This window comes from Pseudomonas taiwanensis DSM 21245, from assembly GCF_000425785.1.
GTDB classification, from domain to species: domain Bacteria; phylum Pseudomonadota; class Gammaproteobacteria; order Pseudomonadales; family Pseudomonadaceae; genus Aquipseudomonas; species Aquipseudomonas taiwanensis.
The window spans coordinates 55,786-110,915 of the sequence record NZ_AUEC01000010.1 but is presented as its reverse complement, the minus strand read 5'-3'; the positions used below and the strand labels follow the sequence as shown (position 1 = coordinate 110,915).

58 protein-coding genes (1 of these 58 running past the window's edge) are annotated in these 55,130 nt (G+C 61.9%); 33 read left to right on the top strand and 25 right to left on the bottom strand.

Features of this window, described 5'->3' with window-relative positions:
• Positions 1–37: 37 nt before the first annotated feature.
• The 3 genes from H620_RS0102055 to H620_RS0102045 are packed head-to-tail and all read left to right on the top strand — an operon-like array spanning position 38 to position 3,057.
• Complete coding sequence (locus H620_RS0102055; protein ID WP_027906648.1) at positions 38–922, top strand: MBL fold metallo-hydrolase; 885 nt, start codon at positions 38–40, stop codon at positions 920–922.
• Positions 923–961: 39 nt separating this feature from the next.
• Complete coding sequence (locus tag H620_RS0102050; protein ID WP_023377947.1) at positions 962–2,242, top strand: NAD(P)/FAD-dependent oxidoreductase; 1,281 nt, start codon at positions 962–964, stop codon at positions 2,240–2,242.
• Positions 2,239–3,057 (top strand): sulfite exporter TauE/SafE family protein, encoded by an 819-nt coding sequence (locus H620_RS0102045; RefSeq protein ID WP_027906647.1) that lies wholly within the window; start codon positions 2,239–2,241, stop codon positions 3,055–3,057. Before H620_RS0102050 ends, H620_RS0102045 begins: the two co-directional genes overlap by 4 nt.
• On the opposite strand, the gene H620_RS0102040 is transcribed toward H620_RS0102045, so the two are convergent.
• The gene (locus H620_RS0102040) at positions 3,046–3,933 is read right to left on the bottom strand and encodes a LysR family transcriptional regulator (protein ID WP_023377949.1); all 888 of its coding nucleotides are present in this window, start codon (positions 3,931–3,933) and stop codon (positions 3,046–3,048) included. The genes H620_RS0102045 and H620_RS0102040 overlap by 12 nt on opposite strands.
• A 210-nt stretch (positions 3,934–4,143) precedes the next feature.
• Between H620_RS0102040 and H620_RS0102035 the strand changes: the two genes are divergently transcribed.
• Together H620_RS0102035 and H620_RS0102030 are read left to right on the top strand one after the other, a co-directional pair.
• Complete coding sequence (locus H620_RS0102035; RefSeq protein WP_027906646.1) at positions 4,144–5,790, top strand: GMC family oxidoreductase; 1,647 nt, start codon at positions 4,144–4,146, stop codon at positions 5,788–5,790.
• 97 nt (positions 5,791–5,887) lie between these two features.
• On the top strand, positions 5,888–7,507 hold the full coding sequence (locus tag H620_RS0102030; RefSeq protein ID WP_023377951.1) for an MFS transporter: 1,620 nt from the start codon (positions 5,888–5,890) through the stop codon (positions 7,505–7,507).
• A gap of 211 nt (positions 7,508–7,718) precedes the next feature.
• On the opposite strand, the gene H620_RS0102025 is transcribed toward H620_RS0102030, so the two are convergent.
• The 4 genes from H620_RS0102025 to glyQ all read right to left on the bottom strand — a co-directional run bounded on the left by H620_RS0102025 (position 7,719) and on the right by glyQ (position 12,080).
• Entirely contained in the window at positions 7,719–8,489 is a 771-nt protein-coding gene (locus tag H620_RS0102025) for a lysophospholipid acyltransferase family protein (protein WP_023377952.1), read from the bottom strand.
• A 61-nt stretch (positions 8,490–8,550) separates the two neighbouring features.
• Positions 8,551–9,078 carry a D-glycero-beta-D-manno-heptose 1,7-bisphosphate 7-phosphatase gene (gmhB, locus tag H620_RS0102020; protein WP_027906645.1) on the bottom strand — a complete coding sequence of 176 codons (528 nt, stop codon included), beginning with the start codon at positions 9,076–9,078 and terminating at the stop codon, positions 8,551–8,553.
• A gap of 3 nt (positions 9,079–9,081) precedes the next feature.
• Positions 9,082–11,136 (bottom strand): glycine--tRNA ligase subunit beta, encoded by a 2,055-nt coding sequence (gene glyS / locus H620_RS0102015; protein WP_023377954.1) that lies wholly within the window; start codon positions 11,134–11,136, stop codon positions 9,082–9,084.
• On the bottom strand, positions 11,133–12,080 hold the full coding sequence (gene glyQ / locus H620_RS0102010) for a glycine--tRNA ligase subunit alpha (protein ID WP_027906644.1): 948 nt from the start codon (positions 12,078–12,080) through the stop codon (positions 11,133–11,135). The genes glyS and glyQ overlap by 4 nt, the downstream gene beginning before the upstream one ends.
• 84 nt (positions 12,081–12,164) lie before the next feature.
• On the opposite strand from glyQ, the gene H620_RS0102005 reads away from it, so the two are divergent.
• Entirely contained in the window at positions 12,165–12,716 is a 552-nt protein-coding gene (locus tag H620_RS0102005) for a DNA-3-methyladenine glycosylase I (RefSeq protein ID WP_023377956.1), read from the top strand.
• Between the two features lie 40 nt (positions 12,717–12,756).
• Complete coding sequence (locus H620_RS0102000) at positions 12,757–13,644, top strand: lysophospholipid acyltransferase (protein ID WP_023377957.1); 888 nt, start codon at positions 12,757–12,759, stop codon at positions 13,642–13,644.
• Positions 13,645–13,730: 86 nt separating this feature from the next.
• Here H620_RS0102000 and H620_RS0101995 read toward each other — a convergent pair whose 3' ends face one another.
• Genes H620_RS0101995 through def form a run of 5 tightly spaced genes read right to left on the bottom strand, consistent with a single transcriptional unit; the run spans position 13,731 to position 18,265 of the window.
• Positions 13,731–14,048, bottom strand: a complete 318-nt coding sequence (locus tag H620_RS0101995) for a tetratricopeptide repeat protein (RefSeq protein WP_027906643.1) — start codon at positions 14,046–14,048, stop codon at positions 13,731–13,733.
• 11 nt (positions 14,049–14,059) lie between these two features.
• Positions 14,060–15,433, bottom strand: coding sequence for a Trk system potassium transporter TrkA (gene trkA / locus H620_RS0101990; RefSeq protein ID WP_023377959.1), 1,374 nt, complete (start codon positions 15,431–15,433; stop codon positions 14,060–14,062).
• Between the two features lie 25 nt (positions 15,434–15,458).
• A complete protein-coding gene (gene rsmB, locus H620_RS0101985; protein WP_027906642.1) occupies positions 15,459–16,769 on the bottom strand; it encodes a 16S rRNA (cytosine(967)-C(5))-methyltransferase RsmB in 1,311 nt (436 codons plus the stop codon).
• Positions 16,766–17,698 carry a methionyl-tRNA formyltransferase gene (gene fmt, locus H620_RS0101980; RefSeq protein WP_027906641.1) on the bottom strand — a complete coding sequence of 311 codons (933 nt, stop codon included), beginning with the start codon at positions 17,696–17,698 and terminating at the stop codon, positions 16,766–16,768. Before fmt ends, rsmB begins: the two co-directional genes overlap by 4 nt.
• 60 nt (positions 17,699–17,758) lie before the next feature.
• Positions 17,759–18,265 (bottom strand): peptide deformylase, encoded by a 507-nt coding sequence (gene def / locus H620_RS0101975; protein WP_011531480.1) that lies wholly within the window; start codon positions 18,263–18,265, stop codon positions 17,759–17,761.
• A 207-nt stretch (positions 18,266–18,472) separates the two neighbouring features.
• Here def and dprA point away from each other — a divergent pair, with 207 nt between their 5' ends.
• On the top strand, positions 18,473–19,570 hold the full coding sequence (dprA, locus tag H620_RS0101970; protein WP_023377963.1) for a DNA-processing protein DprA: 1,098 nt from the start codon (positions 18,473–18,475) through the stop codon (positions 19,568–19,570).
• Positions 19,571–19,608: 38 nt separating this feature from the next.
• On the top strand, positions 19,609–20,166 hold the full coding sequence (tsaC, locus tag H620_RS0101965) for an L-threonylcarbamoyladenylate synthase type 1 TsaC (RefSeq protein WP_023377965.1): 558 nt from the start codon (positions 19,609–19,611) through the stop codon (positions 20,164–20,166).
• A 150-nt stretch (positions 20,167–20,316) separates the two neighbouring features.
• Here the strand turns inward: tsaC and H620_RS0101960 are convergent, their stop codons facing one another.
• Positions 20,317–21,294 carry an NADPH:quinone reductase gene (locus H620_RS0101960; protein WP_023377966.1) on the bottom strand — a complete coding sequence of 326 codons (978 nt, stop codon included), beginning with the start codon at positions 21,292–21,294 and terminating at the stop codon, positions 20,317–20,319.
• A gap of 132 nt (positions 21,295–21,426) precedes the next feature.
• Here H620_RS0101960 and hemF point away from each other — a divergent pair, with 132 nt between their 5' ends.
• Positions 21,427–22,338 (top strand): oxygen-dependent coproporphyrinogen oxidase, encoded by a 912-nt coding sequence (gene hemF / locus H620_RS0101955; protein WP_023377967.1) that lies wholly within the window; start codon positions 21,427–21,429, stop codon positions 22,336–22,338.
• Positions 22,339–22,363: 25 nt separating this feature from the next.
• The gene (gene aroE / locus H620_RS0101950; RefSeq protein WP_023377968.1) at positions 22,364–23,188 is read left to right on the top strand and encodes a shikimate dehydrogenase; all 825 of its coding nucleotides are present in this window, start codon (positions 22,364–22,366) and stop codon (positions 23,186–23,188) included.
• Positions 23,189–23,198: 10 nt separating this feature from the next.
• Here aroE and H620_RS0101945 read toward each other — a convergent pair whose 3' ends face one another.
• From H620_RS0101945 to betC, 4 genes are all read right to left on the bottom strand, one after another.
• Positions 23,199–23,417, bottom strand: a complete 219-nt coding sequence (locus H620_RS0101945) for a hypothetical protein (protein WP_023377969.1) — start codon at positions 23,415–23,417, stop codon at positions 23,199–23,201.
• 83 nt (positions 23,418–23,500) lie between these two features.
• Positions 23,501–25,066, bottom strand: a complete 1,566-nt coding sequence (locus tag H620_RS0101940) for a SulP family inorganic anion transporter (protein ID WP_027906640.1) — start codon at positions 25,064–25,066, stop codon at positions 23,501–23,503.
• A 115-nt stretch (positions 25,067–25,181) separates the two neighbouring features.
• On the bottom strand, positions 25,182–26,105 hold the full coding sequence (gene choX, locus H620_RS0101935) for a choline ABC transporter substrate-binding protein (protein WP_023377971.1): 924 nt from the start codon (positions 26,103–26,105) through the stop codon (positions 25,182–25,184).
• A gap of 14 nt (positions 26,106–26,119) precedes the next feature.
• Complete coding sequence (gene betC, locus H620_RS0101930) at positions 26,120–27,637, bottom strand: choline-sulfatase (protein WP_027906639.1); 1,518 nt, start codon at positions 27,635–27,637, stop codon at positions 26,120–26,122.
• Between the two features lie 109 nt (positions 27,638–27,746).
• On the opposite strand from betC, the gene H620_RS0101925 reads away from it, so the two are divergent.
• On the top strand, positions 27,747–28,652 hold the full coding sequence (locus H620_RS0101925; protein ID WP_023377973.1) for a choline sulfate utilization transcriptional regulator: 906 nt from the start codon (positions 27,747–27,749) through the stop codon (positions 28,650–28,652).
• 17 nt (positions 28,653–28,669) lie between these two features.
• Complete coding sequence (locus H620_RS0101920) at positions 28,670–29,002, top strand: DOPA 4,5-dioxygenase family protein (RefSeq protein ID WP_023377974.1); 333 nt, start codon at positions 28,670–28,672, stop codon at positions 29,000–29,002.
• Positions 29,003–29,092: 90 nt separating this feature from the next.
• Here H620_RS0101920 and trpA read toward each other — a convergent pair whose 3' ends face one another.
• A complete protein-coding gene (trpA, locus tag H620_RS0101915) occupies positions 29,093–29,902 on the bottom strand; it encodes a tryptophan synthase subunit alpha (protein ID WP_023377975.1) in 810 nt (269 codons plus the stop codon).
• Positions 29,899–31,116: a tryptophan synthase subunit beta gene (gene trpB, locus H620_RS0101910; RefSeq protein WP_023377976.1), complete on the bottom strand. Its 1,218-nt coding sequence runs from the start codon at positions 31,114–31,116 to the stop codon at positions 29,899–29,901. Before trpB ends, trpA begins: the two co-directional genes overlap by 4 nt.
• Positions 31,117–31,225: 109 nt before the next feature.
• On the opposite strand from trpB, the gene H620_RS0101905 reads away from it, so the two are divergent.
• Positions 31,226–32,122, top strand: a complete 897-nt coding sequence (locus tag H620_RS0101905) for a LysR family transcriptional regulator (protein WP_023377977.1) — start codon at positions 31,226–31,228, stop codon at positions 32,120–32,122.
• On the opposite strand, the gene H620_RS0101900 is transcribed toward H620_RS0101905, so the two are convergent.
• Positions 32,119–32,442: an ElaB/YgaM/YqjD family protein gene (locus H620_RS0101900; RefSeq protein WP_023377978.1), complete on the bottom strand. Its 324-nt coding sequence runs from the start codon at positions 32,440–32,442 to the stop codon at positions 32,119–32,121. The two genes, H620_RS0101905 and H620_RS0101900, sit on opposite strands and share 4 nt — an antisense overlap.
• Positions 32,443–32,592: 150 nt before the next feature.
• On the opposite strand from H620_RS0101900, the gene H620_RS0101895 reads away from it, so the two are divergent.
• Positions 32,593–32,808: a dodecin gene (locus tag H620_RS0101895; RefSeq protein ID WP_023377979.1), complete on the top strand. Its 216-nt coding sequence runs from the start codon at positions 32,593–32,595 to the stop codon at positions 32,806–32,808.
• A gap of 106 nt (positions 32,809–32,914) precedes the next feature.
• Positions 32,915–33,136 carry a DUF1161 domain-containing protein gene (locus H620_RS0101890; protein WP_027906638.1) on the top strand — a complete coding sequence of 74 codons (222 nt, stop codon included), beginning with the start codon at positions 32,915–32,917 and terminating at the stop codon, positions 33,134–33,136.
• A 77-nt stretch (positions 33,137–33,213) separates the two neighbouring features.
• Here H620_RS0101890 and H620_RS0101885 read toward each other — a convergent pair whose 3' ends face one another.
• The gene (locus tag H620_RS0101885; RefSeq protein WP_023377983.1) at positions 33,214–34,218 is read right to left on the bottom strand and encodes an LLM class flavin-dependent oxidoreductase; all 1,005 of its coding nucleotides are present in this window, start codon (positions 34,216–34,218) and stop codon (positions 33,214–33,216) included.
• A gap of 154 nt (positions 34,219–34,372) precedes the next feature.
• On the opposite strand from H620_RS0101885, the gene H620_RS0101880 reads away from it, so the two are divergent.
• The gene (locus H620_RS0101880; protein ID WP_023377984.1) at positions 34,373–34,798 is read left to right on the top strand and encodes an OsmC family protein; all 426 of its coding nucleotides are present in this window, start codon (positions 34,373–34,375) and stop codon (positions 34,796–34,798) included.
• Positions 34,799–34,871: 73 nt separating this feature from the next.
• Complete coding sequence (locus H620_RS0101875; RefSeq protein WP_023377985.1) at positions 34,872–35,105, top strand: DUF1161 domain-containing protein; 234 nt, start codon at positions 34,872–34,874, stop codon at positions 35,103–35,105.
• A 30-nt stretch (positions 35,106–35,135) separates the two neighbouring features.
• On the opposite strand, the gene H620_RS0101870 is transcribed toward H620_RS0101875, so the two are convergent.
• Both H620_RS0101870 and H620_RS0101865 read right to left on the bottom strand, forming a co-directional pair.
• The gene (locus H620_RS0101870) at positions 35,136–35,549 is read right to left on the bottom strand and encodes a PA0061/PA0062 family lipoprotein (protein WP_023377986.1); all 414 of its coding nucleotides are present in this window, start codon (positions 35,547–35,549) and stop codon (positions 35,136–35,138) included.
• A 55-nt stretch (positions 35,550–35,604) separates the two neighbouring features.
• Complete coding sequence (locus H620_RS0101865; protein ID WP_023377987.1) at positions 35,605–36,018, bottom strand: PA0061/PA0062 family lipoprotein; 414 nt, start codon at positions 36,016–36,018, stop codon at positions 35,605–35,607.
• Between the two features lie 66 nt (positions 36,019–36,084).
• Between H620_RS0101865 and H620_RS0101860 the strand changes: the two genes are divergently transcribed.
• Positions 36,085–37,176 (top strand): aminopeptidase, encoded by a 1,092-nt coding sequence (locus H620_RS0101860; protein WP_027906637.1) that lies wholly within the window; start codon positions 36,085–36,087, stop codon positions 37,174–37,176.
• 33 nt (positions 37,177–37,209) lie between these two features.
• Here H620_RS0101860 and H620_RS0101855 read toward each other — a convergent pair whose 3' ends face one another.
• Both H620_RS0101855 and H620_RS0101850 read right to left on the bottom strand, forming a co-directional pair.
• Positions 37,210–37,860 carry an HAD family hydrolase gene (locus H620_RS0101855; RefSeq protein WP_023377989.1) on the bottom strand — a complete coding sequence of 217 codons (651 nt, stop codon included), beginning with the start codon at positions 37,858–37,860 and terminating at the stop codon, positions 37,210–37,212.
• Positions 37,861–37,918: 58 nt separating this feature from the next.
• A complete protein-coding gene (locus H620_RS0101850) occupies positions 37,919–38,467 on the bottom strand; it encodes a gamma carbonic anhydrase family protein (RefSeq protein ID WP_023377990.1) in 549 nt (182 codons plus the stop codon).
• Between the two features lie 102 nt (positions 38,468–38,569).
• Here H620_RS0101850 and prlC point away from each other — a divergent pair, with 102 nt between their 5' ends.
• From prlC to H620_RS0101820, 6 genes are all read left to right on the top strand, one after another.
• Positions 38,570–40,621, top strand: coding sequence for an oligopeptidase A (prlC, locus tag H620_RS0101845; RefSeq protein WP_244880938.1), 2,052 nt, complete (start codon positions 38,570–38,572; stop codon positions 40,619–40,621).
• Positions 40,618–40,899 (top strand): YheV family putative zinc ribbon protein, encoded by a 282-nt coding sequence (locus H620_RS0101840; RefSeq protein ID WP_023377992.1) that lies wholly within the window; start codon positions 40,618–40,620, stop codon positions 40,897–40,899. Before prlC ends, H620_RS0101840 begins: the two co-directional genes overlap by 4 nt.
• 132 nt (positions 40,900–41,031) lie before the next feature.
• A complete protein-coding gene (locus tag H620_RS0101835) occupies positions 41,032–43,041 on the top strand; it encodes a M3 family metallopeptidase (RefSeq protein ID WP_027906635.1) in 2,010 nt (669 codons plus the stop codon).
• Positions 43,042–43,117: 76 nt separating this feature from the next.
• Positions 43,118–44,176 (top strand): PA0069 family radical SAM protein, encoded by a 1,059-nt coding sequence (locus tag H620_RS0101830; protein WP_023377994.1) that lies wholly within the window; start codon positions 43,118–43,120, stop codon positions 44,174–44,176.
• A 292-nt stretch (positions 44,177–44,468) separates the two neighbouring features.
• The gene (locus H620_RS0101825) at positions 44,469–45,188 is read left to right on the top strand and encodes a carbonic anhydrase (RefSeq protein WP_023377995.1); all 720 of its coding nucleotides are present in this window, start codon (positions 44,469–44,471) and stop codon (positions 45,186–45,188) included.
• 187 nt (positions 45,189–45,375) lie between these two features.
• Positions 45,376–46,911, top strand: a complete 1,536-nt coding sequence (locus H620_RS0101820) for a SulP family inorganic anion transporter (protein ID WP_162144436.1) — start codon at positions 45,376–45,378, stop codon at positions 46,909–46,911.
• Positions 46,912–47,015: 104 nt separating this feature from the next.
• On the opposite strand, the gene H620_RS0101815 is transcribed toward H620_RS0101820, so the two are convergent.
• Positions 47,016–47,657, bottom strand: coding sequence for a hypothetical protein (locus H620_RS0101815; RefSeq protein ID WP_023377997.1), 642 nt, complete (start codon positions 47,655–47,657; stop codon positions 47,016–47,018).
• A gap of 370 nt (positions 47,658–48,027) precedes the next feature.
• Here H620_RS0101815 and coxB point away from each other — a divergent pair, with 370 nt between their 5' ends.
• From coxB to H620_RS0101795, 4 genes are read left to right on the top strand one after another with little or no spacing between them, the layout of a single operon-like run.
• Complete coding sequence (gene coxB, locus H620_RS0101810) at positions 48,028–49,155, top strand: cytochrome c oxidase subunit II (RefSeq protein WP_023377998.1); 1,128 nt, start codon at positions 48,028–48,030, stop codon at positions 49,153–49,155.
• A 43-nt stretch (positions 49,156–49,198) separates the two neighbouring features.
• On the top strand, positions 49,199–50,788 hold the full coding sequence (gene ctaD, locus H620_RS0101805; protein WP_023377999.1) for a cytochrome c oxidase subunit I: 1,590 nt from the start codon (positions 49,199–49,201) through the stop codon (positions 50,786–50,788).
• A gap of 10 nt (positions 50,789–50,798) precedes the next feature.
• The gene (locus H620_RS0101800) at positions 50,799–51,365 is read left to right on the top strand and encodes a cytochrome c oxidase assembly protein (protein WP_023378000.1); all 567 of its coding nucleotides are present in this window, start codon (positions 50,799–50,801) and stop codon (positions 51,363–51,365) included.
• Between the two features lie 16 nt (positions 51,366–51,381).
• On the top strand, positions 51,382–52,269 hold the full coding sequence (locus tag H620_RS0101795; protein WP_023378001.1) for a cytochrome c oxidase subunit 3: 888 nt from the start codon (positions 51,382–51,384) through the stop codon (positions 52,267–52,269).
• Between the two features lie 45 nt (positions 52,270–52,314).
• On the opposite strand, the gene H620_RS0101790 is transcribed toward H620_RS0101795, so the two are convergent.
• Positions 52,315–52,518 (bottom strand): twin transmembrane helix small protein, encoded by a 204-nt coding sequence (locus H620_RS0101790; RefSeq protein ID WP_023378002.1) that lies wholly within the window; start codon positions 52,516–52,518, stop codon positions 52,315–52,317.
• A gap of 63 nt (positions 52,519–52,581) precedes the next feature.
• On the opposite strand from H620_RS0101790, the gene H620_RS0101785 reads away from it, so the two are divergent.
• The 4 genes in view from H620_RS0101785 to cyoE are tightly spaced (at most 9 nt apart) and all read left to right on the top strand, a layout consistent with a single transcriptional unit that may run on beyond the window.
• Positions 52,582–53,322, top strand: a complete 741-nt coding sequence (locus tag H620_RS0101785; protein WP_027906633.1) for an SURF1 family protein — start codon at positions 52,582–52,584, stop codon at positions 53,320–53,322.
• On the top strand, positions 53,288–53,872 hold the full coding sequence (locus H620_RS0101780; RefSeq protein ID WP_023378006.1) for a hypothetical protein: 585 nt from the start codon (positions 53,288–53,290) through the stop codon (positions 53,870–53,872). Before H620_RS0101785 ends, H620_RS0101780 begins: the two co-directional genes overlap by 35 nt.
• A 9-nt stretch (positions 53,873–53,881) precedes the next feature.
• Positions 53,882–54,955, top strand: a complete 1,074-nt coding sequence (locus H620_RS0101775; protein ID WP_023378007.1) for a COX15/CtaA family protein — start codon at positions 53,882–53,884, stop codon at positions 54,953–54,955.
• Positions 54,940–55,130, top strand: partial view of a heme o synthase gene (cyoE, locus tag H620_RS0101770; protein ID WP_023378009.1) — the start only. It continues 709 nt past the right edge of the window; 191 of the gene's 900 nt are visible here — the first part of the coding sequence; the start codon lies at positions 54,940–54,942; the stop codon falls past the right edge of the window. Before H620_RS0101775 ends, cyoE begins: the two co-directional genes overlap by 16 nt.

Genomic DNA, 55,130 nt, shown 5'->3' with positions numbered 1-55,130 from the left:
CCTCATATAAGGCGCGGTGGATTATTTGGAGAACGTGATGATCATCGGCAACAACCTTCACGTGGAAGCCTTCTTCGATGAGGCGACCTCGACCATCAGCTATCTGGTCCTGGACAACGAGACGCTTCAGTGCGCGTTGATCGACAGCGTTCTGGACTACGACCCGAAGTCTGGACGTACCTGCACGGCGTCGGCCGACCGTTTGATCGACCGGGTAAAAGCACTGAATGCCAAGGTGCAGTGGATTCTGGAAACCCATGTGCACGCCGATCATCTTTCCGCGGCGGCTTACCTCAAAGAGAAACTCGGTGGCCATACCGCCATTGGTGCGCACATTACCCAGGTGCAGAAAGTCTTCGGTGCGCTGTTCAATGCCGAATCGGATTTCGCCCGGGACGGTAGCCAGTTCGATGTGCTGTTCAAGGACGAACAAGGTTTTCGCATCGGCAACTTGCAAGCGCACGCTCTGCACACCCCTGGGCATACCCCGGCCTGCATGAGCTACTTGGTCGAGGACGCGGGTGAGAAAGCATTGTTCGTCGGCGACACATTGTTCATGCCGGACTACGGGACAGCGCGTTGCGATTTTCCAGGTGCCAACGCACGTACATTGTACCGCTCCATTCGCCGCCTGCTTGCCTTCCCAGATGAGACCCGCCTGTTCATGTGCCATGACTACCTGCCGGGGGGGCGGGAAATGCGCTACGTCACTACCGTGGCTGAACAGCGCGCCCACAACATCCACATTCACCAGGGGGTCGATGAGGACCACTTCGTCGCCATGCGCGAAGCCCGCGACAAAACCCTGGAAATGCCTGTGCTGATCCTGCCTTCGGTGCAGGTGAACATGCGCAGCGGCCATTTTCCCAAGCCCGAAGACAACGGGGTGAGCTACCTGAAGATTCCGCTGAACAAGCTCTGATCGTCTTTGCCCATAACCAGATTTCCAGGACGTACCGCCATGCCTGCCTTGCTGTCCCCCGCCAAAACATCCAATGCGGATCACCACAAAGTGGTGATCGTCGGTGCCGGAGCTGCCGGTATCGCCACTGCCTCCAGTCTCATCAGCCGCGACCCATCGCTGGATATCGCCCTGATCGACCCCGCCGATGTTCACTACTACCAGCCTGGTTGGACGATGGTGGGCGCTGGTGTATTCAAGTCGACCAGTACCGCGCGCACCATGGCTTCGACCATCCCCCGAGGTGTGCGGTGGATCAAGGCGCGAGTCGAAGGCTTCGACCCTCAGGCGCAGCTGGTCATTCTCGAAGACGGCCGTGCCGTCAGCTACGAACAACTCGTTGTCTGCCCAGGCCTGAAACTCGATTGGAGTGCCATCGAAGGGCTGAGCGAAACCTTGGGTCGAAACGGGGTGACCTCCAACTACCGATACGATCTGGCTCCCTACACCTGGTCGCTGGTGCAGAACCTCAAGCAAGGTCGTGCCTTGTTCACCCAGCCACCGATGCCGATCAAATGTGCCGGCGCGCCGCAGAAAGCGTTGTACCTGTCCTGTGACCATTGGCTTCGCAATGGGCAGCTGGGTGATGTGAAAGCCAGCTTCTTCAATGCTGGCGCGGTGCTGTTCGGGGTCGCCGACTATGTCCCTGCGCTGATGGCCTACATCGACAAGTACGGCGTTGATCTCAATTACTCGCATCGACTGGTGGCGGTGGACGGGCCGAACAAGCGCGCCACTTTCATTCGCACATTGCCTGACGGTAGCAGCGAAAGGCGCACCGAAGCCTTTGACATGCTGCACGTGGTGCCCCCACAGGTCGCTCCGGACTTCATTCGCAACAGTCCGTTGGTGGATGCGGCGGGTTGGGTCGATGTCGATCCCCATACCCTTCGTCACCGCTCGTTTGGCAATATCCACGCCCTTGGCGATGTCGCCAACACCACCAACGCCAAGACTGCCGCCGCCGCCCGCAAGCAGGCGCCGGTCGTGGCCAACAATGTTCTGGTAGCTTTGGGCAGGCTCGGCACCCTTGCCCAATACGACGGCTACGGCTCCTGTCCATTGACCGTCGAACGCGGCAAGATCGTGCTTGCCGAATTCACCTACGGGGGCAAGGTTGCTCCAAGCTTCCCCCGTTGGCTGCTCGATGGTCGTCAGGCAACCCGTCTGGCCTGGCTGCTCAAGGCAAGGGTACTGCCGCCTCTTTACTGGCAAGGCATGCTCAAGGGGCGTGAATGGCTGGCACGGCCTCAGCCGCTGGTGGTCGAGGGTACGCGGTGATCGAGCATCAACTGTTGGGCGCTGGGTTGGGCGCAATCATCGGTGGAGTGTTGGCACTGACCGGCGCGGGCGGCGGTATCCTCGCGGTGCCGCTGCTGGTGTTCGGCCTTGGCCTGTCGATGGTCGAGGCCGCGCCTATCGGCTTGCTTGCCGTAGGGCTCGCCGCATCCGTGGGGGCCGTGCTCGGCCTGCGTGAGGGGCTGGTGCGTTATCGCGCCGCACTGTTCATTGCCCTGATCGGCATCGCTGCTGCACCCCTTGGGCTGATGCTCGCGCATCGCTTGCCCAACACGCCGTTGGCACTGACCTTCGCCGGGGTACTGGTGTACGCCTGCCTGCGCATCTGGCGCAAGGCCAGCAACGAACTGCGTGGCGAGCACAATGATGCTCATCGATACATCGAACCGTGCGTGCTCAACCCATTGCAGGGCCGCTTGCGCTGGACGCTGCCGTGCGCCCGTGCCTTGGCCATGACGGGGGCATTGTCCGGGCTGCTGTCGGGCCTGCTTGGTGTGGGCGGGGGCTTCGTGATCATTCCCGCCTTGAACCGTTACACCAATCTGCGCATGAAGAGCATTGTCTCGACATCGCTGGCGGTAATCGCCCTGGTGTCCGCGGCAAGCGTTGTCAGCGCCAGCCTGGCAGGGGTGATGCAGTGGCGGATCGGTGCTCCGTTCGCCATCGGTGCGGTACTTGGCTTGTTGCTGGCGCGGCCACTGGCGGCCAGGCTTGCCGGGCCGCGCCTGCAGCAGATGTTTGCCGTGGCCGGCTGGTTCGCGGCCCTGCTGTTGGCCGGTAAGGCGCTACTCGGCTAACAGCTCGGCTTGTTCCGCAGCGCACAGCGCCAGCAGGTAGTCCCAGACCACCCGCAGGCGCACCGACTTGTGCAGCTCCCTGCGCGTGCAGATCCAGTAGCTGCGCTGGATGGTCTCGGTGGGTAATAGGCGGACCAGCGTCGGGTCGTGGCGGGCCATGTAATTGGGCAGCACGGCGATGCCCAAGCCTGCGCGGGCGGCATGCTGCTGGGCGATCACGCTGGTGCTGCGAAAGACCACGTTGGGCGCCCGGCAGAAGCTGTTGAGGAACAGCAGTTCCTGACTGAACAGCAAGTCATCGACATAGCCAATCCAACTGTGACGAGCCAGGTCATCGCGGTTTCGCAGCGGTGGCGCCCGGTCGAGATAGTTTTGGCTGGCGTAAAGGGCCAAGCGGTAGTCGGTGAGCTTACGGGTAATCAGAAGGTCGGCATTGGGCCGCTCCAGGTGGATGCTGATTTCAGCTTCGCGGTTGAGGATGCTGACAAAGCGCGGTACTGCCACCAGTTCAACTTCCAGGCCTGGGTATCGTTCGAACAACGCGTTCATGCGTGGGGTGAAGAACATGATGCCGATGCCCTCAGTCACCCCAAGGCGGATCTTGCCCAACGGTGTAATGGCCTGGGTGATTTCTTCCTGCGCCAGCAGGGCGACATTCTCCATGGCTTCGGCGTGCTTGAGCAGGGCCTGGCCGGAACTGGTCAGTTCATAGCCCTGGGCGTGCTGCACGAACAGCGGCGTGCCAAGGCTTTTCTCGATGCTTTCGATATGCCGGGCCACGGTGCTGTGGGTAGTGTTCAGACGCTTGGCGGCGGTGAGCAGCCGGCCGCTGCGCTGCAACTCGAGGAAAAACCGCAGATCATTCCAGTCGAACATGCTTGTCCTTTCAGGCCGTCCGTTGTGGCCTATTTGCGGGTGAACCCGCTCCCACGGATACAGCGGTGCTTTTCGGGGCAATGCAAGCGACCCGCACAGGCATTGCGTTGAACGAAAACGCACAACCGCTGCGTGAAATCTCGTGTTTCCTCGTCGAAATTAATCAATAAGATGTAGGACGACAAGAACAATAATCAGGCGAGGTTTCACATGCCATCAGCCGATTCTGTCTTCGACTACGTGGTCGTTGGGGCCGGTCCTGCCGGTTGCCTGCTGGCCAATCGTTTGTCGGCCAACCCCTCCTGCCGAGTGCTGTTGCTTGAAGCCGGTGGGCGCGACAACTACCCCTGGATCCACGTCCCTGTCGGTTATCTCTACTGCATCGGCAACCCGCGCACCGACTGGTGCTTCAAGACCGAGGCGCAGTCCGGCCTGGGGGGGCGCAGCCTGGGTTACCCTCGCGGCAAGGTGCTGGGTGGTTGTTCCTCGATCAACGGCATGATCTACATGCGTGGCCAAGCCGCCGACTACGACCACTGGGCCGATCAAGGCAACGAAGGCTGGGCATGGAAGGATGTGCTGCCACTGTTCAAGGCCAGTGAAAACCATTTTGCCGGCAGCACTGATCACCATGGTGCCGACGGTGAGTGGCGCGTCGAGCGCCAGCGCTATAGCTGGCCTATCCTCGATGCCTTCCGCGATGCGGCTGAGCAGAGCGGCATCGGCAAGGTCGATGACTTCAATACCGGCGACAACCAAGGCTGTGGATACTTTCAAGTCAACCAGCGCAGTGGTGTGCGCTGGAATGCATCCAAGGCCTTTCTGCGGCCAATCAAGGATCGCCCAAACCTGACCGTGCTGACCGATGTGCAGGTCGACCAGGTGTTATTGAACAATACCCGTGCTCGGGCGGTGAAAGCGCAATGGCAGGGTGCCTGGCACGAGTTCTCCGCACGCCGCGAGATCATTCTTTGTGCCGGTGCCGTAGGCTCTCCTGGCATCCTGCAGCGCTCAGGAATTGGCCCGCGCAAGCTGCTGGAAAGCCTCGGTATCGGAGTTCGCCACGATATGCCTGGCATCGGCGGCAACCTGCAGGACCACCTGCAGCTGCGCCTGATCTACGAGATCCGCAATACCCGTACCCTCAACCAGATGGCCAACAGCCTTTGGGGCAAGCTGGGTATGGGCTTGCGCTATCTCTACGACCGCAGTGGCCCGTTGGCCATGGCACCGAGCCAACTGGGGGCCTTCGTACGCTCGAGTCCTGCGCAGGCCACCGCCAACTTGCAGTATCACGTGCAACCCCTTTCGCTGGAGCGCTTCGGCGAGCCGCTGCACCGTTTCCCGGCTTTCACCGCGTCGGTGTGCAACCTGCGCCCAGCAAGCCGTGGACGCATCGACATCCGCTCTGCCGACATGAACACGACGCCGCTGATCGACCCCAACTACCTCAGCGACCCCGAAGACCTGCGGGTCGCCGCCGATGCCATTCGCCTCACCCGACGCATCGTCCAGGCCCCTGCCCTGGCCGCATTCGAACCCCGCGAGTATCTGCCCGGTCCGGCCTTGCAAACCGAAGAAGAACTGTTCGAAGCCGCTGGCAAGATTGGCACCACCATCTTCCACCCGGTCGGTACCTGCCGCATGGGCAATGGCCCGTTGGACGTTGTGGATAACCAGTTGCGCGTTCATGGCATCCCCGGGCTGCGCGTGGCGGATGCGTCGATCATGCCGCAGATCACCTCCGGCAATACCTGTTCACCCACTCTCATGATCGCCGAGAAGGCGGCCCAACTCATTCTCAAGGGGGCTACTACCCAGACCAGCTTCAACGAAGACGCAATACCGACGCCCTGACCCGGGTGCGTGCAGTACCGGCAGCTTGCGGTCAGAGGCTGCCGACAGTGGAACAACAAGAATAATCACTGTGGCCTTCGGGCCGAGGACAGCAACGATGTCGGATTACATTCAAGAGCAGGGTGCGGCGGCCAGCAGCTCCAGTGGCCGTGAGGAACGCAAGATCATTTTCGCGTCATCCCTCGGGACGGTGTTCGAGTGGTATGACTTTTTTCTCTATGGTGCACTGGCAGCGGTCATCAGCAAGCAGTTCTTCGCTGGGGTGAACGACACTACCGCCTTTATCTTCGCTTTGATGGCCTTTGCCGCCGGCTTCCTCGTTCGGCCTTTCGGTGCGCTGGTGTTTGGCCGTCTGGGTGACATGATCGGTCGCAAGTACACCTTCCTGGTCACCATCGTGCTAATGGGCTTGTCGACATTCGCTGTCGGCCTGCTACCCACCTATGCCAGCATCGGTATCGCTGCCCCGATCATTCTGGTGGTATTGCGCATGCTCCAGGGCCTGGCCCTGGGCGGCGAGTACGGTGGTGCAGCCACCTACGTGGCCGAGCACGCGCCACCTGGCAAGCGCGGTTTCCACACCGGTTTCATTCAGTCCACCGCCACCCTTGGACTGCTGCTGTCGTTGCTGGTGGTGCTGGCTAGCCGTTACATCAGTGGGGATCAGTTCGAGACCTGGGGCTGGCGCCTGCCCTTCCTGCTGTCGATCTTCCTCCTGGCCATTTCCACGTGGATTCGCATGAGCATGCACGAGTCGCCTGCTTTCGTGAAAATGAAGGCCCAGGGCAAGGTCAGCAAGTCGCCGATTCGTGAGTCGTTCACCTCTTGGCCAAACCTCAAGGTGGTGCTCACAGCCTTGTTCAGCATCAACGCGGGCCAGGCGGTGACCTTCTACACCGCGCAGTTCTACGTGCTGTTCTTCATGACGCAGATGCTCAAGATGGACCCTGCTCAGGCCAATACCCTGCTGATCATCAGCGTGGTGATCGGTGCGCCATTCTTCGTGTTCTTCGGCTGGTTGTCGGACAGGGTTGGGCGCAAGCCGATCCTGATGCTGGGCCTGCTGCTGGCCACGGTGCTGTACTTCCCGATGTTCAAAGCGCTAAGCCACTACGCCAACCCGCAAATCGACGCGGCCAGCCGCCAGGCGCCGATTGTGGTCACAGCGGACCCGAAAGGTTGCACCTTCCAGTTCGACCCGGTCGGCAAGGCGCGTTTCGACAGCCCATGCGACAAGGTCAAGACCTTCCTGGTCAAGCAAGGCCTGCCCTACAGTTCGGTGAATGCGCAGGGTACCGAGGTGGTGGTGAGCATTGGTGACAAGACCATCAGCGGCTTCGACGAAGCGGCCATGCGTGCTGCGGTCGAACAGGCGGGCTACCCGGCCAAGGCTGATCCAGCCAATGTTAACCAGGTGATGGTCGTGGTGCTGATCGTGGCGATGATCCTGATCGCGACCATGACCTACGGCCCACTGGCAGCCGTGATGGTCGAGCTGTTCCCGACCCGCATCCGCTACACCTCGATGTCCCTGCCCTACCACATCGGCAACGGCTGGTTTGGCGGCTTCCTGCCCACGGTGTCGTTCGCGTTGGTGGTATACACCGGGGATATCTTCTACGGCCTTTGGTACCCGGTACTGGTGACAGGGATCAGCCTGGTCGTGGGGATTTTCTGCCTCAAAGAGACTAAGGATGTGGATATCGACAAGGTCTGAGGTGTTTCACGGGCCCTGCCGCTGACAAGACGGCTGGCCTGCAAGGCTCATAAAAAAACCGGCTGTAAAAGCCGGTTTTCTTATACCTCGAAAAAACTTATGCACGATTTTCAGAAAAATGTCATACACAGAAATAAATAGCCAATTCAATCACTTAGCATCTATTTGAAGCATTCCATCCAAAAATTGCACACAAGTTATCCACAGATCGTCAGGCGATCTGCTCTTGGGCTTTTTCATCTGCTGGCGGCAGTGAACCCATGGCACGTTGGGTCGCTTCATTCCACGCGGCTGCGCGGTCATTGAGCTCGGCGATGGCACGCGGGCCGGTGCCATTGGCATACATTGGCTCGCCAATCACCACCTCGATGGTGCCCGAGCGTTTACCCCAGCCTTCCTTCGGCCAGAACTTGCCGGCGTTATGTGCGATCGGCAGCACCGGCAGGCCTGCGTTGACCGCCAGTGCGGTGCCGCCACGGGAGAACTTGCCGACCGTACCGAAGGGCACGCGGGTCCCTTCCGGGAAGATCAGCACCCATACCTTCTGCTTGAGCAGCTCATCACCTTTGCTTGCAACCTGGCGCAAGGCTTCCTTGGGGTTGTCGCGGTCGATGGCGATCGGCCGCAGCATGGCCATGGCCCAGCCAAAGAACGGGACGTACAGCAGCTCACGCTTGAGCACCTGGCTCAGTGGCGAGAAATAGGCGGACAAGAAGAACGTTTCCCATGTGCTCTGGTGGTTCGACAGGATCACGCAGGGCTCATTCGGCACGTTCTCGGCACCGGTGACCTTGTAGCGAATGCCCAGGATCACTTGCGCCAGCAGCACGGCGAAACGGCACCAGTAGACGTTGATGAAGCGATAGCGCTTGGGGAACGACAAAAATGGCGCGATGAAAAAGCTCAGGGAGCACCACAACAGCGAACTGGTGCCCAGCAGCAGGTAAAAAAGAAAGATTCTGATCGCCTGCAGGATCGACATAGTGGCATGTACCGTTGCGGGGCGCGCCCGCCTGAGAAAAATGCGCCCGAAGGCGCACTGTTTAAATTAGTTCTCTGGCGATAGCAGCCAGATCGTCGAAAATCAGTGTAGTTTCCGGCACACCCTTTTCCAGGGTCCGCACGCCCTTGCCGGTTTTCACCAACACGGGTTGTGCACCGACGGCCAGGGCGGCCTCCAGGTCACCTTTGCTGTCGCCGATGAACCAGACGCCGCGCAGGTCGGCCTGGTAGTGCTCGGCGATCGCCCGCAGCATGCCAGGCTTGGGCTTGCGGCAATCGCAGCCTTCGTCCGGCCCGTGCGGGCAATACACGATATGACCCACTTCGCCACCCAGTTCGGCCACCAGCGCGCGCAGGCGGGCATGCATGGCTTCAAGGGTTTCCAGCGGGTAGTAGCCGCGGGCAATGCCGGACTGGTTGGTGGCTACGGCCACCGTCCAGCCGGCTTTGCTCAACTGCGCGATAGCCTCGACCGAGCCGGGAATCGGAATCCACTCCTCCAGCGACTTGATATAGGCGTCGGAGTCGTAATTGATCACCCCGTCACGATCGAGAATCAGCAGTTTCAAGGCTTACCCCAGCAGCGAAATATCGGCAACGCCCAGGAACAGGCCACGCAGGCGGCTGAGCAGGGCATAACGGTTGGCACGGACCTTGGCGTCTTCGGCGTTGACCATCACGGCCTCGAAGAAGGCGTCGACCGGGTCACGCAGGGCAGCCAGGCGGGCCAGTGCTTCGCTGTACTGACGCGCAGCAGCCATCGGCTGCACGGCCTGGTCGGCCTGCTGGATGGCCGAGTACAGGGAGAACTCGTTGGCATTGTCGAAGTACTTCGGTTCGACGTGGTCGGCGATAGCACCTTCGGCCTTGCTCAGCAGGTTCGATACTCGCTTGTTCGCCGCAGCCAGGGCGTTGGCTTCCGGCAGCTTGCGGAAGGCCTGCACGGCCTGTACGCGCTGGTCGAAGTCCAGGGCCGAACCCGGCTTCAGGGCACGCACCGACAGGTAGGTCGAGACGTCGATGCCTTCGTCTTCGTAACGCGCACGCAGACGGTCGAAGACGAACTCCAGCACCTGTTCGGCCAGGCCGGCGGCTTTCACCTTGGCACCGAACTGCTTGACCGCGAATTCGACGGCGGCATTCAGGTCCAGGTCCAGCTGCTTCTCGATCAGGATGCGCAGCACGCCCAGGGCGGCACGGCGCAGGGCATACGGGTCCTTGCTGCCGGTTGGCAGCATGCCGATGCCGAAGATGCCGACCAGGGTGTCGAGCTTGTCGGCGATGGCCACGGCTGCACCGGTCAGGGTCTGCGGCAGTTCGGCGCCGGCGCCACGAGGCATGTACTGCTCGTTCAGGGCCAGGGCGACGTCTTCCGGCTCGCCATCGTTCAGCGCGTAGTAGTAACCGGCGACACCCTGCATTTCAGGGAACTCGCCCACCATCTCGGTGGCCAGGTCGCACTTGGACAGCAGGCCGGCGCGACCGGCACGCGCGGCATCGCCGCCAATCTTGGGTGCGATGAATGCGGCCAGTTTGGAAACGCGCTCGGCCTTGTCGAAGACAGTGCCCAACTGAGCCTGGAACACCACGTTCTTCAGGCGCTCGTTGAAGGTTTCCAGCGGCTGCTTCTTGTCCTGCTTGAAGAAGAACTCGGCGTCGGTCAGGCGCGGGCGCACGACCTTCTCGTTGCCTTGCACGATCTGCTTCGGATCGCGGCTCTCGACGTTGGCGACGGTGATGAAGCGCGGCAGCAGCTTGCCTTCGCTGTCCAGCAGGCAGAAGTACTTCTGGTTGTCCTGCATGGTGGTGATCAGGGCTTCCTGCGGCACTTCGAGGAAGCGCTCTTCGAACGAGCAGACCAGCGGCACCGGCCACTCCACCAGCGCGGTGACTTCATCCAGCAGCGCTGGCGGTACGATGGCGCTGCCTTCCTGCTGCATGGCCAGCTCGGCGGTGCGCTTGCTGATCAGCTCGCGACGCTCGGCGAAGTCGGCCAGTACATAGGCCTTGCGCAGGTCCTCGACATAGTTGGCCGGGGTAGTGATGACCACGTTTTCCGGGTGATGGAAGCGGTGACCACGGGATTCACGGCCGGCTTTCTGCGACAGGATGGTGCACTCGACGACCTGGTCGCCCAGCAGCATTACCAGCCACTGGGTCGGGCGGACGAACTCTTCACGGCTGGCCGCCCAGCGCATGCGCTTGGGGATGGGCAGGTCGTTGAGCGAGTCTTCGACGATGGTCGGCAGCAGGCTGGCAGTGGCCTTGCCTGGAATGTGTTGGGAGAAACGCAGCTTGGCGCCGCTCTGGTCGATTTCCGACAGCTCTACTCCGCACTTCTTGGCGAAGCCCAGAGCAGCCTGGGTCGGTTGGCCTTCAGCGTTGAACGCCGCCTGAATGGGCGGGCCGTCGATGTTGATGCTGCGGTCCGGCTGCTGCACGTCCAGTTGACGAATCAGCACGGCCAGGCGGCGCGGCGCTGCGTATACCTGCTTGCCGGTGTAGTTCAGGCCCGCAGCCTGCAGGCCTTTCTCGATGCCCGCCAGGAAGGCGTCGCCCAGCGAGGCCAGGGCCTTCGGTGGCAGCTCTTCGGTGCCCAGTTCTACCAGGAAATCTTGAGCACTCATTGTGCAGCCTCCAGCTTCGGCAACACTTCGTCACGCAATTCAGGGGTGGCCATCGGGAAGCCCAGGCGTGCACGGGCTTGCAGATAGCTTTGCGCTACGTCCCGAGCCAGGGTACGTACGCGCAGGATGTAACGCTGGCGCTCGGTCACCGAGATGGCGCGGCGGGCGTCCAGCAGGTTGAAGGTGTGGGATGCCTTCAGGACCATTTCATAAGTCGGCAGCGGCAGCTCAAGCTTGATCAGGCGGTTGGCTTCGCTTTCATAGAAATCGAACAGCTCGAACAGCTTCTCGACGTTGGCGTGTTCGAAGTTGTAGGTCGACTGCTCCACTTCGTTCTGGTGGAACACGTCGCCGTAGGTCACCTTGCCGAACGGGCCGTCGGCCCAGACCAGGTCGTACACCGAGTCTACGCCCTGGATGTACATGGCCAGACGCTCCAGGCCATAGGTGATTTCACCGGTGACCGGGTAGCACTCGATGCCACCGACCTGCTGGAAGTAGGTGAACTGGGTCACCTCCATGCCATTGAGCCAGATTTCCCAGCCCAGGCCCCAGGCGCCCAGGGTTGGCGATTCCCAGTTGTCTTCGACGAAGCGGATGTCGTGGACCAGCGGATCCAGGCCGATCGCTTTCAGCGAGCCGAGGTACAGCTCCTGGAAGTTGGCCGGGTTCGGCTTGAGCACCACCTGGAACTGGTAGTAGTGCTGCAGGCGGTTGGGGTTTTCGCCATACCGCCCGTCGGCAGGGCGACGGCTAGGCTGCACATAGGCGGCGTTCCAGGTCTCTGGGCCGACGGCGCGCAGGAATGTAGCGGTGTGGAAAGTGCCGGCGCCTACTTCCATATCGTAGGGCTGAAGCACCACACAACCTTGCTCGGCCCAGTAGTTCTGCAGGGCGAGGATCAGGTCTTGGAAGGTACGCACGGCTGGCGTAGGCTGGCTCACGAAATTCACCTGTATCTGGGGATGCGGATGTAAAGAGCGGGAGTATAACCTGATTCGCCTCTCCCTCTACTCAATTGGAGCCTTATGCCACGCTGCTTTTGGTGTACCGACGATCCGTTGTACCAGGCTTACCACGACCAGGAATGGGGGACACCGCAGCGCGACCCGGCGTTGCTCTTCGAGATGCTTTTGCTCGAAGGGTTCCAGGCTGGGCTGTCGTGGATCACCGTTCTGAGGAAGCGCGAGCGCTACCGGGAGGTGATGTACGGTTTCGACCCGGTTCGACTGGCGCAGATGAGCGACGAGCGGATCGAGGAACTGATGCTCGATACTGGCATCATTCGCAACCGTCTCAAGCTCAAGGCGGCCCGGCGCAATGCTCAGGCCTGGCTGGCTGTGGATAACCCGGCGCAGTGGCTTTGGTCGTTCGTCGGTGGTGCGCCCAGGATCAACCATTTCCAGGCCCGTGAGGAAATCCCGGCCGTGACCGACGAGGCCAAGGCCATGAGCAAGGCCCTGCAGAAAGCCGGCTTCACCTTCGTTGGCCCGACCATTTGTTACGCCTTCATGCAAGCCACTGGCATGGTCATGGACCACACCACCGATTGTGATCGCTACGCCGCGCTGCTGCGTTGAGCGTTACAATGCGCGCCTTGCTGAAATAAGGAATCTGCCTGTGGAAAAGTTCAAGGGCGCCCTGATGGTCGGGGTGCTGCGACTGTTCGCCAAGCTGCCTTGGGGAGCTGTGCAACGCGTCGGCGCCGGCATCGGCTGGCTGATGTGGAAAATCCCCAATGGGTCGCGCAACGTGGTGCGTATCAACCTTGCCAAGTGCTTTCCGGAGATGGACCCGGTCGAGCGTGAGCAACTGGTTGGCCGAGCGTTGAAAGACATTGGCAAGTCATTCGTCGAAAGCGCCTGCGCGTGGATCTGGCCGCCGCAGCGTTCGCTGGAGCTGGTCAAGGAAGTCCACGGCCTGGAAGTGCTTGAGAAGGCCCTGGCCTCGGGCAAGGGCGTGGTGGGCATCACCAGCCACCTGGGCAACTGGGAGGTGCTGAACCACTTCTACTGCAACCAGTGCAAACCGATCATCTTCTACCGCCCGCCAAAGCTCAAGGCGGTGGATGACCTGCTGCGCGAGCAGCGGGTGCAGATGGGCAACCGTGTGGCGCCTTCGACCAAGGAAGGCATCCTGAGCGTGATCAAGGAAGTACGCCGTGGTGGACAGGTGGGGATTCCGGCCGATCCGGAGCCCGCCGAGTCTGCCGGTGTCTTCGTGCCGTTCCTGGGTACCCAGGCGCTGACCAGCAAATTCGTGCCGAACATGCTGGCCGGTGGCAAGGCAGTCGGGGTATTCCTGCATGCACTGCGGCTACCGGACGGTTCCGGGTTCAAGGTCTTCCTCGAGGCGGCGCCGGAGGAGATGTACAGCGAGGATGTGGCCGTATCGGCGGCGGCCATGAGCAAGGTGGTCGAGCGTTATGTGCGCGAGTACCCGAGCCAGTACATGTGGAGCATGAAGCGCTTCAAGAAGCGCCCGGCCGGGGAAGCGCGCTGGTATTGAGAAGGCGCTCCCCTGTGGATAGGGTTACCTGCGAATGCGGTCTTGGATTTGCTGGCGCGTTCGCGGGTGACCCCCCGCCCACACGGTTACGAAGCCGATGTTTTGCTCAATTTCTTGAGGAACACCGCCATCTCTTTCTCGGCCTGCTTGTCGCCATGGGCCTGCGCCGCCACCATCCCCTCCTCCCAGGCCTTGCGCGCAGCCGCCAGGTCACCCTGCAGCTGGTACGCCTTGCCCAGCAGCTTCCAGGCTGCAGAATACTTCGGGTCTTGCTCCACGCACCGCGCCAAATGAACCGCCGCCTCGGCACCCTTGCCTTCGTCCAGCCAAGCCTTGCCCAGGCCAAACCTGAGCAACGGGTTATCCACACCCTTGGCCAGCATTTTTTCCAGCGATTCGTGCATGCCGTTTCTCCTTAGAAGAAGGTCAAGCCGACGTGGAACAGCTTCTCCACATCACGGATGTGTTTCTTATCCACAACGAACAGGATGACATGGTCGCCCGTCTCGATGACGGTGTCGTCGTGGGCGATCAGCACTTCCTCGTCCCGGATGATCGCGCCGATGGTGGTACCCGGCGGCAGGGCGATGTCTTCGATGGCCTTGCCAACTACCTTGCTCGACTTGGCGTCACCATGGGCAACCGCCTCGATCGCTTCGGCCGCGCCACGGCGCAGTGAGTGTACGCTGACGATATCGCCCCGGCGCACGTGGGCCAGCAAGGTCCCGATCGTGGCCAGCTGAGGGCTGATGGCGATGTCGATTTCGCCGCCTTGCACCAGGTCGACATAGGCCGGGTTGTTGATGATGGTCATCACCTTGCGCGCACCCAGGCGCTTGGCCAGCAACGACGACATGATGTTGGCCTCGTCGTCGTTGGTCAGGGCCAGGAAAATGTCGGCGTCAGCAATGTTCTCCTCCAGCATCAGGTCTTTGTCCGATGCGCTGCCCTGCAGCACCACGGTGCTTTCCAGGGTGTCGGAGAGGTGTCGGCAACGTGCCGGGCTCATCTCGATGATCTTGACCTGGTAGCGACTTTCGATCGCTTCGGCCAGACGCTCGCCGATCTGGCCGCCGCCGGCGATGACCACGCGCTTGTTGGTCTCGTCGATGCGTCGCAGCTCGCCCATGACGGCGCGAATGTCCTTGCGTGCCGCGATGAAGAACACTTCGTCGTCAGCCTCGATCACGGTATCGCCCCTCGGTGTGATCGGCCGGTCACGGCGGAAGATCGCCGCCACGCGGGTATCGACGTTAGGCATGTGCGCGCGGATCTGTCGCAACTGCTGGCCCACCAGCGGGCCGCCGTAGTAGGCCTTCACCGCAACGAGTTGCGCCTTGCCTTCGGCGAAGTCGATCACCTGCAGAGCACCGGGGTGTTCGATCAGGCGTTTGACGTAGTTGGTCACTACCTGTTCTGGGCTGATCAGCACGTCCACCGGGATATGGTCGTTGTCGAACAGCTCTTCACGGGTCAGATAGGAAGACTCACGCACCCGCGCGATTTTGGTCGGGGTATGGAACAGCGAGTAGGCGACCTGGCAGGCCACCATGTTGGTTTCGTCGCTGTTGGTCACCGCCACCAGCATATCGGCGTCGTCGGCCCCGGCCTGGCGCAACACGGTGGGTAACGAGCCGCGACCCTGCACCGTGCGGATATCGAGGCGGTCGCCCAGGTCACGCAGGCGTTCGCCGTCGGTGTCGACCACGGTGATGTCGTTGGCTTCGCTGGCCAAGTGTTCGGCCAGCGTTCCGCCGACCTGCCCTGCGCCGAGGATGATGATCTTCATCCGCTACTCCCTAACCTTTTTTCACTTAGCCACGCGAGGCGGCAATCTTGATCAGCTTGGCATAGTAGAAGCCGTCATGGCCGCCTTCCTGGGCCAACAGCTGGCGCCCGTGAGGCTGGCGCAGGCCGGCCTCGGTCGCCAGGTCGAGTTCACGGGCACCTGGGGTGCGGGTGAGGAAGGCGTCGATCACTTCGGTGTTTTCCGTCGGCAGGCTCGAGCAGGTGGCGTAGAGCAGGATGCCGCCCACTTCGAGCGTCGGCCACAGAGCATCGAGCAATTCGCCTTGCAGAGTGGCCAGGGCCGGAATGTCGTCGGCCTGACGGGTCAGCTTGATGTCCGGGTGACGGCGGATCACGCCCGTGGCCGAGCACGGTGCGTCGAGCAGGATTCGCTGGAACGGCTTGCCATCCCACCAACTGGCGGTGTCACGGGCGTCGCAGGCAATCAGCTCGGCGTCCAGTTGCAGACGGTCGAGGTTCTCGCGCACACGGGTCAGGCGCTTGGCTTCCAGGTCGATGGCCACGACATGGGCCAGGCCCGCTTCGGCTTCGAGCAGGTGGCAGGTTTTGCCGCCAGGGGCGCAGCAGGCGTCGAGCACGCGTTGGCCTGGGGCCAGTTCCAGCAGGTCGGCGGACAGCTGCGCGGCCTCGTCCTGTACGCTGACCCAACCTTCGGCGAAGCCCGGCAGTTGGCGAACATCGCAGGCTTCAGCCAGCAGGATACCGTCGCGGCTGAACCGGCACGGGGTGGCGGCGATGCCCGCCTCGGCCAGCAGGCCAAGATAGGCATCACGGCTGTGATGACGGCGGTTGACCCGCAGGATCATCGGCGGATGGGCATTGTTGGCGGCGCAAATGGCTTCCCACTGCTCGGGCCAGAAGGCTTTCAGCGATTTCTGCAGCCAACGCGGGTGAGCGGTGCGCACCACCGGATCGCGCTCCAGGCCGGCGAGGAGTTCTTCGCCTTCGCGCTGGGCGCGGCGCAGCACGGCGTTGAGCAGGCCCTTGGCCCACGGTTTTTTCAGCTTATCGGCGCAGCCAACGGTTTCCCCGATGGCGGCATGGGCCGGAATGCGGGTGTAGAACAGCTGGTACAGGCCGACCAGCAACAATGCCTGCACATCGCAGTCGGCGGCCTTGAACGGCTTTTGCAGCAACTGCGCAGCCAGCAGGTCCAGGCGAGGCTGCCAGCGGGCGGTGCCGAATGCCAGGTCCTGGGTGAGGCCTCGGTCGCGCTCATCGACCTTGTCCAGTTGTGCCGGCAACGAGCTGTTCAGCGAGGCCTTGCCGCTCAGGACAGCGGCCAGGGCGCGGGCGGCGGCCAGGCGTGGGTTCATTGGCCCAACACCTTGCCGCTGGCGAACTTCTCGCGGCGGCTGTTGAACAGGTCACTGAAGGCCAGGGCCTTGCCGCCGGGCAATTGCAGGCGGGTCAGGCTCAAGGCCTGCTCGCCACAGGCGACGACCAGGCCGTCCTTGCTGGCGGAAAGGATTTCACCCGGGGCGCCTTTGCCTGTGGACACGTTGGCGGCCAGCACTTTGACGCTCTCGCCATCCAGGGTGCTGTGGCACACCGGCCATGGGTTGAACGCGCGAATCAGGCGCTCCAACTCGACGGCTGGGCGGCTCCAGTCGATGCGGGCCTCGTCCTTGTTCAGCTTGTGAGCGTAGGTGGCCAGGGCATCGTCTTGTACTTCACCCTGCAGGGTGCCGTCGGCCAGGCCTGCGATGACCTGCACCACGGCCGGCGGTCCCATTTCGGCAAGGCGGTCGTGCAGGCTGCCACCAGTGTCGTCGGCGCTGATCGGGGTAACCACCTTGAGCAACATCGGGCCGGTGTCCAGGCCCGCTTCCATACGCATCACGGTCACGCCGCTCTCGGCGTCTCCAGCCTCCACGGCGCGCTGGATCGGCGCGGCGCCTCGCCAGCGGGGCAGCAAGGAGGCGTGGCTGTTGATGCAGCCAAGGCGCGGGATGTCCAGCACTGCTTGCGGCAGGATCAGGCCATACGCGACCACCACCATCAGGTCTGGCTGCAGTGCCGCCAACTCCGCCTGGGCCTCGGCGTTGCGCAAGGTTGGCGGCTGGAACACCGGAATGTCGTGGGCTACGGCCAGCTGCTTGACCGGGCTCGGCATGAGCTTCTGGCCACGGCCAGCAGGGCGGTCGGGCTGGGTGTAGACGGCCACCACTTCATAGGGGCTATCGAGCAGGGCCTTGAGGTGTTCGGCGGCAAACTCTGGAGTGCCTGCGAAGACGATGCGCATGGAGTTCTCGCTTCAAAAAAGAAAAAGGCTTGCCGGAGCAAGCCTTCTGGAAGGAATGGATCAGGCTTGCTGGCGGTGCTGCTTTTCCAGTTTCTTCTTGATCCGGTCGCGTTTGAGCTGAGACAGGTAGTCGACGAACAGCTTGCCGTTGAGGTGATCGAATTCATGCTGGACACACACCGCCAGCAAGCCTTCGGCTTCAAGCTCGTAGGGCTTGCCATCCCGGTCCTGGGCCTTGACCCGGACACGCAGCGGACGGTCGACGTTCTCGTAGAAGCCCGGTACCGACAGGCAGCCTTCCTGATACTGACCCATGTCGTGGGTCAGCTCTTCGACCGTGGGGTTGATGAAGACCCGCGGCTCGCTGCGGTCTTCGCTGAGGTCCATCACCACGACTTGCTTGTGGACGTTGACCTGGGTGGCGGCCAGGCCGATGCCAGGCGCTTCGTACATGGTTTCAAACATGTCGTCGATCAGCTGACGCAGGGCGTCGTCGAACTCCGTCACCGGTTTGGCAATGGTGCGCAGGCGCGGGTCCGGGAATTCGAGAATGTTCAAGATGGCCATAGGGTCAGGCAGTCACTGTGCGTTCGGTTGAAAACTGAGCACACATAATAAAGGGAATCGGGGGATTCGGCACCTGGCAAAGCTCGGCTACGGTTTCAGGAGACGACTTCAACGTCATTCGATGGACAGGTTGTCAAAGTATTATCAACAAACTTATCCACAGGTTGTGCCACGTTTATGGCCCTCTTCCGATCAAGGATGATCCCCATGTCGACTCACCATTCATCGAATTGTCCGCCTGCCGAACTGGAGGCGCGATTACGTCTGCACCGCTTGCCCGAGATAGGACTGCGTCGCTTTCAGCGCCTTCTGGAGGCCTTCGGAACGGCGTCTTCGGCGCTGAGTGCACCGGCCAGTGCCTGGCGTGCCCTTGGCCTTGCGCAAGCCAGTATCGATGCGCGCCGCTGTGCGCAGGTACGCGAGGGTGCTTTGGCTGCAATGGCCTGGCTAGAGCGTCCAGGCCAGCATTTACTGATGTGGGACGGTGCCGGTTACCCCGCGTTGCTGGCGGAAACGGACGACCCGCCGCCCCTGTTGTTCGTCGCAGGCGACCCCGCTTGCCTGGAGCAACCGCAGCTGGCCATTGTGGGTAGCAGACGTGCTTCACCTCCGGCTCTGGACACCGCTCGGGCATTTTCACGTGCCCTTGCGCAAACGGGTTTCACCATCACCAGTGGCCTGGCGCTGGGCGTTGATGGTGCCGCTCATCGGGCGGCGCTGGAGGTCGGAGGGCAGACGATTGCCGTGCTTGGCACTGGGCTGCAAAAACTTTATCCACAGCGCCATCGTGACTTGGCGCGAGCGATCATCGACAGCGGCGGCGCGGTGGTTTCGGAGTACCCGTTGGATGCTGATCCCCTGCCTGCCAATTTTCCGCGACGCAATCGCATCATCAGCGGCATGTCCCTGGGGGTGCTGGTTGTCGAAGCCAGTCTGGGCAGTGGCTCGTTGATTACTGCCCGCTTGGCGGCTGAACAAGGCCGGGAGGTGTATGCCATTCCCGGTTCGATCCACCACCCGGGCGCCAGGGGATGCCATCAGTTGATACGCGATGGCGCGCTGCTGGTCGAGAGCGTGGAGCAGATCATCGATACCCTGCGGGGTTGGCAAAATCTGCCGCAACCGGCTGTGGATAAACCTCAACATCCGCTCCTGGCCCTTCTGCACGCAGCACCCCAGACCAGCGAGGGGTTGGCGCTCAGCAGTGGCCGGCCTTTGGCCGAGGTACTGGCCAGCTTGACCGAGCTGGAGCTCCAGGGCCAGGTCAGCAATGAAGCCGGACGTTGGTTTGCCCGCTCGGCCTAAGTAAACTGCGCCCAAGGCTTAAATGCGGAGAGATACAAATGGTGAGCAGTTGGCGTGTGCAACAAGCCGCACGTGAAATTCGGGCGGGGGCGGTGATCGCCTATCCGACGGAAGCGGTCTGGGGCCTGGGCTGCGACCCCTGGAACGAGGACGCGGTGTATCGCCTGCTGGCCCTGAAGTCGCGGCCTGTGGATAAGGGGCTGATTCTGGTCGCCGACAGCATCCAGCAATTCGATTTCCTGTTCGAGGATTTCCCTGAAGACTGGATCGACCGCATGAGCAGCACCTGGCCGGGACCCAACACCTGGCTGGTGCCGCACCAGGACCTTTTGCCGGAATGGGTGACGGGGCAGCACGACACCGTGGCGCTGCGGGTCAGTGACCACCCATTGGTACGTGAACTGTGTGCGCTGGTGGGGCCGCTGATTTCCACCTCTTGCAACCCTGGCGGGCGCCCGGCAGCCAAGACCCGGTTGCGGGTTGAGCAGTATTTCCACAACCAGTTGGACCTGGTGCTGGGTGGAGCGTTGGGTGGGCGAAAGAACCCGAGCGTGATTCGTGACCTGGTGACTGGCGAAGTCGTTCGACCGGGTTGATTTGCCTGGTGGACACCGACTTTTGATGGGGCGGTGGCTGTGTGGTTACTGTTGCCGCTCTTTCGCGACGCAAGGCCGCTCCTGCAGAGGGGCTGCATCAGCGCGAATCTTTACTGCGCAGCCCTCGCAGGAGCCGACTTGCCGGCGATTTCAGGGCAGTAGTACCGTCGAACCCACGGTCCTGCGCGCCGACAACTCAGCCTGCGCCTTGGCCGCCTCGCTCAGCGGATAGCGCTGCTGGATATCCACGACCAGCTTGCCACTGGCGATCATGGAGAACAGATCGTCCGCCATGGCCTGAGTGTTTTGCGCATTGTTGGCATAGCTTGCCAGCGTTGGCCGGGTGACATACAGCGAACCCTTCTGCGACAGGATCCCCAGGTTGACGCCGGTCACCGCTCCGGAGGCATTGCCGAAACTCACCATCAGCCCCCGTGGTTTGAGGCAGTCCAACGAAGTCAGCCAGGTGTCGGCACCCACGCCGTCATACACCACCGGGCATTTCTGACCGTCGGTCAGTTCCAGCACGCGCTGGGCGACATCTTCGCGGCTGTAGTCGATGGTCGCCCAAGCCCCTAGTGCCTTGGCCCGCTCGGCCTTTTCGGCGGAGCTTACGGTTCCGATCAGTTTGGCGCCCAGCGCCTTGGCCCACTGGCACGCCAGCGACCCTACCCCACCGGCTGCTGCATGGAACAGAACGAAGTCACCCGGCTGCACGGCGTAGGTCTGCTTGAGCAGGTACTGCACGGTCAGACCCTTGAGCATCACTGCCGCGGCTTGCTCGAAGCTGATGCTGTCGGGCAGCTTGACCAGATTCGCTTCGGGCAAGGTATGTACCTCGCTGTAGGCGCCCAGTGGGCCGCCAGCGTGGGCCACACGGTCACCGACCTTCAGCCGGGTGACGCCTTCGCCAACTGCCTCGACAACGCCGGCTGCTTCGGTGCCCAGGCCCGAAGGCAGAGACGGTGGCGAGTAAAGCCCGCTGCGGAAATAGGTGTCGATGAAGTTCAGGCCAATCGCATGGTTACGCACCCGCACTTGCTGCGGACCGGGTGGCGCAGGCTCGAACTCCACAAGTTGCAGAACCTCTGGGCCGCCATGCTGGCTGAACTGTATACGCTTGGCCATCTCGCACTCCTGTTGTCGGGATCGGAAGGCCTTCTATCGGACGCCTTTGCTTGATCGTCGTCAACTGCGGCGCGCTGGCTGCCGGTGGTATGCTACGCGGCGAATTTCTTCCTGCTCCTTCCAGGTGACCCGATGACCAGCCGCACCGAGGCCGTGAAAGCCTACCTGCTCGACCTGCAAGACCGCATCTGCTCTGCCCTCGAAGCTGAAGACGGCGGCGCCCGCTTCGTCGAGGACGCCTGGGTGCGCGAAGCCGGTGGCGGTGGCCGTACGCGGGTGATCGGTGAAGGCAAAGTGATCGAGAAAGGCGGCGTGAACTTCTCCCATGTATTCGGCGCCGGCCTGCCGCCTTCGGCCAGTGCCCACCGCCCGGAGCTGGCGGGTCGTGGCTTCGAGGCGTTGGGCGTGTCGTTGGTGATTCACCCGCACAATCCACATGTACCCACCTCCCATGCCAATGTGCGTTTCTTCATTGCCGAGAAGGAAGGCGAAGAGGCGGTCTGGTGGTTCGGCGGTGGTTTCGACCTGACCCCCTACTACGGCAACGAGGAGGACTGCATCCACTGGCACCGTGTGGCCCAGCAGGCCTGCGCGCCGTTCGGCGCCGACGTGTACCCCCGCTACAAGGCCTGGTGCGACCGTTACTTCCACCTCAAGCACCGTGGTGAACCTCGGGGTATTGGGGGCTTGTTCTTCGATGACCTGAACGAGTGGGACTTCGATACCTGCTTCGCTTTCATCCGCGCCATCGGTGACGCCTACGTCGACGCTTACCTGCCGATCGTCCAGCGCCGCAAGGACACGCCCTACACGCCCCAGCAGCGTGAGTTCCAGGAGTACCGCCGTGGCCGCTACGTCGAGTTCAACCTGGTCTACGACCGTGGCACTCTGTTCGGCCTGCAATCGGGTGGGCGCACCGAGTCGATCCTGATGTCGTTGCCACCGCAGGTACGCTGGGGTTATGACTGGAAGGCCGCACCAGGTAGCGAAGAAGCGCGCCTGACCGAGTATTTCCTGCAGGACCGTGACTGGCTCGCCCAGTAAGTCTGTGGATAACCAAGGAGCCCTCATGGACCAGTATGTCGTTTTCGGCAACCCGATTGGCCACAGCAAGTCGCCTTTGATCCATCGTCTGTTCGCCGAGCAGACCGGTCAGGATCTGGAGTACGCCACCCTGCTGGCGCCGCTGGATGAGTTCAGCGATTGCGCCCGCGGCTTCTTCAAGCAAGGCAGCGGGGCCAATGTGACCGTGCCGTTCAAGGAAGAGGCTTTCCGGCTCTGCGAAAGCCTCACGCCTCGGGCCCGGCGAGCGGGCGCAGTGAACACCTTGAGCAAACTGGCGGACGGTACGCTGCAAGGGGATAACACCGATGGCGCGGGCCTGGTGCGAGACCTGACGGTGAATGCCGGGGTCGAGCTGACAGGCAAGCGCATCCTCATTCTCGGTGCCGGAGGTGCGGTACGCGGCGTGCTGGAGCCGATCCTGGCGCACAAGCCACAATCATTGGTGATCGCCAACCGCACGGTGGAAAAGGCCGAGCAGCTGGCGCGTGAATTCGATGAGCTGGGGCCGGTGGTGGCCAGCGGTTTTTCCTGGTTGCAGGAGCCGGTGGATGTGATCATCAATGCGACGTCTGCGAGCCTTTCCGGTGAGTTGCCACCGATTGCCGACAGCCTGGTCGAGCCGGGGCGGACGGTTTGCTACGACATGATGTATGGCAAGGAGCCGACGCCGTTTTGCCAATGGGCCAGCAAGCTTGGGGCTGCCAAGGTGCTGGATGGGCTGGGGATGCTGGCCGAGCAGGCGGCCGAGGCGTTCTTCATCTGGCGTGGGGTGCGGCCGGACACGGCGCCTGTGCTGGATGAGCTGCGTCGGCAGTTGGCGCGCAGTTGACCTCGGATCGCTATTGGATGAATTGGCGTTCCAGGGCGATCTGCTGCCGGTATTGAGCGAGCTTTGCTTCGGATTGCGCTTTGCCAGTATAGGGATCCCGAGCGGTCATTTGGCTTTCCAGCCGGGCAATGCGTGCTTGTGCATCGGCAACGCTCCAGCAGTCATCCGCAGCATAGGTGCCTGGCGCCACCAGCAATGGCACCAACGCGAGGTAAACGCAGCTACTCATGGCGTACTCTGTGGTGAATGGACGCCATGCACTTTTTCATCGCCTGCGGGTTGTCCGCAACTGACAGAATTGACAGTTGACTGTCAGTCTTCGAAACGTATTGGACAGTTCGCAAGGCCTTCCAGCTTCTGCAATTCCTCTACCACCTGCGGCCTTGCCCGCTGCAATGTCAGGCTCCCACCAAGGCGCATCAATCGCCGCGCTTCGCGGTGCAGCATATCCACACCCGAGTAGTCGATGAAGTTCACCTGCCGCGCATCGATCACCACATGCGGCCCCTGGCAGCGCTGTAACCGCACTTGCAGGTAATGCGCTGCGCCGAAGAATATCGACCCGCCCACCCGCAGCATGTCGGCTTCGCCTTCCCGGCTCTGCTGCACCCGTGGCCGCGAAGTGCGCTTGAGGTAGAAGAACAGTGACGCCAGCACCCCGGCATAGATCGCTGTCTGCAGCTCCAGCAGCAAGGTGGCGGCGGCGGTCAGTGCCATGACCAGGAACTCAGAGCGGCTGACCCGAAACAGCGCCCGGATTGCCCGATGGTCCACCAGCCCCCAGCAGATCAGCAAAATGCTGCCGGCCATGGCCGGAATGGGCAGATGCGCAATCAACCCGGCGCCCATGACGGCGAACAACGCCACCCACAGGGCCGAGAACACGCCAGCCATGGGGGACTGAGCACCCGCGTCGTAACTTAGCCCGGAACGGGTGAACGAGCCGGACGACAAGTAGCCGGAGAAGAATGCCCCGACGATGTTCGACACGCCTTGGCCACGGATTTCCTGGTTGGCGTCGATCAGTTGCTCGGAGCGCGACGACAAGGAACGGGCAATCGAAAGACTGGTCACCAACCCCAGCATGCCCACGGCGACGGCACTGGGCAGTAGACGCAAGATCAGCTCGAAGTCCAGCAATGGCAGTGGGCTGAGCGGCGGCAGTTGGCCGACGAAGGCAGGCACGCGCTGTACATGGCCAAAGACGCTCGGCAACAGCCAGGTCACCAGACTCACCAGCACCAGACTTATCAACAGGCTGGGCCAGCGGGGTCGCAGGCGTTTGAACGCCATCCCGATCAGCAAGGTGGCCAATCCCAGCGCCAGCGACGGCCAGTCGACTTCTCCGGCATGGCTAGCCAAGTCCTGCAGGGTTTTCAGCGCCGTGGCCTGGCTGGGCAGGTCCATGCCCAGCAGATTGGGCAATTGGCCGAGGGCGATGACGATGGCGGCGCCCAGCGTGAATCCAAGCACCACGGAATGGGAAACGAAATTGACCAGCGCGCCGAAACGCAGCAAGCCCAGCAGCAATTGGAAAATGCCGGCGAGGAACGTCAGCAGCAGCACCAAGGTCACGTAGTCAGCGCTTGTGGGCACGGCCAGCGGGCTGACACTGGCGTAGAGGACGATGGAGATGGCGGCGGTCGGGCCGCAGATCAGGTGCCAGGAGGACCCCCACAGGCAGGCGACCAGAACCGGCACGATGGCGGCGTACAGGCCATACTCGGCAGGCAGCCCGGCGATCAGGGCATAGGCGATGGATTGTGGCAAGGCCAGGATGGCCCCGCTCAGGCCCACCAGCAGGTCCTGGCGCAGACTGCGGCCCGATTGGCGGGGCAGCCAGGTGAGGAAGGGCAGCAGGTGGTAAAGGCGCGGCATGCATCGTTCCTGTTCAATATCGCCTACGAGGGCTTGGCCTTCGTTACGCGACACAAGGCCGCCCCCGCAAATTCTCTGGGTGTGCGGAGCGGCCTCAGTAGCCCACAGTCAAAAATCAGAGCCTAGCGTTCACTGCCTCCAGGGCATCGCCATCGGCCTTGGTGGTAACGCCTGCCAACCACGCTTCCAGCACCTGCGGATTGGCCTTCACCCACGCTTTGGCCGCTTCATCGAAGCCGATCTTCTTATCCACAACCTCGGCCATGATGCTGTTTTCCATGTCCAAGGTAAATTTCAGGTTGCCAAGCAGTTTCGCCGCATTTGGGCATGCTTGTGGATAACCCTTGCGCGTCAACGTGTAGACGTCGCCTTTGCTGCCGAACCACTTCTCCCCGCCGGTCAGGTAATGCATTTTAAGTTTCACGTTCATCGGGTGAGGTGTCCAGCCGAGGAAAGTGATGAACTGCTGCTTCTTCACGGCGCGGTCCACCTGCGCCAGCATTGCCTGCTCGCTGGATTCGACCAGTTTCCACTGGCCGAGGTTGAACTGGTTCTTGTCGATGATCTCTTTCAGCGACAGGTTGGCGGGGGCCCCGGAACCGATCCCGTACAGCTTCTTGTCGAACTGCTCGGCATGCTTCTGCAGGTCGGCAAAGTCTTTCACGCCTGCCTGCCAGACATAGTCCGGCACTGCCAGGGTGAACTCGGTTCCCTCCAGGTTGCGCGACAGCCGCTGCACATCGCCGTTGGCGATGAATTTGTCATGGAAGCCCTGCTGTGCAGGCATCCAGTTACCAAGGAACGCGTCGACCCGGCCATCTTTGAGGCCACCGTAGATGATCGGTACCGCCAGGCTGTCGATCTTCACCTGGTAGCCCAGGCTTTCCAGAAGCAGGCGGCTGATGGCGTTGGTGGAAGCGATATCGCTCCAGCCGGGGTCAGCCATTTTCACGGTGCTGCATTGTGCATCGCTGTCGGCGGCATGGGCCGTGCCCAGGCTCAGGGTAAGGGCGAACACGGCGGCGGAGAACTTCTGCATGGCGGCCTCTCTTCTCAATCCAGGGGGGCGGGCTGTGGATAACGTGCCTTGCGCTCGAGGTCGTCGAGATCGATGTGGTTACGCATGTACTGTTGGCTGGCATCGACCATCGGTTGGTGGTCCCAGCTTTTCAGCGTGCCGATGGCCAGCGCTTCGGCCACCAGACGGCGGCGTCTCTGGCTGGCCAGCACCTGCTGGCGCAGGCTGGGGATATCCCAGCGTTGGCGGGCTTCATCGACGAATGCCTGCAGCCGCGCCTGATGGTCCGGGCTGCTGGTGAGGTTCTCCCGCTCGTGCGGGTCGCGGCTCAAGTCATAGAGTAAGCAAGGATCGTCCTCGCTGTACACGAACTTGTACGGGCCACGACGGATCATCATCAGTGGGCCGACGGTGCCTTCGGCCATGTATTCGCCGATCACCTCGTCATGGCCACCCTGCCCTTGCAGGTGGCCGAGCAATGAGTGGCCATCCAGGTGCAGGTTTTTATCCACAGCACCGCCGGCCAGTTCGACCAGGGTCGGCAGCAGGTCACAAGTGGAGACCGAAGCGCTGACTCTCGTTGGAGCGAAGCGTTTCGGCGCATGGATCAACAGTGGCACACGGGCCGACATCTCGAACCAATGCATCTTGTACCAGAGCCCGCGCTCGCCAAGCATGTCGCCATGGTCGCCGGAGAATACGATCAGGGTGTCATCCGCCAGGTCACACTCCTCGAGCGTTTGCAGGAGTTGGCCGATGTTGTCGTCGATATAGCTGCATGCGCCGAAGTACGCGCGGCGTGCGTCGCGAATCTTATCCACAGGCAGGGTTCGGTCCCACAGGTCGTAGACCTTGAGCAGCCTTTGCGAGTGCGGGTCCTGCTCATGCTGGCCGAACTCAGCGCGCGGCATGGGGATATCCACAGCCTCGTAGCGATCCCAGTAGCGTCTGGGGATGGTGTACGGATCATGGGGATGGGTCATGGACACCGTCAGACAGAACGGGCGGCCATCATTGTCGCGGACATGGTCGTAGAGGTACTGGCGCGCCTTGAACACCACCTCCTCGTCGAAGTCCAGTTGGTTGGTGCGCACGCAAGGGCCGGCCTGAAGTACCGAGGACATGTTGTGATACCAGCTCGGGCGCTCGTCCGGGGCGTCCCAATTCACCGCCCAGCCATAGTCGGCCGGGTAGATGTCGCTGGTCAGGCGCTCCTCGTAGCCGTGCAACTGGTCTGGACCGCAGAAGTGCATCTTGCCGGACAGTGCGGTGCGGTAACCGAGGCGGCGCAGGTAGTGGGCGTAGGTCGGCACATCAGCGGGGAAATCGGCCGCGTTGTCATAGGCACCAATGCGGCTCGGGAGCTGGCCACTGACCAGGGTGAAACGCGACGGCGCACAAAGCGGGCTGTTGCAGTAGGCGGAGTCGAACACCACGGCTTGCTCGGCCAGGCGGCTCAGGTGGGGCATCTGAATGGGTGAAGGGGCGTAGATCGGTAGCAGGGGCGCGGCCATCTGGTCGGCCATGATGAACAGGATATTCGGGCGCTTCATGGTTGGCTTCCATCGTTCAGTATTATGCGAACCGCTTGCCTACCAAGATGCGACTGTGGATAACATGGGTAAAGCCCATGGCGGGCAATGACTGGGATTAGCCAAGCTTATGTTTGAGCACCTTGCCAAGTTATCCCTCGATGCTCTGCGCGTATTCGAGGCCGCTGCTCGGCTGCGCGGGTTCACCGCTGCCGCGACCGAACTGGGGACCACCCAGCCGGCAGTGAGTCAGCAGGTCAAGCGGCTTGAGGCGCAGCTGGGGGCGCGCTTGTTCGACCGGATCTACCGGGGAATAGAGCTGACCGAAGCGGGCCAACAGCTGTTCGAGCAGGTACATCAGGGCCTGCAGACCATGAACGAAGGCATCGGCCAGGTCAGTGGCCGTGGCCAGCGTGAAGTGCTCCAGGTGGCCACTGATTTCGCCTTCGCGGCGTTCTGGCTGATGCCGAGGCTGCAGCGTTTTCATCAGGCTTATCCACAGGTCGATGTGAGTCTTGTCACTGGCGAGCGCAGTCAGGGCATGTTGCGGCCCGATATCGATGTGGCAATCCTGTTCGGGGACGGGCGCTTTCATCAGGGCGAGAGCAGGTGGCTGTTCGATGAGGAAGTATTCCCTGTCTGCAGCCCTCGGCTGATTCATGGCAAACCCCTGTCAGCCGTGGCTTTGCAACGATTGCCGTTGCTCCATTTGCGGGGCGAGCAGGCCAGTCGCTGGTTCGACTGGGCGGGCGTGTTTCGTGGACTCGGTGTGGAAAGTCCGGCCCCCTCCGGCCAGCTGCGTTTCGATAACTATACGTTGCTGATCCAGGCTGCCATCGCAGGCCAAGGGGTGGCCATCGGCTGGCGGCATCTGGTCGATGGCTTGGTGGAACAGGGGCTTCTATGCCGGCCGCTGGAGCAGAGTCTGAAGTCGAGTCGGGGCTATTATGTGGTATTGCCACCGCGCAAACGGCGTGGGGCATTGATCGAGCGGTTTGTCGACTGGCTGGAGCAAGAGCGCAGTGGCACTTCGTAGTGCATTCAGGAGTTTTCGTGCAAAGAATCAAGGGCTATCACGCCCATGTCTATTACGACGCGTCCACCATCGACCAGGCCCGCGAGTTGTGCGAAGAGGCCGCGCGGCTGTTTCCTGTAACCATGGGGCGTATGCACCAGAAACCGGTCGGTCCGCACCCAGACTGGAGTTGTCAGTTGGCGTTCGGACCAGAGGTGGTGGGGGTGGTGTTGCCGTGGTTGGCGTTGTACCGCAAGGGGCTGGTGGTGTTTCTGCATCCGCTGACGGGGGATGAGCTGGCTGACCACAGGGACCATGCGATCTGGATGGGCGCTGTGCGGCCGCTGGATCTGTCGATTTTTGCGAGTTAGGGCTTCAGGTCCCATCGCCGGTGTGCCGGCTCCTACGAGGTCCGAGCAGACCTGTAGGAGCCGGGTTGCCGGCGATGAGTACGACGTGTATCAGGCGCGAGCGCTGCGCACGCCATCGGCCAGTGCCGAGCAAAGGTTCAGCACGTCCTTCACAGCCTGATCGGCATTCTCGGCCTTGGCGATCTTGTCCACCAGCGCCGAACCCACCACGACACCGTCCGAGAGACGGGCAATCGCGGCAGCCTGCTCCGGCGTACGAATACCGAAACCAACGCTGATCGGCAGATCGGTATGTCGACGCAGACGGGCGATCGCCTCGGTCACGTGCTCGGTGGTCGCCGAGCCGGCTCCGGTCACACCCGCCACGGAAACGTAGTAGACGAAGCCCGAACTGCGCTCGAGCACCCGCGGCAGGCGAGCATCGTCGGTGGTCGGGGTGGTCAGGCGGATGAAGTCGATGCCCGCGGCCTGGGCCGGGGTAGCCAGTTCAGCGTCGTGCTCCGGTGGCAGGTCGACGATGATCAAGCCATCGACACCCGCTTCTTTGGCTTGGGCCACGAACTGTTCAACGCCAAAGCGGTGGATGGGGTTGTAGTAACCCATCAACACGATCGGCGTGGTCTGGTTGCCCACGCGGAACTCACGGACCATCTGCAGGGTTTTCGCCAGCGTCTGACCGGCCTCCAGTGCGCGCAGGGTGGCCAGCTGGATCGCGACGCCGTCGGCCATCGGGTCGGTGAACGGCATGCCCAGTTCGATCACGTCCGCGCCGGCTTCAGGCAGGCCTTTGAGGATCTGCAGCGAGGCGTCGTAGCCAGGGTCGCCGGCGGTGACGAAGGTGACCAGCGCGGAGCGGCCTTCGGCCTTCAGTTCGGCGAAGCGTTGTTCAAGACGGCTCATGCCTGTTTCTCCTGGGCGGCCATGTGATTCATCACGGTTTGCATGTCTTTGTCACCACGGCCGGACAGGCAGATGACCATCAAATGGTCCTTGGGCAGGGTCGGCGCACGCTTGATGGCTTCAGCCAGGGCATGGGAGCTTTCCAGGGCCGGGATGATGCCTTCGAGGCGGCACGTGGTGTGGAAGGCCGCGAGGGCTTCGTCGTCGGTGATGCTGACGTACTCCACGCGCTTCACTTCGTGAAGGTAGGCGTGCTCCGGGCCGATGCCTGGATAGTCGAGGCCTGCGGAAATCGAGTGGGCGTCTGTGATCTGACCGTCATTGTCCTGCAGCAGGTAGGTGCGGTTACCGTGCAGCACGCCTGGCACCCCACCGTTGAGGCTGGCGGCATGTTTGTCGGTGTTCACGCCGTGGCCACCGGCTTCCACGCCGATGATCTGCACGCTGGCATCATCGAGGAAATCGTGGAACAGGCCCATGGCGTTGGAGCCACCGCCGACGCAGGCGATCAGGCTGTCGGGCAGGCGACCTTCCTTTTCTTGCAGCTGGGCGCGGGTTTCCTTGCCGATGATCGACTGGAAGTCGCGGACCATCGCCGGGTACGGGTGCGGGCCGGCCACGGTGCCGATCAGGTAGAAAGTGTCTTCGACATTGGTAACCCAGTCGCGCAGGGCTTCGTTCATGGCGTCTTTCAGGGTGCCGGTGCCGGCGGTGACCGGGACGATCTCGGCGCCCAGCAATTTCATGCGGAACACGTTGGCCTGCTGGCGCTCGATGTCGGTGGCGCCCATGTAGATCACGCAGGGCAGGCCGAAGCGTGCGGCGACGGTGGCGGTGGCCACGCCGTGCATGCCGGCGCCGGTTTCGGCGATCAGGCGCTTCTTGCCCATGCGCTTGGCCAGCAGCACCTGGCCGATGCAGTTGTTCACCTTGTGGGCGCCGGTATGGTTGAGCTCTTCACGCTTGAAGAAAATCTTCGCGCCGCCGCAGTGTTCGGTCAGTCGCTCGGCGAAGTACAGCGGGTTCGGGCGGCCGATATAGTCGCGTTGGAAGTAGGCCAGTTCTTCGAGGAACTTGGGGTCGGCCTTGGCCGCTTCGTACTCACGGGCCAAATCCAGCACCAGCGGCATGAGGGTTTCGGCCACGTAGCGGCCGCCGAACGAGCCGAACAGGCCGTTGGCATCGGGGCCGGCGCGGTATTGAGTCTGGGTCATGGTGCGCTCCAAGGCGTGATCAAAGGGATATGGGCTTTACTCTAACCACGACACGCTCGCCTGAAAACCGATAAGATTGCATAAACCTGTCAGAAAAACTCACACGTAAATGGCTCAGGATCTCCCTCCCCTCAACGCCGTGCGCGCTTTCGAAGCTGCCGCCAGACTCAACAGCGTCAGCTTGGCGGCCGAAGCGCTGCATGTAACCCATGGTGCCGTCAGTCGGCAGATCAAGGTGCTGGAAGAGCACCTGGGCGTGGCGCTGTTCGTCAAGGACGGGCGTGGCATCAAACTCACAGATGCCGGTGTGCGCCTGCGTGACGCCAGTTCCGATGCCTTCGACCGCCTGCGTGCTGTGTGCGCCGAGCTGGGCCGGGATGTCGGGGAGGCGCCGTTCGTCCTGGGTTGCTCGGGCAGCCTGCTGGCGCGTTGGTTCATTCCCAGGCTCGGTCGGCTGAAGGCGGACCTCCCCGAACTGCGCCTGCACCTGTCTGCAGGTGAAGGCGACCTGGACCCACGACGGCCTGGACTGGATGCCTTGCTGGTGTATGCCGAGCCGCCCTGGCCGGCGGACATGCAAGTGCATGTGCTGGCCGAGGAGCGCATCGGGCCGGTACTGAGCCCGCACTTCGCCGGTTTCGAGCGCTTGCGTGGCGCACCGGCCAAGGCCTTGCTGGAGGAGGCGCTGCTGCACACCACATCACGGCCTCAGGCTTGGCCGACCTGGGCCGGGCAGCAGGGGCTGGACCCCGCGGCGTTGAAGTACGGCCAGGCATTCGAGCATTTGTACTACTTGCTGGAGGCGGCCGTTGCCGGCCTGGGCGTGGCAATTGCCCCGCAGCCCCTGGTGGCCGATGACTTGCGTGCGGGACGTTTGACTGCGCCGTGGGGCTTTTCACCGACCTCCGCTGCCCTGGCGCTTTGGGTGCCCCGGCGCGCCGCGGATGGGCGCGCCGAGCAACTGGCGGATTGGTTGCGTCGTGAACTTCAGCGTCAGGCGGGTTAGTTGCGACGGGACAGCAGGTAAGCCGCCAGCAGACCAAGTGCGCCCACCGCCACGCCTGTGGTCGTCCAAGGATGCTGCTGTGCGTAGTCTCGGGTGGCAATGCCGGTCTGACGGGTACGGGTCTTCACCTCCTCGTAGGCATCGCTGAGCAGGCTGCGCGAATGCTTGAGCGCGCTTTCGGCGTTGCTGCGGATGGCCTTCATCGACTTCTGGGATTCCTCGGACGCGTCATGTTTGAGCGTTTCAAGGGTTTTCAAAAGGCTTTCGATTTCCGCTTCCATGCTTTCCAGGGATGCTTTGCGCAGCGAGTTGCGGTGCATGTTGACTCTCCTTCGCAGGGTGGACTGTACAGGTTGCGACTGCGCGGGCAGGCAAAAGTGCGATCGAACTTTCGATGGTGGCTGCTGCTCGCAGGTAAACCATGCCTGCGCTGCTAGGCTGAATCTCACCGTCATCCAAGGAGAGTGCTCATGTCCGATCATCACACCTACAAGAAGATCGAGCTGGTGGGATCTTCACCCAACAGCATCGAAGAGGCGATCAACAATGCCCTGGCCGAAGCTGGCAAGAGCATCAAGCACCTGGAATGGTTCGAAGTGGTCGACACCCGGGGTCACATCCGGGACAACAAGGCGGCGCACTTCCAGGTCACGCTTAAGGTCGGGTTCCGCATCGCCAATAGTTGACCCATGATCGGGATGGAAAGTCCCGGCGTGATGGCGTTATAACGCTGGAGGGTGCCTGGGTGGCGCCCTTCTTGTCTTTTCTCATCTGAAACAAGGAATGCGGTCGATGAAGAAACTGATGCTTGCGATAGGCCTGATGGCGCTGGCCGGTGGTGCGATGGCGGCCGGGAAGCCGTGCGAGGAACTCAAGGCGGAAATCGCGGCCAAGCTCGATGCCAAGGGTGTCAAGGGCTACACGCTTGAGATCGTCAACAAGGGTGACCCAGCGGGCAAGGTGGTCGGCACCTGCGAAGGCGGCAAAAAAGAAATCGTCTACCGACGTGGATGAGCGTTGGCCCGTTCGCCGGCAAACCCGCTCCCACGGGCGGTGCCCCCGCAGGAGCCGGTTTGCCGGTTGATTGGGCGCTACTCGGCCTTCAAGGCCTGCGCCAGTAATTCATAGGACCGGACCCGGTCTGCATGCTCGTACAAGTCGCAGGTGAAGATCAGCTCATCCGCGCCCGTCTGTTCCAAGAGCACTTGCACCTTGGCCCGCACTTTCTGCGGGCTGCCGATCATCGCCAGGCCCAGGAAGCTGCCCACTGCGTCCCGCTCATGGGGCAGCCAAAGGCCGTCCATGCTCGGCACCGGGGGCCGCTGCATCAGGCTTTGTCCGCGAATCAGGGCGAGAATGCGCTGGTACACGGATGTGGCCAGGTATTCGGCCTTCTCGTCGGTTTCTGCCACGACCATCGGTACTCCGAGCATTACATAAGGCTTGTCCAGGACCGTGGACGGTTTGAAATGGTCGCGGTAGATGCGGATGGCCTCATGCATGTAGCGCGGCGCGAAGTGCGATGCGAAGGCATAGGGCAGCCCACGCATGCCCGCCAACTGGGCGCTGAACAAGCTGGAGCCGAGTAACCAGAGTGGCACCTCGGTATCGTGGCCGGGGACGGCGATCACTTTCTGATCAGGTGTGCGCGGTCCGAGATAGCGCGACAGTTCTTCGACATCGTCGGGGAAGTCGTCAGCACTGCCGGAGCGTTCGCGGCGCAGGGCCCTTGCAGTCATCTGGTCGGAGCCTGGCGCACGGCCAAGGCCCAGGTCGATGCGGCCCGGATAGAGGCTGGCCAGGGTACCGAACTGCTCGGCGATCACCAGGGGCGCGTGGTTGGGCAGCATGATGCCGCCGGAGCCGACCCGAATGGTCGATGTGCCACCGGCCAGGTAGCCGATCAGCACTGACGTGGCCGAACTGGCGATCCCATCCATGTTGTGGTGTTCGGCGACCCAGAAGCGGTTGTATCCGAAGCGCTCGACGTGTTGTGCCAGGTCCAGCGAGTTGCGCAGCGACTGCGCCGGGCCGGCGTCGGCACGGACGGGCACCAGGTCGAGGGTGGAAATTTTCAGGTCACGCAACTGCGTCATCGGAGCCTCCGTAAGGGTGATTGGCCAGAGGCCATGTGAACTCTGTATGGGCACATTCGGCCGTTTCAATGCGTGATGGCCGATTAGTCTGAACTTGCCGGGGGGCGTTGGCCTCTGAACCCATGAGTACCTAACCCAGCGCTCAGGAGGCAATATGAAGAAGACAGCATCAGCGATCTGGCAAGGTGGTTTGAAAGACGGCAGCGGCTTTCTCTCCACGGAAAGCGGGGCCCTGAAGCAGAACCCTTATGGCTTCAATACCCGTTTCGAAGGCTCACCTGGCACCAACCCGGAAGAGTTGATCGGCGCAGCCCACGCAGGCTGTTTTTCGATGGCCCTTTCCATGATGCTGGGCGAGGCGGGGCTAACCGCAGAGCGCATCGACACCATCGCCGAGGTCTCTCTGGATAAACAGGCCGATGGCTTTGCCATTACCGCGGTGCACTTGGTTCTGCGGGCCAAGGTGCCGGGGGCCAGCGAGTCGCAGTTCCTGGAAATCGCCAACAAGGCGAAGGCAGGCTGCCCGGTTTCCAAACTGCTCAATGCCACTGTCAGCCTCGATGCCTTGCTGGTGGGCTAGGCGGCGCAACTGCGGCGGTTTGCGGTAGTCTAAACAGCGTTGGCAGCGAGACTGCCTTTTGAGGAGCTGTTCAATGATCCGCGTAACAATCGCCGTGCTGGCTTCCTTGGTCGCTACGTCCGCACTGGCCGCGGTCAAACCGTGCGAGGAACTGAAGGCCGAGATCGAAGCGAAGATCCAGGCGCAAGGTGTGCCGTCCTACACCCTGGAAATCGTGCCTAACAGCGAGGTCAAGGACCCCAACATGGTCGTGGGCAGCTGTGATGGCGGTACCAAGAAAATCATCTACCAGAAGAATGACCGGTAGCAGGTGGGGCCGCTTTACGGCCCCAAGCGCTCAGGGCACGCAGAAGACCCTGCTGGGTTCATTCACCAGCACCTCGCGGTTGGCATCGTACAACAGCACTTGTGGCTTCATCACCGGTGCCCTGGCCTCCAGGCGATAGCGCTCGCCGGCCTTGAAGTCGTCGTAGCGTACGGTCAGGTAACAGGTGCGATCCACGGGTTGGGACATGACCCCGCCGGAGTAGATCTCGTAGTCGAAACGCACCACCAGTTCATGCTTGCCCGGCGTGACCTGGAAAAAGCGACCGTCCTCCAGGCGCTTGCCATCGAGTCGATCGGCCATGATGACCCGTCCTGGGGTGGTGGTATAGAGGTCGACCCAGGCCTGCTTGGGGTCGGCGGGCGGCAAGGGGCTGGCGCAAGCCCCCAGTGCGCTGAGAGCGATCAGCATCATAGGCTGGCGCATGGCGAAACTCCCGCTTGCGGTTCACAAGCTACAAGCATAGCGCCGTTCAGCATGTTCAGGTACGTTGGCAGCCCGCTGGCAGCCCTTGTCCGACCAGTTTTTGCTGCTGGTCGTAGAGTTTGATCCAGGGGCGGAAACCGATGCTGCCGGCCTGCATCTGGTAGCGCTGGCCAGCGCTGAAGTCCTTGAACGTGAGATTGAGTTGGCAGTCGCGCCACAGGGGCTCGCTGACCGGGCCGATATTGCTCGGTGTGACTGGAAACTGGTAACGCACGGTCAATTCGTGGCTGCCGGGCGCCACTTCGAAATAACGTTTGTCTGCCCATTCGCGCTCGTCCACTTCAACGGCGTGCAGTGAGGTGTCGTCACTTGGGGCGAGATCGACCCAGGCCTGGTTGGGGTCTGGGTTGGGCAGCGTCGAGCAGGCGGACAACAGCATCAGCAAGCCGATGGCAAACAGTGGACGCATGGCGAAACTCCCCCTTGGCAAGATAGTCTTGGAGCGCATCGGCTGTGAGCGAGTAGATAGCCCAAGATGGTTCGATTTCTTCTTTTAAAGCGCTCAGGCTCTGGGCCACTCGACCGCGTTTTGACCTGTTTGGTTCCCTGGTTGGCCGCCCTTCTGCTGAACGGTTGCAGCAGCCTTGGGTATTACGGTCAGTTGGCTGAGGGTCAATGGCAGTTGTTGAATGCCCGCACGCCGGTGGCGCAGGTCATTGCCGACCCTGCTACCACGCCACGTTTGCGAGCTCGACTGGAGCATGCCGAGCAAGCTCGGGCATTTGCCAGCGAGCATCTGAAACTGCCGGACAACGGTAGTTACCGGGTATACGCCAATTTGGGGCGCCCCTTCGTCGTCTGGAACGTATTCGCCACGCCGGAGCTTTCGCTGCAGCCGGTGACCCACTGCTTCCCCATCGCGGGCTGTGTGGCCTATCGCGGCTATTACCGACAGGGCGCGGCACGCGGTGCGGCGGCGGTGATGCGCCGGGACGGCATGGATGTCTATGTCGGCGGCGTGGAGGCCTACTCCACCCTCGGCTGGTTCGATGACCCCATTCTGTCGTCGATGGTCGGCTGGGGGGATGAGCGGCTGGCTGCGCTGATCTTCCATGAGTTGGCCCACCAACGTGTCTATGTGAAGGATGACACCGAGTTCAACGAGTCATTCGCCACCTTCGTCGAGCAGGAAGGATCGCGGCAATGGCACGTGGCGCGCGGGTTTGCAACGATTCGGGACGGTCAGGTGAAACAACGCGACCAGTTCACGCGACTGGTTCTGGCCAGCCGCGAGCGACTCCAGGCGATCTATGCCGGGCCGCTGGACGATGCCCACAAGCGTATCGCGAAGCAGGCGGAGTTCGAACGCTTGCGTCGGGAGTATCGAGTGCTGCGCGACACCCAGTGGAGCGGCGACAAGCGTTACGACGCCTGGGTATACGGGCCAATGAACAATGCCAAGCTGTTGCCATTTGGGCTGTACGACCAGTGGGTGCCAGCCTTTGCGGCGCTGTTCGACGACGTGGGCGGGGATTGGGCGCGGTTCTATGGACGGGTCGAAGCGCTTGGGCGGTTGCCCCTTGCAGCGCGCAAGGCAGCTTTGGAGCAGTTGTTGACCGGGCATTGATGTTTTGGGGCCGCGCAGCAGCCCCGACTGCCATCAGGCCTTGATGAATGCCGCGTGCATCTGGGCCAAGGTCGCGAAGTGGAACGCCGGCTCCTGTGCCATCAGCTCTTCATGGCTACCAAAGCCGTAACCCACGGCCACTGCCTGCAGGCCGTTGCTGCGGGCGCCGATCAGGTCGTGTTTGCGGTCGCCGATCATCAAGGTCTCGGCCGGGTTCAGCCCCTGCTCGTCGAGCAGGTGCCGGATCAGCTCCACTTTGTTGGTGCGAGTACCATCGAGCTCACTGCCGTAGATCACCTTGAAGTGGTGGTCGAACGCGAAGTGCCGGGCGATCTCGCGGGCATACTTCCAAGGCTTGGACGTGGCGATGTACAAGGTGCGGCCCTGCCCATTGAGCGCACTCAGCAGCTCGGGAACCCCATCGAACACCAGGTTTTCGTACAAGCCGGTGACGCTGAAACGCTCACGGTAGAAGTTCACCGCATCCCATGCCTTGGCCTCGTCGAAGTTGTAGAACTGCATGAAGGCCTGCAGCAGGGGGGGGCCGATGAAGTGTTCGAGGCGGGTCAGGTCCGGCTCGTCGATACCCAGCTTGGCCAAGGCGTACTGGATCGAGCGCGTGATGCCCTCGCGGGGGTCGGTGAGGGTGCCGTCAAGGTCGAAGAGTATGTTTTGCTGGTGCATGTGAAGGGGGTCACTCAAGTCGTTGATCGTTCCATTGGCGGGCTTACCCGCGAAGAGGTCATTCCGGTCGGTCGTAGCCTTCGGCCAGGTGCTGGTCCTTGAGCTTCACGTAATTGCTGGCGCTGTAGGGGAAAAAGGCGCGTTCCTTGTCAGTCAGCGGTCGGGCCTGCTTCACCGGACTGCCGACATACAGGTAACCGCTTTCCAGACGCTTGCCCGGCGGCACCAGGCTGCCGGCGCCGATGATCACTTCGTCCTCGACGATGGCGCCATCCATGATGGTGCTGCCCATGCCGACCAGGATGCGGCTCCCCAGGGTACAGCCATGCAGCATGACCTTGTGGCCAATGGTGACATCGTCGCCGATGATCAGCGGGAAACCATCGGGGTTGAACGGGCCTGCATGGGTGATGTGCAACACGCTGGCGTCCTGCACGCTGGTGCGCGCACCGATGCGGATGCGGTGCATGTCGCCGCGGATCACCGTCAGTGGCCAGACCGAGCTGTCCTCGCCGATTTCCACATCGCCCAGCACCACCGCCGAACGGTCGACGAAGGCCCGTGGTCCAACTTTCGGAGTGTGTTGCTGGAAGCTTCGGATGGCCATGATAGCGTCTCTCATCTGTGCCGATAGGCAGGCTGCCTGCTGCGGTCGGCGTCGATTGTAATTAAGATGGTCCAGTGTTTCTCCTGCCAAGGTATCCAAACCGTGAGTGCGAACAACCCGCTTCTGCAGTCCTACGATCTGCCGCCCTTCTCGGCGATCCGTGCCGAACATGTGCTGCCGGCGATCGAAGAGATCCTGGCCGACAACCGTAAAGCCATTGGCCAGATCCTCGAACAGCAAGGCAAGCAACCCACCTGGGCCGGCCTGGTGCTGGCGATGGACGAGCTCAACGACCGACTGGGCGCCGCCTGGAGTCCGGTAAGCCACCTCAATGCGGTGTGCAACAGCCCGGAGCTGCGCGAGGCCTATGAGTCCTGCCTGCCGGCACTGAGCGCCTACTCTACCGAACTGGGGCAAAACCGCGCGCTGTTCGAAGCCTACCAGGCGCTGATCGACAGCCCGGAAGCCGCAGGCTTCGACGTGGCGCAGAAAACCATCCTGGAGCACGCCCTGCGTGACTTCCGCCTGTCGGGTATCGACCTACCTGCCGACAAGCAGCAGCGCTACGCCGAAGTGCAGAGCAAGCTGAGCGAGCTGGGCAGCCGCTTCTCCAACCAACTGCTCGATGCCACCCAGGCCTGGACCAAGCACGTCACCGACGAGGCAGCCCTGGCCGGTCTGACCGATTCGGCCAAGGCGCAGATGGCCGCCGCCGCTCAGGCCAAGGGCCTTGAGGGTTGGCTGATCACCCTGGAGTTCCCCAGCTATTACGCGGTAATGACCTACGCCAGCGATCGCGCCCTGCGCGAGGAGCTGTATGCCGCGTATTGCACCCGCGCCTCGGACCAGGGCCCGAATGCCGGGCAGTTCGACAACGGCCCGGTGATGCGTGAAATCCTCGACCTGCGCCAGGAACTGGCCGAGCTGCTCGGTTTCAAGAATTTCGCCGACCTGAGCCTGGCCACCAAGATGGCCGAGTCCAGCGACCAGGTGCTGAGCTTCCTGCGCGACCTGGCCAAGCGCTCCAAGCCCTTCGCTGCCCAGGATCTGGAACAGCTCAAGGCCTATGCAGCCGAACAAGGCTGCGCTGAGCTGGCCAGTTGGGACGCCGGCTACTTCGGCGAGAAGCTGCGCGAACAACGCTACAGCGTTTCGCAGGAAGCCCTGCGTGCCTACTTCCCGATCGACAAGGTGCTGTCCGGCCTGTTCAACATCGTCCAGCGTCTGTACGGCATCGAGATCGCCGAGCTCAAAGGCTTCGACACCTGGCACCCCGATGTGCGTCTGTTCGAGATCAAGGAAAATGGTCAGCACGTCGGCCGCTTCTTCTTCGATCTGTACGCCCGCGCCAACAAGCGTGGTGGCGCCTGGATGGACGGCGCTCGCGACCGTCGTCGCACCGCCAGTGGCCAGTTGCAGAGCCCGGTTGCCAACCTGGTGTGCAACTTCACCCCGGCCGCACCTGGCAAGCCCGCTTTGCTGACTCACGATGAAGTCACCACGCTGTTCCATGAATTCGGCCATGGCCTGCACCACCTGCTGACTCGGATCGAGCATGCGGGCGTATCGGGCATCAATGGCGTGGCTTGGGATGCGGTCGAGCTGCCGAGTCAGTTCATGGAAAACTGGTGCTGGGAGCCCGAAGGCCTGGCGCTGATCTCTGGCCATTATGAAACGGGCGAACCGCTGCCCAAGGACCTGTTGGACAAGATGCTGGCTGCGAAGAACTTCCAGTCCGGCATGATGATGGTGCGCCAGCTGGAGTTCTCGCTGTTCGATTTCGAGCTGCACGCTCGCCACGGCGACGGCCGCAGCGTACTGGAAGTGCTCGAAGGCGTGCGTGACGAGGTCTCGGTGATGCGTCCGCCGGCCTACAACCGCTTCCCCAACAGCTTTGCCCACATCTTCGCGGGCGGTTACGCGGCAGGCTATTACAGCTACAAATGGGCGGAAGTGCTGTCGGCTGACGCTTTCTCGCGCTTCGAAGAAGAAGGTGTGCTCAACGCCGAGACCGGGCGTGCATTCCGTGAGGCGATCCTCGCCCGTGGTGGCTCCCGCGAGCCGATGGTACTGTTCGTCGACTTCCGTGGTCGTGAGCCTTCCATTGATGCATTGCTGCGTCATAGTGGCTTGAGCGAGGACGCAGCGGCATGAGCGAGGTAGTCGTGAACAGAACCAAGAAGCGCTTCATCGCTGGGGCGGTATGCCCGGCATGCAGCGAGCCCGACAAGCTGATGATGTGGAACGAGGACGATGTGCCGCACCGCGAATGCGTGGCCTGCGGCTTTGCCGACACGCTCAATGAGCAGGGCCTGTCGGTGCCCAAGGAACTCGGCACCCGGGTCAACCAGCTGGCACCCAAGGCTGCTCCTGCCAAGGTCCAGACGGTGCAGTTCTTCCCCAATCCGAAGCTGAAGAAACCGGCTGAGTGACGCCCTGATGCCACCTGGGCCTTGTGCCTGGGTGGCATTCTCCTCTGCCCTGGGTGGTACATAGTGACGCCACCTGTTGTCCCTCCAGTGCGCATGCTCGCCTGCTCTTCAACATGAGCAAGGCAACGCACCATGGATACCCGTAATCCATTCCTGCAACACAGCAAGGTACCGCTGGACTACCATGCGGTGACCCTGGACAACATGCTCGCGGCTTTCGATTTCGTGCTGCAAGCCCATGAACACGGTATTGCGCGGATCATCGACGCTCAACAGACGCATCCGACCTGGGACGACTTCGTGCTGGCGATCGATGAACTGGACGCCCAGTTGCTGGCCGTCTTCAATGCGTCGTTGCCGCTGCTGGGCAGAGGAGAGGATTGGGGCAAGGCCGTCCTCGGGTTTTATGGAAAGGTTGTTGAACGCTTCGACCAGAAGCTGACCAATGGCCGCCTGCAAGCGCTGTACGAGCGCTTGGCGAGGCGTGCCAACGGCGTGAATCTGGACGCGCACAAGCGTGCCACCTTGCGCTGGTACCTCGACAACTTCGCCATCAGCGGCACGGCCCTCGATACCGACGGCAAGGCCCGTCTGGCTGAGTTGCAGAGGCAGATCACCACCTTGCGCGGGCAATATCAGTTGAATCTCAACCGCCCCGGCCTGCGCATCGACGATGAAGCTCAATTGCGTGGCATTCCACAGCGTGTGCGCGACGAACTGGCATCCCGAGCGAGGGAGGCAGGTGAGCGAGGTTGGTTGATCGCGTGCGAGACTGCGGTCACTGAAACGGTGCTCATGTACGCTGAGCATCGTCCGCTACGTGAAAGCGTCTATCGTGCGTACCACCTTCGAGGTGTCAGCGAAGATGGGCAGCAGGACAATGGCACGTACTTGCAGCGTCTGGCGGAACTGCTGGATGAGAAAGCGCTTTTGCTCGGTTTTGCCAACCACCCTGAACTGAGCTTGCAAGCCAAGAGCGCGGGGGGACTCGCGCAGGTGAACAAGTTCCTTCACGACCTGGCCGACAATCTGCGGCCAGCCATGATCGAGCGTCGCTCACGGATCGAGAGCCAAGCCGCCGTGCAGGGTGTGAGCGACCCTGAGCCGTGGGACATGAGCTTCTTGCAGGCGCGACACAAAGCGTCGACCAAAGTGCTTTCCACCGAGTCACTGCGCGAGTTCTTCCCGTTGCCCGTGGTAGTGTCGGCATTGACCCAGTTGGCTGAGAAGCTATTTGGCCTCGTGCTTGTACCAAAGCCGTTCGCCGCCTGGGATGACAGCGTGCAGACATTCGAGGCCTGGCAGGACAACGCCTTGATCGGCTTCTTGTATCTGGACGCCGTGCAGCATCCTGGCAAGCAGCCGGATTGGGTGAGCACCACTTACATACGCAGCCGTCGGGTCAATGCCGAAGGGGTGTATCAAGAAGCTGCCGTCGTAGTGTTCAGCGACATTCCAGCCGCCGTCGATGGCGGCCAGCCGCTACTCGATCACCTGTCCCTGCGCAAGCTCTACCATGAGTTTGGCCATGCCTTGCACCACCTGCTGGTGCGTACCACAAACCATGTATTGTCCAATGTGTCCGCGCTCGGTACGGACGGCGTCGAGCTGTTTGGCAAGCTGTTCGAGCGTTGGGTGTGGAACGCGGATTACCTGGCCGGAATCTCGTCGCATCAATGGAACGGCACTAAGCTCGATCGCACGCGGGTGGAGGAATGCCTGGGCCGCCTTAGGCAGGATGGCCTGGAGGAAGCGGCAGGCCACCTGAGCCTTGCGCTGTTCGATCTGGACCTGCATGCCACACCGAAGGATGGTCGGACCCTTGAACAGCGCCTGACCGACGCCCGCGCACGCTGCGGATATTGGCCGCTTGCCGACTTCGAGCGTCCTGCCCATGCCTTCCAGCACCTGGTGAGCGGCTACGATGCGGGCTACTACGCCTATTTATGGTCGGACGTGCATGCCTTCGACCTGTTCACGCGTTTCGAGGCTCAAGGCCTGCTCGACCGTGGCACCGGGCGCGCGTTGCAGGAGGCATTGTTCGCCCCAGGAGCCTCACGGCCACTTCGCGAAGGAATCGAGGCTTTCCTTGGGCGTGCACCAAGCCACCTGCCCTACTTGCGCTGGCATGGTGTGAATTGATACTGCCCTGACCAAAGGGGCTGGAAGAATCATCTGGGCTGAGGCACTGTATGTAAATACAGTATCGAGGTGAGCGATGATTCCTCCAGCGCCGCAAAAGGGCCGTGGCACGGTTCACAATCCGCACAACCGCTTCGCACCGAGTCAATCGGTGGCCGAAGACGATGGCTGGTATCAAGAGGTTCCTCTCACCCAGGGTACCGAGGTGAGCGTCGAAACGGCCAAGTCAGTCATCAGCCGCAACACCTCCCCCGACCTGCCCTTCGATCGTTCCATCAACCCCTACCGTGGCTGCGAACATGGTTGCATCTACTGCTATGCCCGCCCCTCGCATGCTTACTGGGACTTGTCTCCGGGCCTGGATTTCGAAACCAAACTGATCGCCAAGACCAACGCAGCCGAGGTGCTGGCACAACAGCTGAGCAAACCGGGTTATGTCTGCGCACCGATCAACCTGGGCTCCAATACCGACCCCTACCAGCCCATCGAACGTGAACAGCAATTGACCCGGCGTCTGCTTGAGGTGCTGTTGCGCTTTCGCCATCCGGTCACCATCGTCACCAAAGGTGCGCTGGTGCTGCGTGATCTCGACTTGTTGGCGGAGATGGCCAGCCAGCGCCTGGTGCGGGTGATGATCAGCCTCACCACGTTGGATGATGAGCTCAAGCGCGTGCTGGAACCCCGCGCGGCGGCACCCAAGGCGCGGTTGAGGGCGATTCGGGTATTGCGCGAAGCAGGGGTGCCGGTGGGCGTGCTGTGCTCCCCCATCATCCCGATGATCAATGACAGCGAGCTGGAGCACCTGCTGGAAGCCGCCAAGGAAGCCGGCGCGCAGAGCGCCGCCTACATGATGCTGCGCCTGCCACTGGAAGTGGCGCCGCTGTTCGAGCAATGGCTGCACGACCACTATCCACAACGTGCCGCGCATGTGCTCAGCTTGATCCGCCAGAGCCGAGGCGGCGAGCTCTACGACAGTCGGTTCGGGGCACGCATGCGTGGCGAGGGGGTATTCGCCGATCTGCTGGCCCAGCGTTTCGCCAGGGCCATGCGTCGTCTGGCTTTCGAACGCCGGGAGGCTCAGTCTCTGGACTGCTCGTCCTTTTGCCCTCCGGGTGGACAGATGGCGCTGTTCTGAACCATCGAGGCAATGCTGTTGCATCCAATGAGGCTAATGGCAGCCAATAATTTCACTCATAGGGGTTGGCGGCTGATGCTTTTTTGATATTATTCAGCTCCCTCCTCCTTGGTCTGGAACGCTTGTTCTAGAGCCTCCGAATTCAGTTTCAATTAAGTTTTCCCCGCTAGCGTATGCAATCAGTCGGCAGCGACTGTGATGAATGGCCTGCGTGCGTCATCTAAATCCCCGCATAGCCAGAATCTTTCACCGGTAAAATGGATTTACCTACAAACCGTCAAGAGGATGAATCATGCCCGTCAAGGACCCATCCAAGGTCGTTCCGGAGGCCCCCGCCGAGAGCGCCGATGCCGCCCTGAAGCACATCGTCGACGGCTTCCTGCGCTTTCACCATGACGTCTTCCCCGAGCAGCAAGAGTTGTTCAAGAAGCTCGCCACCGCGCAGAAGCCGCGCGCCATGTTCATCACCTGCGCCGACTCGCGCATCGTCCCTGAGCTGATCACCCAGAGCTCGCCAGGCGATCTGTTCGTGACCCGCAACGTCGGCAACGTGGTCCCCCCGTATGGTCAGATGAACGGCGGCGTTTCCACCGCCATCGAATATGCGGTGCTCGCCCTGGGCGTGCATCACATCATCGTTTGCGGCCACTCCGACTGCGGCGCGATGCGTGCCGTGCTCAACCCCAGCTCGTTGGAGAAGATGCCAACGGTCAAGGCTTGGCTGCGCCACGCCGAAGTCGCCCGTACCGTGGTCGAGGACAACTGCTCGTGCGGCAGCGAGCACGAGACCATGAAAGTGGTGACCAAGGAAAACGTCATCGCCCAATTGCACCACCTGCGCACACATCCTTCGGTCGCGTCGCGCCTGGCGGCGGGCCAGCTGTATATCCATGGTTGGATCTACGACATCGAGACCAGTCAGATCGAAGCCTACGACGCGGCAAGCGACAGCTTCCTGCCGCTCACCGCGGGTGAGCCGATCCCCTGCGCGACCCCGAGAGGCCGCTACTAAGCGACCCTGACACCCGCATTACCTTGATAGCCGACTGCACCCGTTCTGGGTGCGGTGCGGCCTTCTGCTGCCTTGAATCTCCCTGACTGTCTTGCCGGCAACGCTGCTGGCGGCCCGCGCCTGCGCGCTTGTCAGGGCCAACATGCCTATGGCCAGAGGAATGGCCTGTGACAGAGGAAGGAAAGAAATGGTGAACAAGACACAGATAACAGCGGCATTGCCGCGCGAACTACTGGCATCAGTCGTAGTGTTTCTGGTGGCCCTGCCGTTGTGCATGGGCATTGCGATCGCCTCGGGCATGCCTCCGGCCAAGGGCCTGATCACAGGCATCATCGGCGGTATCGTGGTTGGCTTCCTGGCAGGTTCGCCGCTGCAGGTCAGTGGACCGGCGGCTGGTCTGGCGGTGCTGGTGTTCGAGCTGGTACGCCAGCATGGCATCGCCATGTTGGGGCCGATTCTGCTGGTAGCAGGCTTGTTGCAGCTGCTGGCCGGGCGCCTGAAGTTGGGCTGTTGGTTCCGGGTCACGGCCCCAGCGGTGGTGTATGGCATGCTGGCCGGCATCGGGGTGCTGATCGTGCTGTCGCAGTTGCACGTGATGTTTGACACCGCCCCGCAGCCAACCGGCATGCAGAATCTGCTGGCGTTTCCTGCGACAGTTGCCGCAGCCCTGCCGTCGGAAAGCGCCGGCGCGGCCTGGCAGGCCGGTGCGCTGGGGCTGGGCACCATCGCCATCATGTGGGGCTGGGAGCGCCTGCGGCCTCAGCGACTGCGCTTCATCCCCAGCGCCCTGCTGGGCGTGGCGTCAATGACGGCAGTCAGCATATGGCTGGGGCTTTCGGTGAATCGGGTGCAGGTGCCGGCCGACCTGACCGAGGCCATCGACTGGATTCGTCCGGATGACCTGCTGAAGCTGGCCGACCCTACGCTTCTGGTAGCGGCCTTCGCCTTGGCTTTCATCGCCAGTGCCGAAACCTTGCTGTCAGCCGCTGCGGTGGACCGCATGCACAGTGGCCAGCGTTCGGACTTCGACCGTGAATTGTCCGCCCAAGGTATCGGCAACATGCTGTGCGGCGTGCTTGGCGCCTTACCGATGACCGGGGTGATCGTACGCAGCTCAGCCAATGTCCAGGCGGGAGCAAAGACCCGCGCCTCGGCCATCTTCCACGGCCTTTGGCTGCTGGCGTTCGTCGTCGCCCTGAGCAGCGTGCTGCAGCAAATCCCGGTGGCAAGCCTGGCAGGCGTTCTGGTGTTCACGGGTATCAAACTGGTGGACTTCAAGGCCTTCCGTGGTTTGGGGCGCTACGGGCGGATGCCGATGTTCACCTACGCGGCCACCGCGCTGGCCATCATTTTCACCGACCTTCTGACCGGTGTGCTGCTGGGCTTTGCCCTGACCCTGCTCAAGCTGGCTTTCAAGGCGGCGCGCCTGAAGATCAGCCTGGTAACCCTGGAAAAGCCTGGGCACATGGAGCTTCGGCTCAGTGGTGCCGCGACCTTTCTCAAGGTGCCGGCGCTGACCCAGGTGCTCGATACCGTTCCGGCGGGTACCACCTTGCATGTGCCGCTGGGCAACCTGAGCTACATAGACCACTCATGCCTTGAGCTGCTGGAGGACTGGAGCCGCAGCAATTCGGCCAATGGTTCGCGGTTGAAGATCGAGCAGCGCCGCTTGAAACGGCGCATCGAGGGCCGGTTGCGTACGACCGTGGGCGTCGGAGCGTAACCCCAAACTGGCGTACAGGGCGACGTGGTCATTGGTGGGCGCGGGACAAACCCGCCCCCACAGGTCCGGTGGAATCGAAGGCCTCTGTTGCGCAGCCTTGGCGGTCAAGCCGGCTGGCCCAGCTCCACGCCAAGCTGGCGCGACAGGCACGGCCAGCGTTTCCAGGCTGCGCCGGTTTCCGGGCTGCACAGGTTTTCGCGGTATTGTTCGACCGACTCCGCGGCGAAGCTTTCGTCGTCCAGCATTTCATCGACCGAGTGGTGCACCACCTCATCCAGCTGGTTGGCGAAACTTTCACCGATCAGTTGGTGAGCGATGAGGTTGGCCACGGTCGTGTCGACCGGGATCAATGGCTGCTGGAAGTGGCGGATGTAAAGGTCGTTGACCTCTTCCACCAGCCGGTGTGCCAGGTAAGCCTCGTCCAGCAGGCAATCCAGGCCCACATGACCCTGCATCACGCTGGGTGGCTGCAGGAAGTAGGCTTCGGCGATCTTCAGCACCGGTTTGATCTGCGACTCGATACCCGCCTCGCGGGCGACTGCGTTTGCCGCCTCCAGCAATTCTGGAACCTGGTCGATGTAAGCGCTGACGAAGCGCGCCAAAGTACCCTGGGCGTCCTGCTCAGGCAGTTGGATCGAGGGGTGCAGATGGGGTAGTTGCGCCTCGAGACGCTGTTTCAGTTGGCCGGTACGGCTCTCATGTTGGTGGGCTTGGCTAATCTGCTCGCGCACGGCAGCGATGTTCATGACAACTCCAGGGACAAGGCATTACAAACGGAAGACACTAAGGTAGCTCGGTATACGGAATGCCTAAGACAAGTTTGTTATAAAACCCGCAAACGTGTGCGGAGCGAGCTATATCAATATGCCATTATTGTGCTAGCAAGGCTCTAGCCCGCGGTTTGTGGGGGCATTATCCAATTTCGTGCGGTTCATTTCACGCCCTTCATTGCGCACCATTGGTCGCTGTCTATACTCCCGTTGAACGTGATTCGTTGATGAGGCCCGTCTGCTTTCGCAGGGGCTCGGTCGTCGAAGTCAGGCAGTCTTGACCGCCGTTCCCGCTTGCCGCAGGTGAATGCCTCCGGGACAACAAGAACTAGAAGGGGAACCCGCAATGATGCGACATCCACATGTCTGGATGGGCCTTCTGTTGTGGTCGGTTTTCGGTCAGGCACACGCCGCCTGGACTGTGAACATGGCGCCAGGGGCGACGGAAGTCTCCAACGCCGTGTTCGACCTGCACATGACCATCTTCTGGATCTGCGTGATCATTGGCATCGTGGTGTTCGGTGCGATGTTCTGGTCGATGGTCATCCATCGGCGTTCCACGGGGCAGCAGCCCGCACATTTCCACGAACACACCTGGGTGGAAATCCTCTGGACGGTCGTCCCCTTCCTGATTCTGGTGGCCATGGCCATTCCGGCCACCAAAACGCTGATCGACATCTACGACGCCAGTGAGTCGGACGTCGATATCCAGGTGACCGGTTACCAGTGGAAGTGGCATTACAAGTACCTGGGCCAGGACGTGGAGTTTTTCAGCAACCTGGCCACGCCAGCGGACCAGATCCATAACAAGGCGCCCAAGGACGAGCATTACCTGCTCGAGGTCGATCAGCCACTGGTGCTGCCGGTGGGTGCAAAGGTGCGCTTCCTGGTGACCGCTGCCGATGTCATTCATTCCTGGTGGGTACCCGCCTTCGCCGTCAAGCGCGATGCCATTCCAGGCTTCGTCAACGAGGCTTGGACCCGCATCGAGAAGCCCGGTATCTACCGTGGCCAGTGCACCGAGTTGTGCGGCAAGGACCACGGCTTCATGCCAGTGGTGGTGGAGGTCAAGTCCAAGGCCGATTACGACACCTGGCTGGGTGAGCGCAAGGCAGAAGCGGCCAAGCTCAAGGAGTTGACCAGCAAGGAGTGGACCCTTGAAGAGCTGGTCGAGCGTGGCGACAAGGTCTATCACACAACCTGCGTGGCCTGTCACCAGGCCGAAGGCCAAGGCTTGCCGCCCATGTTCCCGGCACTCAAAGGCTCGAAGATCGCAACGGGACCGAAGGAAGGTCACTTGAACATCGTCTTCCACGGCAAGCCTGGCACGGCCATGGCTGCCTTCGGCAAACAACTGTCGGAAGTCGACATCGCCGCCGTCGTTACCTACGAGCGCAATGCCTGGGGCAACAACAAGGGCGACATGGTCACGCCCAAAGACGTGCTGGCGCTCAAGCAGGCCGAAGCGCAATGAACCGGGATACTCGCGGCAATCAATGGGTTGCAGGAGACAGGACATGAGTGCAGTGATCGACGACCACGCCCACGGCCACGAACATGCCCATGGCCCAGCCAAGGGCTTGATGCGCTGGGTGCTGACCACCAACCATAAGGACATCGGCACGATGTACCTGTGGTTCAGCTTCATGATGTTCCTGCTCGGCGGCTCGTTCGCCATGGTGATACGCGCCGAGCTGTTCCAGCCGGGACTGCAGATCGTGGAGCCGGCCTTCTTCAACCAGATGACCACCATGCATGGCCTGATCATGGTGTTCGGTGCCGTGATGCCCGCCTTCGTCGGACTCGCCAACTGGATGATCCCGCTGATGGTCGGGGCACCGGACATGGCCCTGCCGCGGATGAACAACTTCAGCTTCTGGCTGCTGCCGGCGGCGTTCCTGCTGCTGGTCTCGACCCTGTTCACCCCGGGCGGCGGGCCTAACTTCGGCTGGACCTTCTACGCCCCGCTGTCGACCACCTATGCGCCGGCCAGCGTGACGTTCTTCATCTTCGCCATCCACATGATGGGTATCAGCTCGATCATGGGGGCGATCAACGTGATCGCCACCATCCTCAACCTGCGTGCCCCCGGCATGACCCTGATGAAGATGCCGCTGTTCGTCTGGACCTGGCTGATCACCGCTTTCCTGCTGATTGCGGTGATGCCGGTACTGGCTGGCGTGGTGACCATGATGCTGATGGACATTCACTTCGGCACCAGCTTCTTCAGCGCCGCCGGTGGCGGTGACCCGGTACTGTTCCAGCATGTGTTCTGGTTCTTCGGCCACCCCGAGGTGTACATCATGATCCTGCCGGCGTTCGGCGCTGTGAGCTCGATCATTCCGGCATTTTCGCGCAAGCCGCTGTTCGGCTACACGTCGATGGTGTACGCCACCGGTGCGATTGCCTTCCTGTCGTTCATCGTCTGGGCGCACCACATGTTCGTGGTTGGCATCCCGGTGGTTGGCGAGCTGTTCTTCATGTACGCCACCATGCTCATCGCCGTACCCACCGGGGTCAAGGTGTTTAACTGGGTCAGCACCATGTGGGAGGGCTCGTTGACCTTCGAAACGCCGATGCTGTTCGCCATTGCCTTCGTCATCCTGTTCACCATCGGCGGGTTCTCAGGATTGATGCTGGCCATCGCACCGGCTGACTTCCAGTACCACGACACGTACTTCGTGGTGGCGCATTTCCACTACGTCCTGGTACCCGGGGCGATCTTCGGCATCTTTGCCTCTGCCTACTACTGGTTGCCCAAGTGGACTGGCCACATGTACGACGAAACCCTGGGCAAGCTGCACTTCTGGTTGTCGTTCATCGGCATGAACCTGGCTTTCTTCCCCATGCATTTCGTTGGCTTGGCCGGCATGCCACGGCGGATTCCCGACTACAACCTGCAATTTGCCGACTTCAACATGGTGTCATCGATCGGTGCCTTCATGTTCGGTGCGACGCAGATCTTCTTCCTGTTCATCGTCATCAAGTGCATCCGCGGTGGCGCACCTGCGCCGGCCAAGCCTTGGGATGGCGCCGAGGGCCTGGAATGGTCGATCCCCTCGCCAGCGCCCTACCACACCTTCCAGACGCCACCGGAAGTGAAATAGGAAAGTGCCCATGAACGGCCTGTCACTCAAACGCCTGGTGCTGCGCCTGCTGATGCTGACCGTTGTGATGTTCGCGTTCGGCTTTGCCCTGGTGCCCCTCTACGACGTGATGTGCAAAGCCTTTGGCATCAATGGCAAGACCGGCGGGCAGTACGAAGGCACCCAGCTCAGCGACCCGTCGCGCAGCGTGCGGGTGCAGTTCATGTCGACCAATGCCGGTGACATGGTCTGGGACTTCTATTCCACGGCCGACCAGATCGACGTCAACCCAGGGGCGGTGAACCAGATGATTTTCATCGCGCGGAACCCGACGGAGCGGCCCATGAGCGCCCAGGCCGTTCCCAGCATCACCCCGGCCGAGGCGGCGGCGTATTTCCACAAGACCGAATGTTTCTGCTTCACCCAGCAGGTGCTGCAACCCGGCGAACGCATCGAGATGCCGGTGCGTTTCATCGTCGATCGCGACCTGCCGGCCAGCGTGAAGCACCTGACACTGGCCTACACCTTGTTCGACATCACCGCTCGCCACCCGCCGGTCGCGCATCTCGCGACCCAGGACGTCCAGGGCGCCCGTTAAGGGAAGGAGAACAGCAATGGCAAGTCACGAGCACTATTACGTCCCGGCGCAGAGCAAGTGGCCGATCATCGCGACGATCGGCATGTTCATCACCATGTTCGGCCTGGGCACCTGGTTCAATGACCTCAAGGCCGGGCATCCCGATTCCCATGGGCCACTGATCTTTTTCATCGGTGCGTTGTTTCTGGCCTACATGCTGTTTGGCTGGTTCGGCGCGGTGGTCAAGGAAAGCCATGCCGGTCTCTACAGCGCGCAGATGGACCGCTCGTTCCGCTGGGGCATGAGTTGGTTCATCTTCTCTGAAGTGATGTTCTTCCTGGCCTTCTTCGGTGCGCTGTTCTACGTGCGCGTGCTGGCTGGCCCATGGCTGGGGGGCGAAGGACACAAGGGGATCGCCCACATGCTGTGGCCAAGCTTCGAGTTCGCCTGGCCGTTGCTCAACACCCCGGACCCGAAACTCTTTCCGCCGCCCAAGGAGGTGATCGACCCGTGGCACCTGCCGCTGATCAATACCATCTTGCTGGTCAGTTCCAGTGTAACCATCACCATCGCCCACCACGCCTTGCGGCGTGATCATCGTGGGGCACTGAAGTTGTGGATGGCGCTGACCATCATCCTGGGCATCAGCTTCATCGCGCTGCAAGCGTACGAATATCACGAGGCCTACACCAAGCTTGGGCTGACCTTGGGTTCTGGCATCTACGGCGCGACTTTCTTCATGCTCACGGGCTTTCACGGTGCCCACGTTACCCTTGGCACGATCATTCTGATCGTCATGCTCGTGCGTATCCTGCGCGGGCATTTCAACCCGGACAAACACTTCGGTTTCGAGGCGGCCAGTTGGTACTGGCACTTCGTCGATGTGGTGTGGGTCGGGCTGTTCATCTTTGTCTACGTGCTGTAGGGGCGGTTGCGGGCAAGCCGGCTTTAGCCGCAGATGCAACGTGTTTCAGAAGGGGGCGTTGGAAACCAGCTGGCCACTGATGAAGCCCCAGGCCACCAGCCCCACGGTGACGGCGGCCAGGGCGACACGAACGGTCAGTGCCTTGAGCAGCCGGGTCGAGTTTTCATCGTCCTTGACCAGAAACACCAGGCCACTGAACAGGCTGGCAATCGTGGCCAACAGCATCAGGACAATCGCGGCCTTGAGCATGACGATACTCCGGGGGGATGCGGTGATGTGGATAAGTATAGCGCTCGACCGTATGAGGCCGTTGTGAGGCCGTTTCGACCAGGCTGGATGCCCACCCTGGTAGTGCTTGCACTGCTGCCGGTGCTGATTTCGCTCGGCGGCTGGCAGCTCGGCCGCGCACAGGAAAAACGCGCCCTGCTGGACACCTATGCCCAGCGCCAGGTGGAGGCCCCGGTGGGCGCGGCTCAGTTGCAGCTGGCTGAGGATGCAGCTTACCGACGCGTGCACCTCTTTGGACGCTTCGATGGCGAACACAGTGTGCTGTTGGATAACCGCATGCGCGACGGCCAGGCAGGCATCGAGCTGCTCCAGCCCTTCCATGACCAGGCCAGCGGGCTGTGGCTGTTGGTCAACCGCGGCTGGCTGCCCTGGCCCGACCGCCGTGTACCCGTGCACTTCGAGACGCCTGCGCAATCCATGGTGCTGGATGCTTCGGTCTATGTGGCGCCGGGCAGTGCTTTCCAGCTTCACCCCGACCCGGAGGGCGGTCAATGGCCTCACCTGCTGACCGCTGTCGACCCCGCCCACCTGTGGCAACAGCTGGACCGCGAAGGTTTCGCCCATGAATTGCGCCTGCAGCCCGGCCCCGCCAGCTACCGTGCAGACTGGCCGGTGGTCGCCATGGGCCCGGAAAAGCACCAGGGCTATGCCGTGCAGTGGTTCGCCCTGGCCACCGCCCTGGTGCTGCTTTACCTCTACTTTGGCTGGCACAACAAGAAGGAGAACGACCATGGCCGCCGCCACCAGTCCACTGGACGTGCCTGAAGGCCGCAAACCCAAAGCCCGTGGGCGTTTGCAGCTGATTCTGATCCTGCTGGTGGTGCTCGGGCCGATGCTGCTCGCCACCTTCATGTACAAGCTGCAGTTCTGGGTGCCGGAGGGGCGCAGCTATCACGGCGTGATGATCGGCAATGGCGAGAGCCTTGCAGACATCGGCATCACTGCGCAGGACGAACGGTGGCAGCTGCTGGTCAGCACGCCCCAGGCCTGCGCCGACGATTGTCAGAAACTGGTGTACCTGGCCCGGCAGATCCAGATCGGCCTTGGTCGCGACGCCAGCCGTGCCAGTCATGCCTTGGCCATCGCCCAGCCATTGAGCCCCGACTATCAGGCCCTGCTGGGTCGCGAATATCCCCAGTTGCAGCGCTACCCGCTGGATATTCAACGCTACCTGCAGAAAGTGGAGGAAGCCGGTCCGCAACTGTGGATCGTCGACCCTCACGGCAACCTGGTGCTGCGCTATGACGCCAAGGTCAACGGCAAGCATGTGCTGGACGACCTGCGTCACCTGCTCAAGCTGTCCAACATCGGCTAGGAGCCTGTCATGGCCAGACCTGGATTCCGCCTCGCTGTGTTCGCCACCCTGCTGGCACTGCTGGTCGTCCTGCTCGGTGCCTATACCCGCCTCACCCATGCAGGCCTCGGTTGCCCGGACTGGCCAGGCTGCTATGGCTTCATCAGCGTGCCCAAGACTGAAGCGCAGCTGGCCCATGCCGAATTGCACTTTCCCGAACACCCAGTGGAAGAGGCCAAAGGCTGGGCCGAAATGGTCCATCGCTACTTTGCCGGTACCTTGGCGCTGGTGATCGCTTACCTGGCCCTACAGGCGGTGCGCCGTCACGCGCGTGATGGCCAGCCCTACCGCTTGCCGGTATTGCTGCTTGGGGTGGTCCTGGCCCAGGCGGCATTCGGGATGTGGACGGTCACTCTCAAGTTGTGGCCGCAGGTGGTCACTGCGCACCTGCTGGGGGGCTTTACCACGTTGAGCCTGCTGTTCCTGTTGTCGCTGCGTCTATCCCGGGCATTTGCGCCACTGCCAAAACTGCCGTTGAGCCTGCGCAGGGTGGCTGCCTTGGCATTGCTGGTGGTGATTGGGCAGATCGCCTTGGGTGGTTGGGTCAGTGCCAACTATGCCGCGGTTGCCTGTATCGACTTGCCCACCTGCCATGGGCAATGGTGGCCGTCAGCCGACTTCAGCAATGGCTTCCACCTGACCCAACATGTCGGTCCGAACTACCTCGGCGGGCAGCTGGACAGCGATGCGCGCACGGCCATTCATATCAGCCATCGACTGGGCGCGATGATCGTCACCTGTGTCCTGCTGATGCTCAGTTGGAAGCTTCACCGCTGTGGCCTGAGCCGGTTGGCGCGCCTGGTGCTCCTGGCATTGGTGATGCAGGTCGGGTTGGGCATCAGCAACGTGCTGTTCCATTTGCCCCTGGCCGTCGCCGTGGCACATAACGCAGGCGGCGCGCTGTTGTTGCTGAGCATGGTGCTTGTGAACTACCGCATTCGGGTGGTCGACAAGGTTCGCGTCGGTCATGGCTGGCGTCTTACGCCTGTGCCAGGCGTAGGCCTCTCGCAACCTATGAGGAATGATTCGTGGCGACGCTTCTGAGTGCACACCGCTCGCGTGCCGGTTGGCGCGACTATCTGGAATTGACCAAACCCAAGGTGGTCGTGTTGATGCTGATCACCTCGCTGGTGGGCATGTTTCTCGCCACCCGTGCGGGTGTGGCCTGGAGCGTGCTGGTGTTCGGCAATTTGGGCATAGCCCTGTGCGCCGGTGGTGC

Bases quoted from the DNA above. Each gene is read 5' to 3' on its own strand.
- H620_RS0102055 (WP_027906648.1), top strand. From the start codon at position 38: ATGATCATCGGCAACAACCTTCACGTGGAAGCCTTCTTCGATGAGGCG.
- H620_RS0102050 (WP_023377947.1), top strand. From the start codon at position 962: ATGCCTGCCTTGCTGTCCCCCGCCAAAACATCCAATGCGGATCACCAC.
- H620_RS0102040 (WP_023377949.1), bottom strand. From the start codon at position 3,933: ATGTTCGACTGGAATGATCTGCGGTTTTTCCTCGAGTTGCAGCGCAGC.
- H620_RS0102035 (WP_027906646.1), top strand. From the start codon at position 4,144: ATGCCATCAGCCGATTCTGTCTTCGACTACGTGGTCGTTGGGGCCGGT.
- H620_RS0102030 (WP_023377951.1), top strand. From the start codon at position 5,888: ATGTCGGATTACATTCAAGAGCAGGGTGCGGCGGCCAGCAGCTCCAGT.
- H620_RS0102025 (WP_023377952.1), bottom strand. From the start codon at position 8,489: ATGTCGATCCTGCAGGCGATCAGAATCTTTCTTTTTTACCTGCTGCTG.
- glyS (WP_023377954.1), bottom strand. From the start codon at position 11,136: ATGAGTGCTCAAGATTTCCTGGTAGAACTGGGCACCGAAGAGCTGCCA.
- H620_RS0102005 (WP_023377956.1), top strand. From the start codon at position 12,165: ATGCCACGCTGCTTTTGGTGTACCGACGATCCGTTGTACCAGGCTTAC.
- H620_RS0101995 (WP_027906643.1), bottom strand. From the start codon at position 14,048: ATGCACGAATCGCTGGAAAAAATGCTGGCCAAGGGTGTGGATAACCCG.
- trkA (WP_023377959.1), bottom strand. From the start codon at position 15,433: ATGAAGATCATCATCCTCGGCGCAGGGCAGGTCGGCGGAACGCTGGCC.
- rsmB (WP_027906642.1), bottom strand. From the start codon at position 16,769: ATGAACCCACGCCTGGCCGCCGCCCGCGCCCTGGCCGCTGTCCTGAGC.
- fmt (WP_027906641.1), bottom strand. From the start codon at position 17,698: ATGCGCATCGTCTTCGCAGGCACTCCAGAGTTTGCCGCCGAACACCTC.
- def (WP_011531480.1), bottom strand. From the start codon at position 18,265: ATGGCCATCTTGAACATTCTCGAATTCCCGGACCCGCGCCTGCGCACC.
- dprA (WP_023377963.1), top strand. From the start codon at position 18,473: ATGTCGACTCACCATTCATCGAATTGTCCGCCTGCCGAACTGGAGGCG.
- tsaC (WP_023377965.1), top strand. From the start codon at position 19,609: ATGGTGAGCAGTTGGCGTGTGCAACAAGCCGCACGTGAAATTCGGGCG.
- H620_RS0101960 (WP_023377966.1), bottom strand. From the start codon at position 21,294: ATGGCCAAGCGTATACAGTTCAGCCAGCATGGCGGCCCAGAGGTTCTG.
- hemF (WP_023377967.1), top strand. From the start codon at position 21,427: ATGACCAGCCGCACCGAGGCCGTGAAAGCCTACCTGCTCGACCTGCAA.
- aroE (WP_023377968.1), top strand. From the start codon at position 22,364: ATGGACCAGTATGTCGTTTTCGGCAACCCGATTGGCCACAGCAAGTCG.
- H620_RS0101945 (WP_023377969.1), bottom strand. From the start codon at position 23,417: ATGAGTAGCTGCGTTTACCTCGCGTTGGTGCCATTGCTGGTGGCGCCA.
- H620_RS0101940 (WP_027906640.1), bottom strand. From the start codon at position 25,066: ATGCCGCGCCTTTACCACCTGCTGCCCTTCCTCACCTGGCTGCCCCGC.
- choX (WP_023377971.1), bottom strand. From the start codon at position 26,105: ATGCAGAAGTTCTCCGCCGCCGTGTTCGCCCTTACCCTGAGCCTGGGC.
- betC (WP_027906639.1), bottom strand. From the start codon at position 27,637: ATGAAGCGCCCGAATATCCTGTTCATCATGGCCGACCAGATGGCCGCG.
- H620_RS0101925 (WP_023377973.1), top strand. From the start codon at position 27,747: ATGTTTGAGCACCTTGCCAAGTTATCCCTCGATGCTCTGCGCGTATTC.
- trpA (WP_023377975.1), bottom strand. From the start codon at position 29,902: ATGAGCCGTCTTGAACAACGCTTCGCCGAACTGAAGGCCGAAGGCCGC.
- trpB (WP_023377976.1), bottom strand. From the start codon at position 31,116: ATGACCCAGACTCAATACCGCGCCGGCCCCGATGCCAACGGCCTGTTC.
- H620_RS0101905 (WP_023377977.1), top strand. From the start codon at position 31,226: ATGGCTCAGGATCTCCCTCCCCTCAACGCCGTGCGCGCTTTCGAAGCT.
- H620_RS0101900 (WP_023377978.1), bottom strand. From the start codon at position 32,442: ATGCACCGCAACTCGCTGCGCAAAGCATCCCTGGAAAGCATGGAAGCG.
- H620_RS0101895 (WP_023377979.1), top strand. From the start codon at position 32,593: ATGTCCGATCATCACACCTACAAGAAGATCGAGCTGGTGGGATCTTCA.
- H620_RS0101890 (WP_027906638.1), top strand. From the start codon at position 32,915: ATGAAGAAACTGATGCTTGCGATAGGCCTGATGGCGCTGGCCGGTGGT.
- H620_RS0101885 (WP_023377983.1), bottom strand. From the start codon at position 34,218: ATGACGCAGTTGCGTGACCTGAAAATTTCCACCCTCGACCTGGTGCCC.
- H620_RS0101880 (WP_023377984.1), top strand. From the start codon at position 34,373: ATGAAGAAGACAGCATCAGCGATCTGGCAAGGTGGTTTGAAAGACGGC.
- H620_RS0101875 (WP_023377985.1), top strand. From the start codon at position 34,872: ATGATCCGCGTAACAATCGCCGTGCTGGCTTCCTTGGTCGCTACGTCC.
- H620_RS0101870 (WP_023377986.1), bottom strand. From the start codon at position 35,549: ATGCGCCAGCCTATGATGCTGATCGCTCTCAGCGCACTGGGGGCTTGC.
- H620_RS0101865 (WP_023377987.1), bottom strand. From the start codon at position 36,018: ATGCGTCCACTGTTTGCCATCGGCTTGCTGATGCTGTTGTCCGCCTGC.
- H620_RS0101860 (WP_027906637.1), top strand. From the start codon at position 36,085: ATGGTTCGATTTCTTCTTTTAAAGCGCTCAGGCTCTGGGCCACTCGAC.
- H620_RS0101855 (WP_023377989.1), bottom strand. From the start codon at position 37,860: ATGCACCAGCAAAACATACTCTTCGACCTTGACGGCACCCTCACCGAC.
- H620_RS0101850 (WP_023377990.1), bottom strand. From the start codon at position 38,467: ATGGCCATCCGAAGCTTCCAGCAACACACTCCGAAAGTTGGACCACGG.
- H620_RS0101840 (WP_023377992.1), top strand. From the start codon at position 40,618: ATGAGCGAGGTAGTCGTGAACAGAACCAAGAAGCGCTTCATCGCTGGG.
- H620_RS0101835 (WP_027906635.1), top strand. From the start codon at position 41,032: ATGGATACCCGTAATCCATTCCTGCAACACAGCAAGGTACCGCTGGAC.
- H620_RS0101830 (WP_023377994.1), top strand. From the start codon at position 43,118: ATGATTCCTCCAGCGCCGCAAAAGGGCCGTGGCACGGTTCACAATCCG.
- H620_RS0101825 (WP_023377995.1), top strand. From the start codon at position 44,469: ATGCCCGTCAAGGACCCATCCAAGGTCGTTCCGGAGGCCCCCGCCGAG.
- H620_RS0101820 (WP_162144436.1), top strand. From the start codon at position 45,376: ATGGTGAACAAGACACAGATAACAGCGGCATTGCCGCGCGAACTACTG.
- H620_RS0101815 (WP_023377997.1), bottom strand. From the start codon at position 47,657: ATGAACATCGCTGCCGTGCGCGAGCAGATTAGCCAAGCCCACCAACAT.
- coxB (WP_023377998.1), top strand. From the start codon at position 48,028: ATGATGCGACATCCACATGTCTGGATGGGCCTTCTGTTGTGGTCGGTT.
- ctaD (WP_023377999.1), top strand. From the start codon at position 49,199: ATGAGTGCAGTGATCGACGACCACGCCCACGGCCACGAACATGCCCAT.
- H620_RS0101800 (WP_023378000.1), top strand. From the start codon at position 50,799: ATGAACGGCCTGTCACTCAAACGCCTGGTGCTGCGCCTGCTGATGCTG.
- H620_RS0101795 (WP_023378001.1), top strand. From the start codon at position 51,382: ATGGCAAGTCACGAGCACTATTACGTCCCGGCGCAGAGCAAGTGGCCG.
- H620_RS0101790 (WP_023378002.1), bottom strand. From the start codon at position 52,518: ATGCTCAAGGCCGCGATTGTCCTGATGCTGTTGGCCACGATTGCCAGC.
- H620_RS0101780 (WP_023378006.1), top strand. From the start codon at position 53,288: ATGGCCGCCGCCACCAGTCCACTGGACGTGCCTGAAGGCCGCAAACCC.
- H620_RS0101775 (WP_023378007.1), top strand. From the start codon at position 53,882: ATGGCCAGACCTGGATTCCGCCTCGCTGTGTTCGCCACCCTGCTGGCA.